35 protein-coding genes and 1 pseudogene (2 of these 36 only partly in view) are annotated in these 57,671 nt (G+C 71.0%); 26 read left to right on the forward strand and 10 right to left on the reverse strand.

The annotated features are described in order from the left end of the window. The 4 genes from OG272_RS30430 to groL all read left to right on the forward strand — a co-directional run. Positions 1-465, forward strand: the final stretch of a protein-coding gene (locus tag OG272_RS30430) for a polysaccharide deacetylase family protein (RefSeq protein ID WP_405895281.1). Its footprint begins 543 nt before the window's first position; 465 of the gene's 1,008 nt are visible here — the last part of the coding sequence; its start codon lies off the left edge, out of view; the stop codon is at positions 463-465. Between the two features lie 110 nt (positions 466-575). Further along, positions 576-1,442, forward strand: a complete 867-nt coding sequence (locus OG272_RS30435; RefSeq protein WP_405896092.1) for a polysaccharide deacetylase family protein — start codon at positions 576-578, stop codon at positions 1,440-1,442. A 307-nt stretch (positions 1,443-1,749) separates the two neighbouring features. Further along, a complete protein-coding gene (gene groES / locus OG272_RS30440; protein ID WP_028807844.1) occupies positions 1,750-2,058 on the forward strand; it encodes a co-chaperone GroES in 309 nt (102 codons plus the stop codon). Positions 2,059-2,188: 130 nt separating this feature from the next. Further along, positions 2,189-3,817, forward strand: a complete 1,629-nt coding sequence (groL, locus tag OG272_RS30445; RefSeq protein ID WP_326578523.1) for a chaperonin GroEL — start codon at positions 2,189-2,191, stop codon at positions 3,815-3,817. A 99-nt stretch (positions 3,818-3,916) separates the two neighbouring features. Here the strand turns inward: groL and OG272_RS30450 are convergent, their stop codons facing one another. The 3 genes from OG272_RS30450 to OG272_RS30460 form a co-directional block, all read right to left on the reverse strand. Continuing rightward, the gene (locus OG272_RS30450) at positions 3,917-4,624 is read right to left on the reverse strand and encodes an ester cyclase (RefSeq protein WP_326578521.1); all 708 of its coding nucleotides are present in this window, start codon (positions 4,622-4,624) and stop codon (positions 3,917-3,919) included. A 92-nt stretch (positions 4,625-4,716) separates the two neighbouring features. Beyond that, a complete protein-coding gene (locus OG272_RS30455) occupies positions 4,717-5,490 on the reverse strand; it encodes an SDR family oxidoreductase (RefSeq protein ID WP_327728149.1) in 774 nt (257 codons plus the stop codon). Positions 5,491-5,576: 86 nt separating this feature from the next. Continuing rightward, entirely contained in the window at positions 5,577-6,242 is a 666-nt protein-coding gene (locus OG272_RS30460) for an MOSC domain-containing protein (protein ID WP_327728148.1), read from the reverse strand. 82 nt (positions 6,243-6,324) lie between these two features. Between OG272_RS30460 and OG272_RS30465 the strand changes: the two genes are divergently transcribed. After that, positions 6,325-7,221, forward strand: coding sequence for a LysR family transcriptional regulator (locus tag OG272_RS30465; RefSeq protein WP_326578515.1), 897 nt, complete (start codon positions 6,325-6,327; stop codon positions 7,219-7,221). 48 nt (positions 7,222-7,269) lie between these two features. On the opposite strand, the gene OG272_RS30470 is transcribed toward OG272_RS30465, so the two are convergent. Continuing rightward, on the reverse strand, positions 7,270-7,599 hold the full coding sequence (locus OG272_RS30470; RefSeq protein WP_326578513.1) for a WhiB family transcriptional regulator: 330 nt from the start codon (positions 7,597-7,599) through the stop codon (positions 7,270-7,272). 392 nt (positions 7,600-7,991) lie between these two features. Between OG272_RS30470 and OG272_RS30475 the strand changes: the two genes are divergently transcribed. The 4 genes from OG272_RS30475 (at position 7,992) to OG272_RS30490 (ending at position 12,374) form a co-directional block, all read left to right on the forward strand. Further along, entirely contained in the window at positions 7,992-8,603 is a 612-nt protein-coding gene (locus tag OG272_RS30475; protein WP_003948568.1) for a response regulator transcription factor, read from the forward strand. Positions 8,604-8,859: 256 nt separating this feature from the next. Beyond that, the gene (locus OG272_RS30480; protein WP_005481141.1) at positions 8,860-9,435 is read left to right on the forward strand and encodes a sigma-70 family RNA polymerase sigma factor; all 576 of its coding nucleotides are present in this window, start codon (positions 8,860-8,862) and stop codon (positions 9,433-9,435) included. Positions 9,436-9,635: 200 nt separating this feature from the next. Beyond that, positions 9,636-11,141, forward strand: a complete 1,506-nt coding sequence (gene guaB / locus OG272_RS30485; protein WP_326578510.1) for an IMP dehydrogenase — start codon at positions 9,636-9,638, stop codon at positions 11,139-11,141. A gap of 108 nt (positions 11,142-11,249) precedes the next feature. Next, positions 11,250-12,374 carry a GuaB3 family IMP dehydrogenase-related protein gene (locus tag OG272_RS30490; RefSeq protein WP_326578508.1) on the forward strand — a complete coding sequence of 375 codons (1,125 nt, stop codon included), beginning with the start codon at positions 11,250-11,252 and terminating at the stop codon, positions 12,372-12,374. 718 nt (positions 12,375-13,092) lie between these two features. Here the strand turns inward: OG272_RS30490 and OG272_RS30495 are convergent. After that, positions 13,093-14,301 (reverse strand): nucleotide sugar dehydrogenase, encoded by a 1,209-nt coding sequence (locus OG272_RS30495; RefSeq protein WP_326578506.1) that lies wholly within the window; start codon positions 14,299-14,301, stop codon positions 13,093-13,095. A gap of 282 nt (positions 14,302-14,583) precedes the next feature. Here OG272_RS30495 and OG272_RS30500 point away from each other — a divergent pair, with 282 nt between their 5' ends. The 6 genes from OG272_RS30500 to OG272_RS30525 all read left to right on the forward strand — a co-directional run bounded on the left by OG272_RS30500 (position 14,584) and on the right by OG272_RS30525 (position 28,008). Continuing rightward, the gene (locus OG272_RS30500) at positions 14,584-16,290 is read left to right on the forward strand and encodes a glycerol-3-phosphate dehydrogenase/oxidase (RefSeq protein ID WP_326578503.1); all 1,707 of its coding nucleotides are present in this window, start codon (positions 14,584-14,586) and stop codon (positions 16,288-16,290) included. Positions 16,291-16,634: 344 nt separating this feature from the next. Further along, complete coding sequence (locus OG272_RS30505; RefSeq protein ID WP_327728146.1) at positions 16,635-18,833, forward strand: serine/threonine-protein kinase; 2,199 nt, start codon at positions 16,635-16,637, stop codon at positions 18,831-18,833. 399 nt (positions 18,834-19,232) lie between these two features. Beyond that, a complete protein-coding gene (locus OG272_RS30510) occupies positions 19,233-22,079 on the forward strand; it encodes a protein kinase domain-containing protein (protein WP_328223906.1) in 2,847 nt (948 codons plus the stop codon). A gap of 257 nt (positions 22,080-22,336) precedes the next feature. Continuing rightward, positions 22,337-24,205: a serine/threonine-protein kinase gene (locus OG272_RS30515; RefSeq protein WP_328224740.1), complete on the forward strand. Its 1,869-nt coding sequence runs from the start codon at positions 22,337-22,339 to the stop codon at positions 24,203-24,205. Positions 24,206-24,430: 225 nt separating this feature from the next. Further along, a complete protein-coding gene (locus tag OG272_RS30520) occupies positions 24,431-26,230 on the forward strand; it encodes a serine/threonine-protein kinase (protein WP_327728144.1) in 1,800 nt (599 codons plus the stop codon). 92 nt (positions 26,231-26,322) lie between these two features. Beyond that, the gene (locus tag OG272_RS30525) at positions 26,323-28,008 is read left to right on the forward strand and encodes a protein kinase domain-containing protein (protein WP_327728143.1); all 1,686 of its coding nucleotides are present in this window, start codon (positions 26,323-26,325) and stop codon (positions 28,006-28,008) included. Positions 28,009-28,108: 100 nt separating this feature from the next. On the opposite strand, the gene OG272_RS30530 is transcribed toward OG272_RS30525, so the two are convergent. Together OG272_RS30530 and OG272_RS30535 are read right to left on the reverse strand one after the other, a co-directional pair. Then, positions 28,109-30,487 carry a glycosyltransferase family 4 protein gene (locus OG272_RS30530; RefSeq protein WP_405895285.1) on the reverse strand — a complete coding sequence of 793 codons (2,379 nt, stop codon included), beginning with the start codon at positions 30,485-30,487 and terminating at the stop codon, positions 28,109-28,111. Next, positions 30,484-31,398: an alpha/beta hydrolase gene (locus tag OG272_RS30535; protein ID WP_405895286.1), complete on the reverse strand. Its 915-nt coding sequence runs from the start codon at positions 31,396-31,398 to the stop codon at positions 30,484-30,486. The genes OG272_RS30530 and OG272_RS30535 overlap by 4 nt, the downstream gene beginning before the upstream one ends. 398 nt (positions 31,399-31,796) lie before the next feature. Between OG272_RS30535 and OG272_RS30540 the strand changes: the two genes are divergently transcribed. The 9 genes from OG272_RS30540 to OG272_RS30580 all read left to right on the forward strand — a co-directional run bounded on the left by OG272_RS30540 (position 31,797) and on the right by OG272_RS30580 (position 52,751). After that, positions 31,797-33,296: a VCBS repeat-containing protein gene (locus OG272_RS30540; protein WP_328223909.1), complete on the forward strand. Its 1,500-nt coding sequence runs from the start codon at positions 31,797-31,799 to the stop codon at positions 33,294-33,296. A 92-nt stretch (positions 33,297-33,388) separates the two neighbouring features. Continuing rightward, positions 33,389-37,027: a LamG-like jellyroll fold domain-containing protein gene (locus OG272_RS30545; RefSeq protein ID WP_405895288.1), complete on the forward strand. Its 3,639-nt coding sequence runs from the start codon at positions 33,389-33,391 to the stop codon at positions 37,025-37,027. 225 nt (positions 37,028-37,252) lie between these two features. Then, positions 37,253-44,059 (forward strand): polymorphic toxin-type HINT domain-containing protein, encoded by a 6,807-nt coding sequence (locus tag OG272_RS30550; RefSeq protein WP_327728138.1) that lies wholly within the window; start codon positions 37,253-37,255, stop codon positions 44,057-44,059. Further along, a complete protein-coding gene (locus OG272_RS30555; protein ID WP_326578486.1) occupies positions 44,056-44,502 on the forward strand; it encodes a barstar family protein in 447 nt (148 codons plus the stop codon). The genes OG272_RS30550 and OG272_RS30555 overlap by 4 nt, the downstream gene beginning before the upstream one ends. Before the next feature lie 107 nt (positions 44,503-44,609). Then, the gene (locus OG272_RS30560) at positions 44,610-46,001 is read left to right on the forward strand and encodes a diacylglycerol/lipid kinase family protein (RefSeq protein WP_405895289.1); all 1,392 of its coding nucleotides are present in this window, start codon (positions 44,610-44,612) and stop codon (positions 45,999-46,001) included. Between the two features lie 60 nt (positions 46,002-46,061). Beyond that, positions 46,062-47,858 (forward strand): serine/threonine-protein kinase, encoded by a 1,797-nt coding sequence (locus OG272_RS30565; RefSeq protein WP_405895290.1) that lies wholly within the window; start codon positions 46,062-46,064, stop codon positions 47,856-47,858. 350 nt (positions 47,859-48,208) lie between these two features. Beyond that, positions 48,209-49,840, forward strand: coding sequence for a succinic semialdehyde dehydrogenase (locus OG272_RS30570; RefSeq protein ID WP_327728136.1), 1,632 nt, complete (start codon positions 48,209-48,211; stop codon positions 49,838-49,840). A gap of 109 nt (positions 49,841-49,949) precedes the next feature. Further along, positions 49,950-51,746 (forward strand): GMC oxidoreductase, encoded by a 1,797-nt coding sequence (locus OG272_RS30575; protein WP_405895291.1) that lies wholly within the window; start codon positions 49,950-49,952, stop codon positions 51,744-51,746. Between the two features lie 261 nt (positions 51,747-52,007). Next, positions 52,008-52,751, forward strand: a complete 744-nt coding sequence (locus tag OG272_RS30580; RefSeq protein ID WP_327728134.1) for a hypothetical protein — start codon at positions 52,008-52,010, stop codon at positions 52,749-52,751. Positions 52,752-53,299: 548 nt separating this feature from the next. Here OG272_RS30580 and OG272_RS30585 read toward each other — a convergent pair. Then, positions 53,300-53,596 carry a chorismate mutase gene (locus OG272_RS30585; RefSeq protein WP_326578474.1) on the reverse strand — a complete coding sequence of 99 codons (297 nt, stop codon included), beginning with the start codon at positions 53,594-53,596 and terminating at the stop codon, positions 53,300-53,302. Positions 53,597-53,944: 348 nt separating this feature from the next. Here OG272_RS30585 and guaA point away from each other — a divergent pair, with 348 nt between their 5' ends. Next, positions 53,945-55,525 carry a glutamine-hydrolyzing GMP synthase gene (gene guaA, locus OG272_RS30590; protein WP_326578472.1) on the forward strand — a complete coding sequence of 527 codons (1,581 nt, stop codon included), beginning with the start codon at positions 53,945-53,947 and terminating at the stop codon, positions 55,523-55,525. A 43-nt stretch (positions 55,526-55,568) separates the two neighbouring features. On the opposite strand, the gene OG272_RS30595 is transcribed toward guaA, so the two are convergent. Then, positions 55,569-56,105 (reverse strand): pyridoxamine 5'-phosphate oxidase family protein, encoded by a 537-nt coding sequence (locus tag OG272_RS30595; RefSeq protein WP_327728133.1) that lies wholly within the window; start codon positions 56,103-56,105, stop codon positions 55,569-55,571. A 211-nt stretch (positions 56,106-56,316) separates the two neighbouring features. On the opposite strand from OG272_RS30595, the gene OG272_RS30600 reads away from it, so the two are divergent. Then, entirely contained in the window at positions 56,317-57,111 is a 795-nt protein-coding gene (locus tag OG272_RS30600) for a class II aldolase/adducin family protein (protein ID WP_326578468.1), read from the forward strand. Between the two features lie 172 nt (positions 57,112-57,283). Here OG272_RS30600 and OG272_RS30605 read toward each other — a convergent pair. Beyond that, positions 57,284-57,671, reverse strand: a pseudogene (locus tag OG272_RS30605) (SHOCT domain-containing protein) (it continues 16 nt past the right edge of the window).

Consider the following 57,671-nt stretch of genomic DNA (forward strand, 5'->3'; position numbering starts at 1 on the left):
GCCTTCCTCAGCGACTACCTGATCAAGGAGGACTACGGCTACTTCGAGCGGATGCGGGACCGTGGCGTCGCCCTCAACAACCACACCCTCAACCACCGCCACCTGCCCGCCCTCTCGTACGACGCCCAGCAGCGCGAGATCTGCGGCATGCAGGACGTGATCGAGCGGCGGTTCGGCACCCGGCCCACCCTCTTCCGGCCGCCGTACGGCAGCTACGACCAGGACACCCTCCGCGCGGCCAAGACCTGCGGCATCGAGGCCGTCCCCCTGTGGAACGAGGAGGTCTTCGCCGACCGCTGGGACTACCGCGAATGGGACCGCCGACTCCGCCCCGGCGACATCGTCCTCAGCCACTTCCGGGGCAAGGGCGACGGGAAGGGCACCATGCCCGACATGATCCGCCGCTTCCTGAACCTGGTCACCGCCGAGGGGTACGCGGTGGCGAGGCTGGAGGACTACCTGTGAGGGCCGGCGGGGGGCGCGGGACGCCGCAGGGCGTGCCCGGGGTGCGAGGCGCACAGGGGGCGCGTCACGGGGCGCGCGGTCCGGCGGTCCGTACGCCGGCGGCCCGCGCCCTGGCCGCCCTCTCCGCGCTCACCGCCCTCGCCGTCCTGCCCCTGGCCGGATGCGCCACCGGGCACCCCGATCCGGCCGACCGGGCGGCCCCCACGCCGTCATCGGCCTCGCGCTCGGCGCCGGCGTCACCCCCGACCTCGGCCGCCCCCCACTCCGGCGCACGCGCCCCCGACCGCCCGGCTTCACCCCCGTACCGCCGCTGGGGCCTCGCCGCACCCCTCGCCCCCGCGCCCGGGACCCCCGACCGGCCGCCCGCCCCCCGCGCGGCCGGTCCGGGGCTGCCGCCCGTCGTCGACCGCGTCCCGACCCGGGACAGGGTCGTCTTCCTCACGTACGACGACGGGGCCGAGAAGGACCCCCGGTTCGTCGACATGGTGCGTGAGCTGCGGCTGCCGGTGAGCATGTTCCTGACGGACAGCGTCGTGGGGCCGGGCTACGGCCACTTCGCGCGGCTGCGGACGGTCGGCGCGACCGTGCAGAACCACACGCTCGACCACACCGCCCTGCGCGGCCTGCCGTACGCCGGACAGCGCGCCGAGATCTGCGGCCAGCAGGACAAGCTGAAGCAGCGCTTCGGCGTCCGGCCGACCCTCTTCCGCCCGCCCTACGGCGTCTACGACACGACCACGCTCCGCGCCGCCGCCGACTGCGGCATCTCGGCGGTCGTCCTGTGGCGCGCGTCCATGCAGATCCACGACCTCCGCTACGCCGTCGGCGACCGCCTCCGTCCCGGCGACATCGTCCTGGCCTGCTTCCGGGGCCCGGACCAGCTGAAGGGCACCACGCTCACGCAGATGACGACCCGGCTGCTGCGCCGCGTCCAGGAGCAGGGCCTGACGGTCGGCCGCCTGGAGGACTACCTCTGAGGCCCGCCCCGGACGCGTCCGACACCCCGCCCGCACCCCACCCGACACCCCGCCCGCACCCCACCCGACGCCCCGCCACCCGCCGCGCGATGCCCCGCCACCCACCGCGGGATGCCCCGCCGCGACCCACTCGATTAGCAGTCCGCTTGACCGAGTGCTAATCGCGGTCATAGTCTCAGGTCTGGCACTCCCCACTGGAGAGTGCCAACTACGCGACGGGCAGGTCCGGCACCCGCGACGACGGATCCACCTGGTCGCCACCTCAGACAGTTAACCCCGTGAGATCTCCGAAGGGGGAGGTCGGATCGTGACGACCACCAGCTCCAAGGTTGCCATCAAGCCGCTCGAGGACCGCATCGTGGTCCAGCCGCTCGACGCCGAGCAGACCACCGCCTCTGGCCTGGTCATCCCGGACACGGCCAAGGAGAAGCCCCAGGAGGGCGTCGTCCTGGCCGTGGGCCCGGGCCGCTTCGAGAACGGCGAGCGCCTGCCGCTCGACGTCCAGACCGGCGACATCGTGCTGTACAGCAAGTACGGCGGCACCGAGGTGAAGTACAACGGCGAGGAGTACCTCGTCCTCTCGGCTCGCGACGTGCTCGCGATCATCGAGAAGTAATTCACCCGCTTCCTCACCGAAGCACCTTGCATGTGAGCTGCGCCCTTGGCCCCCCGCGACCACTAATCAGCCGGGCGTCGGGGGCGCAGTTCGTTTCACCCACGTTTTCCGAGAGGGCTGAACCGCTCCCATGGCGAAGATCCTGAAGTTCGACGAGGACGCCCGTCGCGCCCTCGAGCGCGGCGTCAACAAGCTTGCCGACACGGTCAAGGTGACGATCGGCCCCAAGGGCCGCAACGTCGTCATCGACAAGAAGTTCGGCGCCCCCACCATCACCAACGACGGTGTGACCATCGCCCGTGAGGTCGAGGTCGACGACCCGTACGAGAACCTCGGCGTCCAGCTGGTGAAGGAGGTGGCGACCAAGACCAACGACGTAGCGGGTGACGGTACGACCACCGCCACCGTGCTGGCCCAGGCGCTCGTCCGCGAGGGCCTGCGCAACGTCGCCGCGGGTGCCTCCCCGGCCGCCCTGAAGAAGGGCATCGACGCCGCGGTCAAGGCCGTGTCCGAGGAGCTCCTCGCGACCGCCCGCCCGATCGACGAGAAGTCCGACATCGCCGCCGTCGCCGGTCTGTCCGCCCAGGACACCCAGGTCGGCGAGCTCATCGCCGAGGCGATGGACAAGGTCGGCAAGGACGGTGTCATCACCGTCGAGGAGTCCAACACCTTCGGTCTGGAGCTGGACTTCACCGAGGGCATGGCCTTCGACAAGGGCTACCTGTCGCCGTACTTCGTGACGGACCAGGAGCGTATGGAGGCCGTCCTCGACGACCCGTACATCCTCATCCACCAGGGCAAGATCGCCTCCATCGCCGACCTGCTGCCGCTGCTGGAGAAGGTCATCCAGTCCAACGCCTCGCGGCCGCTGCTGATCATCGCCGAGGACGTCGAGGGCGAGGCCCTGTCGACCCTGGTCGTGAACAAGATCCGCGGCACCTTCAACGCGGTCGCCGTCAAGGCCCCCGGCTTCGGCGACCGTCGCAAGGCGATGCTGCAGGACATGGCGACGCTGACCGGCGCCGAGGTCATCTCCGAGGAGGTCGGCCTCAAGCTCGACCAGGTCGGCCTGGACGTGCTCGGCTCCGCCCGCCGCGTCACCGTGACCAAGGACGACACCACGCTCGTCGACGGCGCCGGTGACTCCGGTGCCGTCCAGGGCCGCGTCGCCCAGATCAAGGCCGAGATCGAGAACACGGACTCCGACTGGGACCGCGAGAAGCTCCAGGAGCGCCTCGCGAAGCTGGCCGGCGGCGTGTGCGTCATCAAGGTCGGCGCCGCCACCGAGGTGGAGCTGAAGGAGAAGAAGCACCGTCTGGAGGACGCCATCTCCGCGACCCGCGCCGCGGTCGAGGAGGGCATCGTCTCCGGTGGTGGCTCCGCGCTCGTCCACGCCGTGAAGGTCCTCGAGGGCAACCTCGGCAAGACCGGCGACGAGGCCACGGGTGTCGCGGTGGTCCGCAGGGCCGCCGTCGAGCCGCTGCGCTGGATCGCCGAGAACGCCGGCCTGGAGGGCTACGTCATCACCTCCAAGGTCGCCGAGCTCGACAAGGGCCAGGGCTTCAACGCCGCCACCGGCGAGTACGGCGACCTGGTCAAGCAGGGCGTCATCGACCCGGTCAAGGTCACCCGCTCCGCCCTGGAGAACGCCGCCTCCATCGCCTCCCTCCTCCTCACGACCGAGACCCTGGTCGTCGAGAAGAAGGAAGAGGAGCCGGCCGACGCGGGCCACGGCCACGGTCACGGCCACTCCCACTGACGTACGTACGCACGTCGGTCAGCCGTAGGCGAGGCCCGGCACCCCTGTACGAGGGGGCGCCGGGCCTTCCCGCGTCACCACCCGTCTCCCGGAGGCGGCCTACTTCTCCAGATCGTCGAGCGCGCCCAGCTGCCCCATCAGCCCGAGCCGGTCGTACTCCCACCACCCCTCGGTGATCTTCCCGTCGGGAGTACACCGGTGAATGAGCGTCCCCGTCATCCGGACCGTCCTGCCGCTGGCCGGAATCCCGAGGAAGTCCCCGTTGTGGGTCGCGTTCCAGGTCCACCGTGTGCACACCCGGTCACCCTGGGCGATCTGGTCCTCCACGGTGAACTCGAAGTCGAACCCGCCGCGCCACTCCTCGACGGTCCGCCTGAACGCGTCCATCCCGATGGCGTCCGGCTCGTCGGAGGGCACGTGGTCGTGGTAGCCCTCCACGAGCAGATCGTCGAGCGGCGGCAGTTCGCCCTTCGTGGCGATGGTCGTGAGGAACCGCCGCGCCGTCGCGGCGTACAACTGCTCGTCCCGCACCACGTCCAGGTCCGTGAACGTGGGCGTCTCGTCGCACAGCGCCATCATCTCCCGGAAGATCCGGTCCGTCTCCGGCAGACCCGAGTTCCGCATCGCCTCCTCGTACGACGGGAACTCCACGATCTCCACGATGTGCGACCCGTCCGACCGGTCCTTCCCGATCACGCTGTGCGTCGCCGTCCGCTTCCCCTTGGTCTGTTCGACCCATGTGTCCATCAGCCGGTTCATCTCGTCGAACCGGCTGGTCCTGCAGTCGATGAGCTGCACGAATGTCATGAGACCGCCTCCGGCCCCCCTGGCTCCGGTTAACAGCTCCATTGTCTCCCGGTGTCCTCTCTCCCACCCGCCGGCACCGGGGCGACCACGGGCTACCGCGGCCCGTACTTCCGTCCCGTCTTCGAGCTGATCCCGCCCAGTAGACCGCGCGGCACCACCTTCACCACACCCATCAGGGCCTTGTAGCGCGGGTCGGGGATGGAGACGGTCCTGCCTCGGGAGAGGTCGGCGAGGGCGGCGGTGACCAGCTTGTCGGCGTCGAGCCACATCCAGGACGGGATGTTGTCGGTGCCCATGCCGGCCCGGTCGTGGAACTCGGTACGGACGAAGCCGGGGCAGAGTGCCATGAGACGGACGCCGGTGCCGGCCAGGTCGCGCGCGACCCCCTGGGTGAACTGCACGACCCAGGCCTTCGACGCCCCGTACGTGCCGCGCGGCACGAACGCGGCGACCGACGCCACGTTCACCACGCCGCCCCGGCCGCGTTCGCGCATGGCCTCGGTGGCCGCGGAGGTGAGACGGAGGACCGCCTCGCAGTGGACCTTGAGCATCTTCAGCTCATCGGCCATGGAGACGTCGAGGAAGCGGCCCTTGTTGCCGAAGCCGGCGTTGTTGATCAGCAGGTCGACCGCGTTCCTGCGGTCGGCCAGCCGCCGCACCACCGTTTCGATGCCGTCGTCCGTCGCGAGGTCCGCCGTCAGCACCTCCGCCTCGATGCCGTGGCGGTCGTGCAACTCGGTCGCCTGTTCCCGCAGCCGCTTGGTGTCACGCGCCACCAGCACCAGGTTGTGCCCGTCCGCCGCCAGCCGCCGTGCGAAGGCGGCACCGATACCCGCGGTCGAACCCGTAATGAGAGCCGTTGTCATGGCGCAAGCGTAGTGACCGGGACCGTGCGGGTCCGCTTGCTCCACCGCACGTTCACCAGCGGCCTCGTCACGACGGACCGGCCCCCTCAGCCCTGCTTCGCCGCGTACGTCCGCGCCGTCTCCAGAATCTCCGGATGCAGTGCCTCGCCCGCCGCCAACAGCCGTGGCAGCAAGTCGTGTTCGTTCATCGTGGCGCGGAAGGTGAGGGCCACGGTGATGTCGTGGTCGGGGCGGTGGACGATCTCGATCGGGTCGCCCGCGCGGATCTCGCCCGGCTGGATCACGCGGAGGTAGGCACCGGGCGCGCCCTGGCGCGTGAAGCGTCTGACCCAGCTCCGCTCGCCCAGGTGCCGCTGGAAGTTGAGACAGGGGACCCGGCCCGAGGTGATCTCCAGGATCAGGTCGGGGCCGATCCGCCAGCGTTCGCCGATGAGGGCGCCGGATACGTCGAGGCCCTCGGTGGTGAGGTTCTCGCCGAAGATCCCGCTGGGCAGCGTGCGGCCCAGTTCGCGCTCCCAGCCGTCCAGGTCCTCGCGGGCGAACGCGTAGACCGCCTGGTCGTCGCCGCCGTGGTGCTCCGTGTTGCACACCGCGTCCCCGGCCACCCCGCTGGCGCCGACCCCCTTGGGCCCGGGCGCCGCCACCCGCACCGGCCCCTCCACCGGCCGCTTGTCGATGCCCGAGAGGCTCTTCGACTCCTCCGGGACGTCGACGGCCCTGGCCCGCCCCACATTCAGCGACAGAAGCTTCATGCACGGCACGCTAGGCGAACGGACATCAAAGAGTCGACGCGATATTCGGCAGCGTTCCCAAGCCCCGCTTATGCTCGACCCCGTGATCGAGGCCCGCCATCTCCGCGTCCTGCGCGCCGTCGCCGCCACCGGCTCCTTCTCGGCGGCCGGACGTGAACTCGGCTGTACCCAGCCCGCCGTCAGCCAGCAGATGAAGGCGCTCGAATCCTCCGTCGGCACACCGCTGCTGGTCCGCACCGGCCGTGAGATGCGGCTGACGCAGGCGGGCGAGGCGCTGGTGCGGCACGCGGCCGGCATCCTCGCCGGGCTCACCGCGGCCGAGGAGGAGGTCGCCGCCATCGCCGGGCTGCGCGCCGGACGGGTGCGCCTGGTCTCCTTCCCCAGCGGCAGCTCCACCCTCGTCCCCACGGCCCTGGCCGCCCTGCGCGCCGCCCACCCCGGCACCCGCGTCTCCCTGGAGGAGGCCGAACCGCCGCGCTCGGTCGAGATGCTCCGCGAGGGTGACTGCGACATCGCGCTCGCCTTCCGCTACGAGGGCGCGGCGGGCGCGGAGGAATGGGACGACCTGGTCGTACGTCCCCTGCTCACGGACCGGCTCGTCGGACTCGTGCCCGAGGGGCACCGACTGGCCCGTTCGCGGTCCGTCGGCATCGGGGAACTCGCCGGGGAACCCTGGATCGCCGGCTGCCCGCGCTGCCGGGGGCAGCTGGTGCGGGTCTGCGAGAGTGCGGGCTTCACGCCCCGCATCGACTTCGCGACCGACGACTATCCGGCGGTGGTCGGCCTGGTGGGAGCGGGTCTCGGGGTCGCCGTCCTGCCGGAGCTGGCCATCGAGTCCGTGCGCGCCAAGGGGGTGCGGACGGTGTCGGTCGAGCCGGCGGTGCGCCGGGAGATCGTGGCGCTCACCCTGCCGGACCTGGCCCAGGTGCCGACGGTCGCGGCGACGTTGGAGCGGCTGGCCGGAGCGGCCGCGCGGTAGCGCCGGACGGCCGGGGGCCGGGGGCCGGGATGGTGAAGAAACGTTCCTTCAGGTGTTCGAACCGGTGTCGCTCCCGGACGCGGACGCCGTCACCAGCCGGTGACGTGCCCGGCCCATGAGCTCCTCGCGCTCGTCCTCGGTCAGCCCGCCCCACACGCCGTACGGCTCGCGCACCGCGAGGGCGTGGGCCGCGCACTGCGCGCGGACCGGGCATCTCATGCAGACCTCCTTGGCCGAGTTCTCACGAGCGCTCCGTGCCGCACCGCGTTCTCCTTCGGGGTGGAAGAAGAGTGAGCTGTCGACCCCACGGCAGGCCGCGAGGAGCTGCCAGTCCCACAGATCAGCGTTCGGTCCGGGAAGGCGGGAGAAATCTGCCATTGCGTGTCCCCTTGTTGCTGTTCTGGGAGGAGATGTTGCCCATGACCGTACATCGACTATCTAAGGAGATGAAAATATGACTCATTGCGAATCTAGCCTCAGACACCAATAAATGGGAACAAAAACGTCTGAATGGGGCATAGGTTGTGATGAAACATTGAGGGTCCGTTGTGCATGTCTGCGCCGTGTCCGCGCCCTCACGTAGAGTGCCGAAGATGGCCGGCCATCCCGTAACTCTTTCGAGTGACCGTCGTTGAGACGGGCGGAGGCGGTTGAGAGAACAAGCGCTCGGGCAGGCGTTCCTGTCCGCTCGTGAGTATCGACCGCACAGGTGACGATTTCGTACCAGCCTGGAGGCTCAAGGTGACGCGCATCAGCTGCGGAGGGCGGCCATGACATCCGTCCTCGTCTGCGACGACTCCCCGCTTGCCCGAGAGGCGCTGCGCCGCGCGGTGGCTACCGTGCCCGGCGTCGAGCGCGTGACCACGGCGGCCAACGGCGAGGAAGTCCTCCGCCGCTGGGGGGCCGACCGCTCGGATCTGATTCTGATGGACGTACGCATGCCCGGCCTGGGCGGCGTCGAGACCGTACGGCGGCTGCTGTCCGCCGACCCCGGGGCGCGCATCATCATGCTCACCGTCGCCGAGGACCTGGACGGCGTGGCCCTCGCGGTCGCGGCCGGCGCGCGGGGCTATCTGCACAAGGACGCCTCCCGCGCGGAGCTGCGCGCCACGGTGACGCAGGCCCTCGCCGACCCGACCTGGCGGCTCGCCCCGCGCCGGCTGCGCTCCGCCGAGATGGGCGCCGCGCCGACGCTCACCGCGCGGGAGATCCAGGTGCTGGAAGGCATGAGTCACGGTCGCTCCAACGCCGAGATCGGTCGCGAGCTGTTCCTCTCCGAGGACACGGTCAAGACCCACGCCCGGCGCCTGTTCAAGAAGCTCGGCGCCTCGGACCGCGCGCACGCGGTGGCGCTCGGTTTCCGCTGGGGTCTGGTCCGTTGAGTGGGCCGTGACGGGGTGAGGAGGATCCCCGCCTGCCGCGCGGCGGGCGGGGGCGGTGAGACGGTCCGTCGGGTGCCCGCTGCTCGTTTCGCCGCGGATGCCGCATCCTTGAGGTGTGGAGTTCCTCGGGGAGCAGTCGAACGAGCGGGAGGGGAGGGCGCAGGAGATGAGTTCCGGCGCACCTGCTCATAACGCTTCGGTGCACAACCATGGACGTGGCGCCACGGACCGGACGGCCGCAAGGCACCATGGACCGATGCGTGACGACGAGACGACAGTGATCGGTGCGCTCGTGCATCGCGCGGTCGACGGGGACGAGCAGGCCACACACGATCTGCTCGCCCATGTCCACCCCTTGGCGTTGCGCTATTGCCGCACCCGTCTGTCCCGGCTTCCGGGGGACGCGCGGCATTTCGTGGAGGACCTGGCGCAGGAGGTCTGCGTCGCCGTCCTCCTGGCGCTGCCGCGCTACAAGGACACCGGAAGGCCGTTCGAGGCGTTCGTCTTCGCCATCGCCGGCCACAAGGTCGCGGACCTCCAGCGGGCCGCGATGCGTCACCCCGGGTCGACGGCCGTCCCCTCGGACGAGATGCCGGAGCGCCCCGACGACTCGCTGGGTCCCGAGGAGCGCGCCCTGCTCAGCAGTGATGCCGAGTGGGCGAAGAAGCTCCTGGCCAACCTCCCCGAGAACCAGCGGGAGCTGCTGCTCCTGCGGATCGCGGTGGGGCTCACGGCCGAGGAGACCGGACAGATGCTGGGCATGTCACCGGGTGCGGTCCGGGTGGCCCAGCACCGGGCGCTGAGCAGACTGCGGGCGTTGGCGGAGCAGTAGTACCGGCGTCTCGGGCGTTGGCGGAGCAGGGGTACCGGCGTCTCGGCGACGGTTCGGAGGGCGCCTCGGATGAACACGCGGGGTGCCTTTTCCGTACGAACATACGAAGCCCGGCGTTACTTCGTACCGTGGAATGTGTGACCCACACTTCCCGTTAGCATGGACATCCGCACCGATCAAGGCCATTTGGGGAAGGTGTCATGACTGCCAACGTCGACGGAGTGCCCGAGAAATTCGCGACGCTCGGGCTGACCTACGACGACGTGCTGCTGCTGCCGGGCTCGTCGGACATGGCGCCCGACGAGATCGACACCGCCTCGTACGTCTCCAGGAACGTGCGGGTGAACATCCCGCTCCTCTCGGCCGCGATGGACAAGGTCACCGAGTCCCGCATGGCCATCGCCATGGCCCGCCAGGGCGGCGTCGGCGTGCTGCACCGCAACCTCTCCATCGAGGACCAGGCCAACCAGGTCGACCTGGTGAAGCGCTCCGAGTCCGGCATGGTCGCCGACCCGATCACCGTGCACCCGGACGCCACGCTCGGCGAGGCCGACGCGCTGTGCGCCAAGTTCCGCATCAGCGGTGTGCCCGTCACCGACGGCAACAAGAAGCTGCTGGGCATCGTCACCAACCGTGACATGGCCTTCGAGTCGGACCGCTCGCGCCAGGTCCGCGAGGTCATGACGCCGATGCCGCTGGTCACCGGCAAGGTCGGCATCTCCGGCGTCGAGGCCATGGAGCTGCTGCGCAAGCACAAGATCGAGAAGCTTCCGCTGGTCGACGACTCGGGCATCCTCAAGGGCCTGATCACGGTCAAGGACTTCGTGAAGGCCGAGAAGTACCCGAACGCGGCGAAGGACGGCGAGGGCCGGCTCCTCGTCGGCGCGGCCGTCGGTGTCGCCGGTGACGCGTTCGAGCGCGCACAGGCCCTCATCGAGGTCGGCGTCGACTTCATCGTCGTCGACACCGCCCACGGCCACTCCCGCCTGGTCGGCGACATGGTCGCCAAGATCAAGTCGAACTCGGCGGGCGTCGACGTCATCGGCGGCAACATCGCCACCAAGGACGGCGCCCAGGCCCTCATCGACGCCGGTGTGGACGGGATCAAGGTCGGCGTCGGCCCCGGCTCCATCTGTACGACCCGCGTCGTCGCCGGCATCGGCGTCCCCCAGGTCACCGCCATCTACGAGGCCTCCCTCGCCGCCAAGGAGGCCGGGATCCCGGTCATCGGCGACGGCGGCCTGCAGTACTCCGGCGACATCGCCAAGGCCCTGGTCGCGGGCGCCGACACGGTGATGCTGGGCTCGCTGCTCGCGGGCTGCGCCGAGTCGCCGGGTGAGCTGATGTTCATCAACGGCAAGCAGTTCAAGTCGTATCGCGGCATGGGCTCGCTGGGGGCCATGCAGTCCCGCGGCGACCGCAAGTCGTTCTCCAAGGACCGCTACTTCCAGGAGGGCGTCGCCTCCGACGAGCAGCTCGTCCCCGAGGGCATCGAGGGCCAGGTGCCCTACCGGGGCCCGCTCTCCTCGGTCGTCCACCAGCTGGTCGGCGGTCTGCGCCAGTCGATGTTCTACGTCGGCGGCCGGACCGTCCCGGACCTCCAGGCCAACGGCCGTTTCGTCCGGATCACCTCGGCGGGCCTCAAGGAGAGCCACCCGCACGACATCCAGATGACGGTCGAGGCACCGAACTACAGCCGTAAGTAGTCACCAGGCTGCTCGATCGAAGGCGGTCCCGGAGACTCCGGGGCCGCCCTCGTCGTGCCCGTCGGCGATACTGGTAGACGCTGAACGCATCAGGGAAAGGCCACAGACGTGACTGAGATCGAGATCGGGCGCGGCAAGCGCGGCCGCCGGGCGTACGCCTTCGACGACATCGCCGTCGTCCCCAGCCGCCGTACGCGGGACCCGAAGGAGGTCTCGATCGCCTGGCAGATCGACGCCTACCGCTTCGAGCTGCCCTTCCTGGCCGCCCCCATGGACTCGGTCGTCTCCCCGGCCACCGCGATCCGTATCGGCGAGCTGGGCGGCGTCGGCGTCCTGAACCTCGAAGGCCTGTGGACGCGGTACGAGGACCCGCAGCCGCTGCTCGACGAGATCACCGGGATGCCCGACGAGGCCGCGACCCGCCGCCTCCAGGAGATCTACGCGGCTCCCATCAAGGAGGAGCTGATCGGGCAGCGCATCAAGGAGGTGCGCGACTCCGGTGTGGTCACCGCCGCCGCGCTCTCCCCGCAGCGCACGGCCCAGTTCTCCAAGGCCGTCGTGGACGCGGGCGTCGACCTCTTCGTCATCCGCGGGACGACCGTGTCGGCGGAGCACGTCTCCGGCTCGCACGAGCCGCTGAACCTGAAGCAGTTCATCTACGAGCTGGACGTCCCGGTGATCGTGGGCGGCTGCGCCACGTACACGGCGGCCCTGCACCTGATGCGCTCCGGCGCGGCGGGCGTCCTCGTCGGCTTCGGCGGCGGCGCGGCGCACACCACGCGCAACGTGCTCGGCATCCAGGTCCCGATGGCGACGGCGGTGGCCGACGTCGCCGCCGCCCGCCGCGACTACATGGACGAGTCCGGCGGCCGCTACGTGCACGTCATCGCCGACGGCGGTGTCGGCTGGTCCGGCGACATCCCCAAGGCGATCGCCTGCGGTGCCGACGCGGTCATGATGGGCTCCCCGCTGGCCCGCGCCACGGACGCGCCCGGCAAGGGCAACCACTGGGGCATGGAGGCGGTGAACGAGGAGCTGCCGCGAGGCAAGAAGGTCGACCTCGGCACCGTCGGCACCATCGAGGAGGTCCTCACCGGGCCCTCGCACACGCCCGACGGCTCCATGAACCTCTTCGGTGCGCTGCGGCGGGCGATGGCCACGACCGGCTACAGCGAGCTGAAGGAGTTCCAGCGCGTCGAGGTGACGGTGGCGGACTCGCAGCACAAGCGGTGAGATGACGCCGCGCTCGGCTTGAGCGGTGGGGGGCTCGGTTGCCTGAGGGCGACCGGGCCCCTTTCGTGTGCCCAAGTGGGCTGGTGGGGGCGTGAGTTGTGGATGGGGGCGCGTGGTTGCGTTCGGGATGAATGTGGGCCGAACGGGCGTAGCCGGGCGATAGCGTTCGTGTCCGGCGCCCCAGGTTCTTCTGGGAGCCCCCTTCCAAGGACATGGTCCGGACCCCGCCCTCGGGGCCCGGCCCGAATTCCAACGGACCGCCTACCGGGCTATCGGCGGCGTCGTGGAAGGGGGCGCCCATGGGACGTCACCGCAAGCCCACCCGCTGGGACCGACTCCGTCTTCGGACGGTGCAGTGCCGGAGGAGGTGGATCTTGCGGCTTTTCGGTTGGTGAGCGGCCGCCCCCATAGGAACTAGGGGCGGACACTCCGTGAACCAACCTGGAGCTCGTCGCAGTGCCCTCTGCGGCGGGCTCCACCTTTTTTGTACGGTACCGGATTCGCTGTGGGGCGGCCCGGTGCCGGAGGAGGTGGATCTTGCGGCTTTTCGGTTGGTGAGCGGCCGCCCCCATAAGGACTAGGGGCGGACACTCCGTGAACCAGCCTGGAGCCTGCCGCAGTACCCGCTGCGGCGGGCTCCACCTGTTTCCGTACGGTACCGACGCGGGACGCCGAGTGCCACCAGCCCCGGAAGCCCGGGCTGCTTCGAGCGCCCCTTTCACAACCTGTGCGCCGCCCCCGTGGGTGTGGCCCCCCGGGTGTCCAGCAGCAGCTGGGCCTTCACCGACAGGCCCTGGAGGTCGTAGGTGCGGTGCTGCTGGAGGAGGATCGTCAGGTCGGCGTCGGCGGTGGCCTCGTAGAGGGAGTCGGCCCGGGGGATGGGGCGGTCGAGGACGCTCCAGGTGGGGACGTGGGGGTCGTGGTAGCTGACGTGGGCGCCGAGTTCGATGAGGCGGCGGGCGATCTCGTCGGCGGGGGTGCCCTGTTGGTCGGGGAGGTCGGGCTTGTAGGTGACGCCGAGGAGGAGGACGCGGGCGCCCCGGGCCGACTTGCCGTGCTCGTTGAGGAGGGTGGCGGCGCGCTGGACGACGTACTGGGGCATGCGGTTGTTGACCCGCTGGGCCAGTTCGACCATACGCAGCGAGCGGGGGGCGTGGCCCGACAGGTCCTGGGGGAGGGCGTGGCCACCCACGCCGGGGCCGGGGCGGAAGGCCTGGAAGCCGAAGGGCTTGGTCTCGGCACAGCGGATGACGTCCCACAGGTCGACGCCGAGGTCGTTGCAGAGGCCGGCCATCTCGTTGACCAGGGCGATGTTGACGTGGCGGTAGTTGGTCTCCAGGAGGTGGACCGTCTCCGCCTCGCGCAGGCCGCGCGCGCGGACCACCTTGTCGGTGAGGCGTCCGTAGAAGGCGGCCGCTGATTCCGTGCAGGCGGAGGTGAGGCCGCCGATCACCTTGGGGGTGTTGGCGGGGCGGAAGTCGCGGTTGCCCGGGTCGACGCGGGCGGGGGAGTAGGCGACGTGGAAGTCGCGGCCCGCGCGCAGGCCGGAGCCCTCTTCGAGGAGCGGGCGGAGAAGCTCCTCGGTCGTGCCCGGGGGGACCGGGGACTCAAGGATGACCGTGGTGTGCGGGCGCAGCCGCGCGGCCAGGGTGCGGGCGGCCTCCTCGACCTGGGTGAGGTCGAGCGAGCCGTCGGCGCCCAGGGACGTCGGGGCGCAGATGACCGCCGTACGGACGCGGCCGAGTTCGGCGGGGCTGGTGGTGGGCTTGAAGCCGCGGGCGAGCATGCGGCGCAGTTCGCCGGGGGTGAGGGAGCCGGAGTCGGGGCCGGTGCGGTAACCGAGCGTGGGGATGCCGGCTGCGACGGCGGCCTGGGCCAGCGGCAGCCCCAATTGGCCGAGTCCGATGACGGCGAGATCTGCGGGCATGGCGTGTGGCCGTCCTTCCCAGTAACCGAAGCGGGACAGGCGCGCAAGCCCGGTGGACTGGATGAGCGAGCGCAATGTCACACTAGGAGTAAATATGACCGATATGCGGGATTGGGGGGTTGTTTTTCTGTGCGCGTCCTGCGGAGTTATCCACAGGCTCGGGGCTGGTGGTGGCCGAAGTCGGGCAACACGGTCAGAATTTTGGGCAGGGGGATGTGAGCCGGGTCTTGCCTGACGGGCATGGACAGGTGAGGCCAGCGCGACCGACAGCGGGAGGCAGCGGTGAGGACAGCGGCACTGGGACCGGCGCAACGCGCCGAGTCACTGGCGGGTATGGCCGAGCGCGAGCTGGATGTACTGGTCGTGGGTGGTGGCGTGGTCGGTGCGGGCACGGCCCTGGACGCCGTGACACGCGGCCTCTCCACGGGTCTGGTCGAGGCGCGTGACTGGGCGTCGGGTACCTCCAGTCGGTCCAGCAAACTGGTCCACGGCGGTCTGCGTTATCTGGAGATGCTCGACTTCGCCCTCGTACGGGAGGCGTTGAAGGAGCGCGGGCTGCTGCTGGAGCGCCTGGCCCCCCATCTGGTGAAGCCCGTGCCGTTCCTCTATCCCCTGCAGCACAAGGGCTGGGAGCGGTGGTACGCGGGCTCGGGCGTCGCGTTGTACGACGGGATGTCGATGGCGCGCGGGCATGGCCGGGGCCTGCCGCTGCATCGTCATCTGACCCGCCGCCACGCCCTGCGCATCGCGCCCTGTCTGAAGAAGGACGCGCTGGTCGGGGCCTTGCAGTACTACGACGCCCAGATGGACGACGCCCGCTATGTGGCGACGATGGTGCGCACGGCCGCGTCGTACGGGGCGAAGGCCGCCAACCGGGCGCGGGTGACCGGGTTCCTGCGTGAGGGCGAGCGGGTGGTCGGGGCCAAGGTGCAGGACGTCGAGGGCGGCGGGGAGTACGAGATCCGCGCTCGGCAGGTGGTGAACGCCACCGGGGTGTGGACCGACGACACCCAGGCGATGGTGGGTGAGCGGGGACAGTTCCATGTGCGGGCGTCCAAAGGCATCCATCTGGTCGTACCCAAGGACCGGATCCACTCCACGACCGGGCTGATCCTGCGGACCGAGAAGTCCGTGCTGTTCGTGATCCCCTGGGGGCGGCACTGGATCGTGGGGACGACGGACACCGGCTGGGACCTCGACAAGGCGCATCCGGCGGCGTCCAGCGCGGACATCGACTATCTGCTGGAGCATGTGAACTCGGTGCTTGCGGTGCCGCTGACCAGGGATGACGTGCAGGGCGTCTATGCCGGGCTGCGGCCGTTGCTCGCCGGGGAGTCGGACGCCACGAGCAAGCTCTCGCGGGAGCACATCGTCGCGCATCCGGTGCCGGGACTGGTCGTCGTGGCCGGCGGCAAGTACACGACCTATCGGGTCATGGCCAAGGACGCCGTGGACGCGGCCGTGCACGGGCTGGATCAGCGGGTCGCGGAGTGTGTCACCGAGGATGTGCCGTTGCTCGGGGCGGAGGGGTACCGGGCCCTGTGGAACGCGCGGGCGCGGATCGCGGCCAGTACCGGTCTGCATGTGGTCCGGGTGGAGCACCTGCTGAACCGGTACGGGTCGGCGGCCGAGGAGGTGCTCGATCTGATCGCGTCCGAACCGTCGATGGGGGAGCCGTTGCAGGCGGCCGACGACTATCTGCGGGCCGAGGTGGTGTATGCCGCCTCGCACGAGGGGGCGCGGCATCTCGACGACGTCCTCACCCGGCGGACGCGGATCTCCATCGAGACGTTCGACCGGGGGACGCGGAGTGCGCGGGAGGCGGCGGAGTTGATGGCTCCGGTGCTCGGGTGGGACAAGGACCAGATCGAGCGGGAGGTTCAGCACTATGAGAAGAGGGTGGAGGCGGAGCGGGAGTCGCAGCGGCAGCCGGACGACCTGACGGCGGATGCGGCTCGGCTGGGGGCGCCGGACATAGTTCCGTTGTAGGCGGGGCGGGGGCGGGGGCGTGTGTGCGGCTGCCGGGTGCGGCGGGTGTTTGTTCTCGCCCCCGCCGCCCCTGTCCCTCCCGTCCCTGGGAGCTGCGCCCCGAGACCCCCGCTGTCGCCCTTCGGGCTCGTCCTCAACCGCCGGACGGGCTGGCTGGGGTGGGCCGGCGTCACGTGCGGGCCCCGCCCAAGTGGGCTGCTGTCGCGCCCTGGTTGTGAAGTGTGGGCGGATGCGGTGAGGGGCTTGGAGGCGGGGTGGCTGGTTGAGGGGGGCCCAGGGCGTGGGGCGCTGGGCGGGTGGGTGACAATGGAGGCTCTGTCAGGGCGGGTTGTATGAGGGGACGCATGTCGGAGGCGGAGCGGGCTGGGGAATCCCGTCAGGACAAGGACGCACGTCTCCTCGCCGGGCGGTACCGGCTGGGAGGGGTGCTCGGTCGCGGCGGCATGGGCACGGTGTGGCGTGCCGAGGACGAGACGTTGGGCCGTACGGTGGCCGTCAAGGAGCTGAGGTTCCCGTCGAGCATCGACGCGGACGAGAAGCGACGGCTGATCACGCGCACCCTGCGTGAGGCCAAGGCGATCGCGCGGATCCGTAACAACGCCGCGGTGACGGTGTTCGACGTCGTCCACGAGGACGACCGGCCGTGGATCGTGATGGAACTCGTCGAGGGCAAGTCGCTCGCCGAGGTCATCCGGGAGGACGGCGTCCTCGAACCGAGGCGGGCCGCCGAGGTGGGGCTCGCCATCCTGGACGTGCTGCGGGCCGCGCACCGCGAGGGCATCCTGCACCGGGACGTGAAGCCGTCGAACGTGCTCATCGACAAGCACGACGGGCGGGTCGTCCTCACCGACTTCGGTATCGCCCAGGTCGAGGGCGACCCCTCCATCACCTCGACCGGCATGCTCGTGGGCGCGCCCTCGTACATCTCGCCGGAGCGGGCCCGCGGGCACAAGCCCGGCCCCGCTGCCGACCTCTGGTCGCTCGGCGGCCTGCTCTACGCGGCGGTCGAGGGGGTGCCGCCCTACGACAAGGGGTCGGCCATAGCGACGCTGACCGCGGTGATGACCGAGCCGGTGCCGGAGCCCAAGCGCGCCGGGAACCTGAAGGACGTCATCTTCGGGCTGCTCACCAAGGACCCCGAGCGGCGGCTCGACGACGCCGGTGCGCGGGCGCTGCTCAACACGGTGATCCACGCGCCCGATCCGAAGGACGTCGACCCGGTGGACGCGACGCGGGTCGTGCCGCTGCCGCGGGTGCCGGAGGAGCGGCCGAAGAAGGGCGGTTCCGGCGGAGCCGGGGCCGGTGCCGAGGAAGGCGGTGGCCAGCGTCCGCGTGCGCCTCGGTGGTCCATGCGGAAGGGGGCGGCCGGGGCGGGTGCCGGAACCACGGCTGCCGGGGCGGGTGCCGGCACCGGCACCGGTGTCGCGCGGGGCGCGTCCGGTGGTACCTCGGGCGGTACCTCCGGTGGAGCGGGTGCGGCTTCCCGTGGTGCGGGGGCAGGCGCCGCGTCTCCGCCCGCGCCCCGGGCGGCCGTGACGACGCGGTCCGCATCCGTCGGGGTGTCGTCGGGTGCCGGTACCGCGAAGGCCGGGGGTGACTCGGCGCAGGCCGCGGGCAAGTCGGCGGCCGGGGCGGCCGGGACGCGTGGCGCCGGTGGCGGTGCGGGCGCGGGCAACTCCGCGTCGGCGGGGCGGACTTCCGGGTGGCCCGAGATGCCGCCGCCGGATCTGCCGCCGCGGCCGGTGCCCAGGGCGCCGATCACGGACGTGGTGTCGCGGCGGACGCTGGCCGTCATCGCGGTGGCCGTGGTGCTGGCCGTCATCGGGACCGTCCTGGCGCTCACCCTCGGTGGCGACGACAACAGTTCGACCAACAGCAAGGGCGCCGACACCAAGGCGTCCACGTCCAGCGGGTCGGCGTCGGGGAGCGACGCCGAAAACAAGGACGCGGACACGGACGCGGACAAGGACAAGGCCGACGGGTCCGACCCCGGTCCGGACGGTGACAAGGCGCGGGAGACCGACGCTTCGAGCGGTTCCGGGGGCGGTTCGCCGAGCCCTTCGGGCGGGTCGAGCGGGTCGGTGAGCGGTGCCGGCTCCGGCTCGGGGGACATTGCGACCGAGACGTACAAGAGCGGGCAGGGGTTCTCGATCGGGCTGCCCGACGGGTGGAAGTACCAGTCCACCGACGCCGCGGGTGCCCGGTTCTCCGGCCCCGACGGGCAGCGGCTGCTCGTCGGCTGGACGACCACGCCGAAGAACGACCCGGTCGCGGACTGGAAGAACCAAGAGCGGTACATGACGCGCTCGCAGTACAAGCGGATTCGAATAGAGGCGGTGGACTACCGAGGCTGGAACGCGGCCGACTGGGAGTTCACCTATATGGAGAGCGGCACGAAGAACCGGTCCATCGACCGTGGATTCGTCGTCGACTCCCAGCAGGGATACGCGCTGATGTACACCGCGAAGGCGTCGCAGTGGAGCGGTGAGCTGCGCAAGGACACGTGGCGGACGTTCACGAAGACGTTCAAGCCCAAGTCGTGAGGCGACGGCGCCCCGCCCCCGAGCCCCGTCCGTGACGGGTGTGCGCAGGAGCGCGTGGGGGTGGGGTGTTGTGCGCCGGTGCGTTCGAGGCTGCTGCTGTGTGCGGTTTCGTGCCTCAGCTCGGGTGCACCGCGGGGGCGTGCGGGGGCTCATGTCGAGGTGAGGCCCCTCGACGTGAGCTCGGCTTCGGGAGTTCTGCCCGCCGGGTGAGTTCGGGGACGGCTCTTCAGGGGAAGATCGGATGCGTTCGAGCGCATTCGAGACGAACGAGATATCGCATCGAGTCAATGTGAGTTGCCTCCGGCACGTATCGTGAAGGGCTGCGGATCGTACGCATCCAGAACGGAACGGGCCGCGGGGCGAGCGGAATTGACAACCGGGCGGCCGGGGGAGGGCATCGTGGACGAATACGCGGGGCGAGTACTCGCCGACCGCTATCGCCTGCCGCTGCCGCCCTCCGACGAGTACGAACTCGCCGCCGAGATCCGGGCCTTCGACACCTACAGCGGGCAGGAAGTCCTGGTACGGCAGGTGCCGTTGCCCGAGGTCGTCGAGGCGGAGGTGCTCGACGCGGACGGGCTGCCCGAGGGGTATGTGGCGCGGGACGGCGCGGGGCGCCGGAGCGCGGCGCGGGCCACAGGCCGGTCCGCGGACCCGGCCGTACGGCGGGCCATCGAGGCGGCGCAGGCCGCCGCGCAGATCCCCGACCATCCGCGGCTCGACCAGGTCTTCGACGTGTTCGCCGAGGGCGGCTCGTTGTGGATAGTGAGCGAACTGGTGTCCGCACGGACGCTGGAGGCGCTGCTCACGGAGCAGCCGCTGACCCCGTACCGCGCGGCCGAGGTCGCCTCCGACGTGCTCACCGCGCTGCGAGCGCTGCACGCCCACGGCTGGGTCCACCGGAACATCACCGCCCGTACGGTGCTGGTCTGCGACGACGGCCGGGTGATGCTGACCGGGCTGGCGGCCGGGGCGGCGGAAGAGGCGTTGTGCGGGTACGACCCGGTGCCCGTGCGGGAGTTCGAGGACAGGCCGCCCGAGGCACCCGGTGGCGGCGCGGGAGCGCCTGCCGTGGGGCCCGGCGGCGGAGCGCGGGGCCGGCGCCATGACCCGGTGCCGCCCGGTGGTGTTCCCGGGGCGCGCGGGGCGTCGGCGTCCAGGGGCGCCCTGCCCGGGGGCACCGGCGGCGGCACGCTCGGCGGCTCCCGCGGCGCAGGGCCCGGTGGCGCGGTCGCGGACCCCGAAGCGGCTCGGCGGGCCGCGATAGAGGCTCGGGCGGGCAGCGCGGCGGCTCCGGGCACGGACCCCTCCGGGGGCCGGCGCGCGCTGGAGGCCGGCGGGGACGCCCGGGCGGCTCGGGCGGGCGCGATCGCGGCGTACCGGGCGGGAGCGCGGGCCGCGGCCCGGGTGCAGGACGACCACCAGGGCGGGCCGGGCGCGGGACTGCCCGCGCAGCGGCCGGCGCCGCAGGACGGTACGGCGAGGCCGGGGGCGGGGCGGGACGGCGACCCGACGTCCGGCGCGGGGACGCGTCCGGTGCCGCTCGGCCAGATCGCCGACCCCTACGGTGTCCTCGCCGACGGCGGCGCCACGAGTGCCTGGCACGGCGCGCTGCCGCGCGGCGGGACGGCCCCACCCGGCGGCTCGGGCCAGGGGACCTCGACGCCCGGCAACTCCTCGCCGTACGGCGGCGGTCCGCTCGGCGACGCGCCCGGCACCGGCGGTCGGGACGACGCCACCTTCGACGGCGGCGACACCGGCGCCCACCCGACACCGGGGCCCGCCTCGCGTCTCGCCCCCGGGTACGGCAACCCCGGGTACGACACCGGGACCCACGACAACCCGGCGTACGGCGGCGGCGCGCGTCCCGACTCCGTCCAGGACCGGGGCGCCTCCTACCCCACCGGGGTGGCGGACGCGGCTCCCTGGGACGGCGCCGGTGCAGGGCCCCGCCGGGGTCCCGCGACGGCGCTCGCGGCGGAGCGGGCGCGGCAGGCGCGGATGGCCGTGGTGGGGCCGGTCACCGAGCGGTGGGCGCCGGAGCAGGCCGGACCGGTGCACGAGAACTGGCAGTTGGCGGCCCCGATCGGGCCGGCGACGGATCTGTGGGCGCTCGGGGCGCTGCTGTTCCGGGCCGTGCAGGGACATGGGCCGTACCCGGAGGAGAACACCGCCGAGCTGGTGCAGATGGTGTGCGCGGAGCCGCCCGCGTTCGCCGAGGAGTGCGGGCCGTTGCGGCCGGTCGTGGAGTCGCTGCTGCGTCAGGACCCCACTGACCGGCTGGACTTCGAGGAACTGCGCGGCTGGCTGCGCTCCCTGGTGCGGTCGGCGCCCGAGCCCGAGGCCGGTACGCATGTCGTCCCGGCGCCGCCCGTGGACGCGAGCCGGCTGCCGATCATACGGCGGCGGGGCGAGCTCGTCCGCAGGCGCCGGGCCGGGCTGCCCGCGACCAGCGCGCACGCCCGCCACAAGCGCACCCGGCAGGAGCGGCCGCAACAGCCCCGCAAGCTGGGCCGGAACCTGCTTCTGCTGATCCTGCTCGCGTTGGCCGCGGCGGTCACGTACGCCATGGTGTTCATGCCGAAGGCCACGCCGAGCAGCGAGGGTGGCGACACGGGCAGCCGTACCGACAGTGCCGGGCAGTCCGGTTCGGCGCCGGACGCGAGCAGTGAGCCCCGGCCCGACCAGAACTCGAACTCGCCCGACGGCGGCGAGGAGGGCCAGAGCGGGGCGAGCCCGACGCCGTCGGAGTCGTCCGGGTCGACGCAGACGCAGACCGGCGACCCCGAGGTCGCCCAGGGGTTCACCCTGCGCAAGGACCCCGAGGGGTTCCAGGTCGCCGTCGCCGACGGGTGGGACCGCGGCGCCAAGAACGGGCGCGGTCAGATCGTGTACTCCCAGGGCGACTTCGAGCTGCTCCTCGTCCCCGGGCGGGACAGCACGGCGACCTACGGCAGCGATCCGCTGAAGTACCAGCGGGAGGACGAGCGCGAGTTGCAGCCCTTCCGCGACTCGTCCTGGGCCACCTCCACCGGGATGCGGCTGATCGAGGTGGGCGGGGTGACCTCGGCCGAGGGGCAGTTCACGTGGCAGGACTCCCAGGGGCGCGGCGTCTTCGTACGGAACCTCGTGATCCTTCTCGACGGGCGGTACCACGTGGTGCAGGTGCGTGGGCCGGAGGCGGAGCGGGATGAGATCACGCGGCTGTACGAGCAGGCGGCGGACACGTACAAGGCGACCGGTTAGCGGCTGTCCGGGTGACCGGGTAGCGGCTGTCCGGGCGAGCGGTCGGGGCGGCACCGGCCGAGCGGTCGGCGCGGTCGGAGGGGTGCTTCGGGCCGTCGGAGGGGTGCTTCGCCGGCCCGGCGGCGGAAGGCTGCGCTCCGTTCGCGGAAGCGAGAACCGTCACAGTGCTGTCTCTGTGCGGCCCGGCCGGTTCCCCGGGTTGCGGGCCGCTCCCTAATGTGACCCTGTCAAGAACATTGCGGGGCAACGTGAATCAGATGCAGGGGCTGCTCCTCGCGGAGCGCTACCGGCTCGTCGACACGATCGGCAGCGGTGGCATGGGACGGGTCTGGCGTGCGCACGACGAGGTGCTGCACCGGGCCGTCGCGGTCAAGGAGTTGACGGCCGCGCTCTATGTCTCGGAGAGCGAGCAGGCCATCCTGCTGCGGCGGACCCGGGCGGAGGCGCGCGCGGCGGCACGGATCAACCACTCGGCCGTCGTCACCGTGCACGACGTGCTGGAGCACGACAACCGGCCGTGGATCGTCATGGAGTTGGTCGAGGGCGTCTCGCTGGCCGACGCGGTCAGGGAGCGGGGGCGGGTCGAGGCCCGCGAGGCGGCACGGATCGGGATGTGGGTGCTGCGCGCGCTGCGGGCCGCCCACCAGGCGGGCGTACTGCACCGCGATGTGAAGCCGGGGAACGTCCTGCTCGCCGAGGACGGCAGGGTCATGCTGACCGACTTCGGCATCGCGCAGGTCGAGGGCGACACGACCATCACCCGGACCGGCGAGATCGTCGGTTCCGTCGACTACATAGCCCCCGAGCGGGTGCGCGGGAACGAGCCCGGGCCCTCCTCCGACCTGTGGTCGCTGGGCGCCACGCTGTACACGGCGGTGGAGGGCAAGTCGCCGTTCCGGCGCACCACACCGCTCACCACCATGCAGGCCGTGGTGAGCGAGGAGGCCGCCGAACCGGTGGCCGCCGGGCCGTTGGGGCCCGTCATCACCGCGCTGCTGTGCAAGGATCCCGCCGTACGGCCAGGTCCCGACGAGGCCGAGCAGATGCTCGCCGAGGCGGCGGAGGGGCGGCGGCCACGGGTCGCGCAGGCGTATGTGGCCACCCAGCAGCAGCCGGGGGGTCCGGGGCCCGGTGTCGATGGTGCTGAGGGGCCCGGTGGTGCGGATGGTCGGGGTGGTGGAGACGCCCGGGGAGCCCAGGGAGCCCGGGAAGCCCAGGGAGTGGCGGGCGCACCGGGGGCGCGGGACGGGCGTGGGGCCGGGGGCGTGCCAGGTGGAGAGGGCGCGTACGGCGTAGAGGGTTCGTACGGCGTAGAGGGCGCGCACGGTGCGCCGGGTGCGTACGGCGGAGGCGTGCAGGTGCCGGGGCATCCCGCCTCGGCCGCTGCCTCCGCCGGGGGACACGGGTACGCCGCCCTCGGTGGCTCCGGCACCCCGGTCGCGGCGATGGCCACCGGCTATGGGTCTGCCCCCGCCGCGCCCACCGCCCGGCGGCGCGGCCGGGGCCGTACGGTCGCGCTCGTCCTGTTGCTGGCCGCTCTGGTCGGCGGGGGCGGTGCCGTCGCGAAGCACTACGCGGACGAGTGGCGTGCGGGGAGCGGCTCCGCCACGGCCGGGACGGATGGGTCGGACGGGACGGGGGACGGGGATCAGCCGGCGGCCGACGGGGTGCCCGAAGGGTGGGAACGGGTCGAGGACCCGGCGGGTTTCAGCCTCGCCCTGCCCAAGGGGTGGAAGCGGGAGGTGGAGGGGACGCAGATCGACTACACGCCCGACGACGGTGAGCACTTCCTCCGGGTCGCCGTGGACGACTCGCCGGACTTCGACAGCCCGTACCACCACCAGATCGATCTGGAGGAGCAGGTGAAGGTGCGGCCCGAGTACCGGCGGGTGAGCCTGGAGGAGAACATCTACCGCGACCGGCCCGGCGCGCTGTGGGACTTCACCTGGACCGCGCCGGCGAAGGACACGGAGTTCCCCGGGCCGCGCCGGGCGATCGAGCAGATGTATCTCTCCCGGGACGGCGTCGAGTACACGATCTACATGTCCTCGCCGGCGGCGGACTGGGACACGGCGGAGGAGCAGTTCTACGCGGTGCTGCGCAGCTGGCGGCCGGCGCCGAGGTGAGTCGGCGACGAGTCACCCCGCGGGGGGCGAGGAACCTCTCCGCCCCGCATACCGGCTCCCTCGTGGCCGCCGCACGCAGGCCCCACCCGTGATCCTCCCGCACGGCGCTCGCGAGTCGCTCATGAGCTGCTCATGAGTTGCTCACGGGACGGGCGTACGTCGCTTGTCAGCCAGGCCCTCACACGGCACCGGAGGGTTCCGGTCCGGTGCGGCATGATGGGGCGTATGGGGACCGAGGGGGAGAACGTCCGTGTCATAGCGGGTCGTTACCTGCTGGAGGCCAGGATCGGCCGCGGCGGGATGGGGATCGTGTGGCGTGCCACCGACCAGCTCCTCGGTCGGCGGGTGGCGGTCAAGGAGCTGGCCCTCGACGACTCGCTCCCGGAGGAGCGGTCCCGGCAGCGGCGCGAGCGCACCCTGCGGGAGGCGCGGGCGGTCGCCGGGCTGAGTCATCCGCACATCATCGTCGTGCACGATGTCGTCGAGCAGGACGAACGTCCTTACATCGTCATGGAGTTGATCGACGGAGATTCGCTCGCCGAGCGGATCGCGGCCCAGGGGCCGCTCGACGCGCGAGAGGCCGCGCGGATCGGGATCGATCTGCTGGGCGCGCTGCGCCGGGCGCACGACGCCGGGGTGCTGCACCGCGATCTCAAGCCCGCCAACGTGCTGATGGAGACCGGCACCGACCGGGTCGTCCTCACCGACTTCGGCATCGCCCAGGTCGCCGGCGCGACCACGCTCACCGAGAGCGGGTCCTTCGTCGGCTCGCCCGAGTACACCGCGCCGGAGCGGATGTCCGGGACCCGCACCGGGCCGGAGTCCGACCTGTGGTCGCTGGGTGCGTTGCTGTGTGCCGTGCTGAGCGGTGAATCGCCGTTCCGGCGGGACTCGTTGGGCGGGATCCTGCACGCGGTCGTCGTCGACGAGATCCGGCCGCCCGCGCAGGCCGCGCCGCTGCTTCCCGTCGTACGGGGGCTGCTGGAGCGTGATCCGGACCGGCGGCTCGACGCGGCGGAGGCGGAGCGGCTGCTGCGGGCCTTCCGGGAGACCGGCCGGACACCGAGGACGACGAAGAGCGCGAGGACGTCGCCCGGGTACACGCCGACCCGACGCGATGTGCCGCGCATGGGCCGGGACGCGCAGCGTGCGGCCGCTGCCTCGGCCGCCGCCCAGGACGCGCCGGGCACCGGGCAGCCGGGGCCGCCCGCGTCCGGTCCGGAGGCTGCCTCGCGGGAGCAGCCCGCGCAGCAGCGGCAGCCGCACTCCCCCCGGAGCGTGCTGGTCGCGGCCGCGCTGGTGGCGGCGATGGCCGGGGCGGGCGTGTCGGCGGCGGCGCTGCTGATGCGGGAGGGGGGCGGCGGGGGCGGCACGCCGAGCACTTCGGCACCGCACACGCCGGGGTCGTCGAGTACGGCGGGCGAGTCGGGCACGGCGGGCACGTCGAGTACGGCGGGCACGCCGAGTGCTTCGGGTGTTTCGGGTGCTTCGGGGGTGTCCGGCGCGTCGGGTGGCGCCTCCGCCGGTACGTCGGCCGACGTCACGCCCACTGTCACGCGCTCACGGGCGGCCACCGCGCCGACCGTGCCCTCGGGGTACCGGCTGGCCGAGGACGAGCGGGGCTTCAGCCTCGCCGTGCCGGACGACTTCACGCGGGAGCCGCAGGGGGAGCGGGTCTTCTTCATGTCGCCGGGGCAGGTGATCCGGATCGGCGTCAAGCTCGACGACCCGGCGGAGGGCGGCCCGGCCGGGGTCATGCGGCGCGCCCACGAGAAGGGTGCCTCCACGAACCCGGGCTACCGCGACGGCCGGGTCACCGAGACCACGCACGACGGGCGGCCCGCCGCACTCTGGGAGTTCACCTGGGACGGCTTCAGCGCGGCGGAGGGGCCCCGGCACACGTACGACCTGTGCTGGGAGCAGGACGGGCGGCTGTACGACGTATGGGTGTCGGCGCCGGTCGGGAAGGTGAGCGAGGCGAAGGAGTACTTCGACGTGGCGGTGGACACGTTCGTACGTAACTAAAGCGGAGATAAGTGGTGTTCCGCGTCACGGGTCTGTGACCGGAAAGCGACGGGGGTGGATGCCGAAGCGCTCGCCGCGATACAGATGAACGTATGAGCAGCAACGGGGGCGCCCCTTACGGATCCGGCCATGGGCCCGGCTACGGACCCGACGAGCCGACGAGTTTCGGACTGCAACCGCCGCAGCCGAGTGTGCCGTACCCGGGGAACCCGTATGCGCAGCCGACCCAGGTGGTGGCGCAACCGGCACCGGCCTCGGCGCAGCCCCCGCAGGACCCCGGCACCGGGCGGTTGATCGAGGGCCGTTACCGGCTGCTCGCCAAGCTCGGCCATGGCGGCATGGGCACGGTGTGGCGGGCGAAGGACGAGACGGTCGATCGCGAGGTCGCCGTCAAGGAGCCCCGCGTACCGGACCATCTTCCCGAGCGCGAACGGGCCAACGCCTTCGAGCGGATGCGTCGTGAGGCGCGTGCGGCGGCCCGGCTGGACCATCCGTCGGTCGTGAACGTGCATGACGTGGCGGTCGTGGACGGTCAGCCGTGGATCGTGATGGAGCTGGTGCGGGGGCGTTCGCTGGGCGACGCGCTCCAGGAGGGCACCCTCGGGGTGCGTGACGCGGCGAGAATCGGCCTCGACGTGCTCGGCGCGCTGGAGGCCGCGCACGCGGCGGGCATCCTGCACCGCGACGTCAAGCCGGACAACGTCCTCCTCGGCCGCCACGACAGGGTCGTCCTCGCCGACTTCGGCATCGCCCAGATCGAGGGCGAGACGAACCTGACGGACACCGGCGGCTTCGTCGGCTCGCCCGAGTACATCGCCCCCGAGCGGGTGCTGGGCCAGCGGCCCGGCCCCGCGTCGGACCTCTGGTCGCTCGGCGTCGTCCTCTACGCCGCCACGGAGGGCGTGTCGCCCTTCCGGCGCAGCAACACGCCGGCGACGCTGCAGTCCGTGCTGAACGCCACGCCCGCGGCGCCCGCCTCGGCCACGGGTCCGCTCGCCGAGGCCATCAACGGCCTGCTGCAGAAGGACCCGGCACGCCGCCCGACCGCCGCCCGCGTCCGCGAGCTGCTGGAGACGGCCGCGAACCCGCCGGCGCCCGCGCCCACCCAGGTGGTCCAGCAGATCACCGCGCCCCCGGCCGGGAACGGCAAGGGCATCCGGGTCGGCGCCAAGACCCTCGCCGGGCTCGGCGCGGTGGTCGTCGCGGCCGCGGTGACGGCGTACCTGGTGATCGCCGACCCCTTCGCGGGGCCGCTGCCGGACGGGTGGAAGCAGCGGAACCTCGGGGCGAAGGTCGCCGCGAGCGTGGGGGTGCCCGGGGACTTCGTGAAGGACGAGTTCGAGCCGGACGACACCGACGGCACGTTCGCGCAGTACAGCGATCCCAGCGGGCTGATCCGGATCAACGTCGACCGGGACGTCAAGAAGGACGACAAGGAGAACGAGATACCGGGCGTCGCGCTGGACAAGGCGTACGCCGACTGGGAGCTGGTCAAGGACGGCGAGTACACGCTGGACATCGCCGACGACCCCGCGCCGAAGGGGCGCCCGCAGGAGGCGAAGTTCGAGGACCGCGAGGCCGCCGAGAACACCATCGTGTACACGACCACGGACAGCCAGGCCCCGCGCCTGCGGGAGGCACGGGTCCTGTACTACAAGGCGAGCAACGGCGACATGTACCGGCTCTGGATCGACTATCCGGGCAAGGGACACTTCACCGAGCAGGGCCGCGAGATCGCCCGTACGGCCATCGCGAACCTGAAGATCGACGCGATGTAGACGGACGCCTCTCGGGAAGCGCGTTCTGGCGAGGCGCTTTCGGGAGGAGCGTGTCCGGGCGAAGCACGTCCGGGAGGCGCGCGTTCGAAAGGCGCGCGTGTCAGGAGAGGGCGACGGCCAGGTCGTTGGTGACGGTGAAGAAGACGCGGGCCCGCGGGGATGCGCCGCTCGGTGTGGTCATGGCGACGGCCGGGTACTTGTCGGTGTCCTTGCGGTCCACGATGTCGTCGAACAGCCGTCCGAGGCGGATGGGGTCGGCGTCGGGCGCGGGGCGCAGGAACAGGTCCCAGATCACCTTGTCCGGGCCGACGGGGTCGGGCAGGGACGTGAGGTGTGCGTGGAATCCGCGTCCCCCCTCGGTGCTCGTCGCCGGTGCCTCGAAGTCCGCCACGTCCTCGCCCCGGGCGACGCCCACCAACGCCGCGCCCTCGCCGAGTGCGGCCCCGTGCAGGACGCCCTCCACGGCGATCGAGCCGTCGCCGACGGGTAGTGCGGTGACCTCGGCGTGCGCGGTGCGGTGGAAGGTACGCAGGGTGAGGTAGCCGTCCTTGGTCGCGTACGGGATCCACCAGGCGACCGGCGCCTCGTCCGGGACCGCGGCGGTCAACAGGCCCCGCTGCTCGACCAGTCCGGCCCGCAGCCGACGCCGCGCCCCGTCCCCGGCCCGCTCGACGTGCAGGTCCCAGCGGCCCTCCGCGAGGGCCGGGGCGGCATGGCTCAGCGTGGCCGCCCACGGGCTCTTCGCGTCGCCCGGACTCTCCCGCTCCAGCGGGACGCGGACCTCGTCGTCGCCGTGGCGTCGGCGCAGTACGAGCGCGAGGCCGTCGTCGGACGCGTCGGACGCGCCGGACGTGCCGGATGCGCCGGACGCGGCGACCGAGATCCGCACGCTGCCGTGCGCGTCGACCCGACAGCCGGCTTTCGGGCGCAGGGGGCGCGGCTTCACGTCGGATGTGGTCGCCCCGGCTGCGGTCGCCCCGGCCGGTTCCGTCGCCTGGGCGGCGGCAGCGGCGGCACCGGCCGCAGCGGCATCAGCTGCACCGGCGGCCTTCGGGCCCGCCGATTCGGTGGTGGTTTCCGCCGGTCCCGTACGGGCAGCCCCGGCAGTCCCCGGAGTCCGGGCAGTCCCCGGAGTCCCGGCGGCCCCCGGAGTCCCGGCAGCCCCCTGAGTCCCCACAGCCCCCGGAGTCCCCACAGCCCCCGGAGTCCCGGCAGTCCCCGGGGTCCCCACAGCCCCCGGGGTCCTGGCGGCCCCGGTGTTCTGCGCAGTGCGAGGGAGGAGCGCTCCCATCGTTCGCCGTAACCACCGCCGCAGCTTCACCGCCGCGGGGGTGCGCGCCTCCTGGAGTTCCGCGATCAGCCGCTCGTACTCCGCGGCGATCGCGCGGGGCGCGTACCGGCGGACGGTGGTGTGGGCAGCGGTGCCGATGCCGCGGCGCAGGTCGGGGTCGTCGATGAGGCGGAGCAGGCCCGTGGCGAGGGCGTTCGGGTCGGACGGGGGGACGAGGAGGCCGTCGGTACCGTCGGTGATGATCTCGCCGGGGCCGTGGGGGCAGTCGGTGGCGACGACGGGGACGCCGGCGTGCATGGCCTCCAGGATGGTCATGCCGAAGGACTCCCACTCGGAGCTGACCACGGCGACGGAGGCCTTCGCCCACTCGGTCTCCAGGGTGGCGTGCGGGCCCATGAGGAAGACATGGTCGTTGAGGCCGAGCGTGTCGATCGTGGCCCGCAGGGTCGCGCGCTCGGGGCCCTTGCCGTAGATCCGTAACCGCCACTCGGGGCGTTCGGCGACGACCTTGGCGAAGGCCTCGATGAGCAGGTCGTAGCGCTTGACCGGGAACAGGCGCCCGGCGGTGACCACCAACGGGGCGCGCAGATCGGAGCGTTCACCCTTCGGGCGGGGCGCGGCATTGGCGATGTTCGTGATCCGGGTGCGCAGGCCGGGCAGGTGGCGGCGGTGGTCGGCGGCGTCCCGCTCGGAGACGGTGACGAACGCGTCCAGGCGCCCGATCGCCGCGTTCTGCGCCTCGCGCACGCCGGGCACGTGGTTGTCGTACGACAGGTGTTCCTGTCCGATGCGCACGGCGTGGCGCGGGCCGTGCTGGGCGAGGAGGACGACGAGCGCCGGGCGGGTCGCGATGAGGACGTCCGCGTCGGTCGTGTCGAGGAACGCGCGCAGGCGTTCGTCGGTGAGCGCGGTGTAGCGGTGGGCCAGGACCTCGGTGGGCGGGACGAGGGCGGAGGGCCGGGACATCAGCTCGTGGCCGCCGTCGTACGACTCCGCGTCGGGGCGTTCGTCGACGAGCGGGACCAGGCGGACCTTGCCGCTCACGCCGAGCGGAGGGTGGTCCGCGGTGCGTAACACCGAGACGACCTCGACCTCGTGACGGGCCGCCAGGGCCCCGGCCAGGTTCAGGGTCGAGCGGACGGTGCCACCGATGGCGTACGCGTTGTGGAGCAGGAAAGTGATCTTCATGACGCTCTGTACGTCCTCTCAGAGATCCAGGACAGGACCCGGTCGGCCACCCCCGATACGTCCAACAGTGCTGCGCCGTGCGAGGAACCGGCCACCCGCTCCACCGTGACCCCATTGGGTGGCATGTTGTGGTCGGTCTCCTCGGCGGCTTCGAGGTCGAGCGAGTGCCGGACGGGTACGAAGTCGCCCTGGGAGTGGAGCAGGTACATGGGGGCGTCGTCGGCGCCGGAGGCACGGCTCATGGCGGCCATGTCGTCCCAGGTGTCCCGGCAGCCGGGGTGCGTGGAGGTGTCGTTGTCCGCCGGGTCCGGGTAACAGCGGGCCAGGATGGCGGCGTTGTCGCGGAGCTTGCGCTGCCTGTCGCTCGCACCGGCGTCGTTGCCGTCCTGCCAGGCGCGGTACGGGGAGTTCACGGGCGACAGCGCCACCACGCCGTCGACGCGGGAGGCGCCGGAGCGGTAGGTCGCGACGGTGGTGGCTATCTGGCCGCCGGAGGAGGAGCCCAGCAGTACCAGCCGGTGGGGGGCGAGGTCGAAGTCGGCGGCGTGGTCGCGGATCCAGTCCAGCGCGGACAGGGCGTCGGTTCGCTGGGCCGGCCAGGGAGCGTCGAAATTCAGCCGGTGGTCGACGTCGAAGACGGCGTAACCGGCGTCGGCGAAGGCGCGCGACCAGGTGGCCCAGCCGGTGTCCTCGTACCAGTGGCCGCCGTGCAGGATCACGACCCCCGGCTGTTCCCCGTCCCGCTCTTCACCGGCGGTGTTCCAGTAGGCGTCGAGGGTCTGCCGGGAGTGCGAACCGTAGGAGTACGTGGCCTCGTTGCGGTCGGCCGCCGCGCTGTCGCGTGTGTCCGAAAGGACGAGGGTTGCGATGGCGGCAACGCAAAGAACCAGACAACCCCAGAGCCGACGCACGGCTACCTGCTTTCAAGTGACATGACGGCAGGCGACGTTGTCCCCGGGCACGGGATCCGACCGGAACGTCCACAGTGAGGGGGCGCTCACACGGCCTGCTTGCGTGAGCAATCCGGACTATAAGCGGCCCGCTCGAACAATCGTCAAGCCGAGCACGGGAGTTGGCCTGAAGCGTCCGGCCTGAACAGCTTGGCGGGGGTTGTGGATGACTTGTGCAAACATCTCCGGTCCTGTGGATGAGCTATGAGGAAAGGGGGGTTGACATGCTGATGGCGTGCACATTTAGCTTCGCTTTATGTGGCCAGGGGTGTGGATGTGGTCACTCAACGGGGATCAAGGGGTGAGTTGTGCGAATACGCACAAGCACAGCGGGATGTGCCCTGCTGGCTTCTTTCGTCATGTCATCAGGGCTGTTGCCCTCCGGCGTCGCCGGGGTGGCAGCGGCGGCCACCTGCACGGCGGGTACTTCTACGGACTTCAACGGCGACAGCGTTGTCGACACGGTCGTCGCGGATCCGAACGCCACGGTGAACGGCGCCAAGGGCGCGGGTCTGGTGCGGGTGATTCTCGGCGCCGGCAAGGGGGTCTTCGAGATCTCGCAGGCCACCACCGGGATGAACGCCGCCCCCGAGGCCGGTGACGGTTTCGGCACCTCCCGCACGACGTACGATGCGGACGGCGACGGCTGCACCGACCTCGTCGTCGGGGTGCCCTATGAGGACGTCACCAAGGACGGGGTGAAGCTCGTCGACAGCGGGGCGATCTACGTCATCCACGGCACGCCGACCGGCATCGGCGAGGGCTCCACGATCGAGGGCTACAGCCAGTCGGGCCTGGATCCCAGCACCACCACCGAGGCGTACGACTGGTTCGGACAGTCCGTCAAGGGCGGGGAAACCGCGAGCGGTTCGCCCTATCTGGTCGTCGGCGTGCCCGGCGAGAACGTGGTCACCGGCGGTACGAACCACGCCGACGCGGGCTGCATCCACTACATCCAGGGCAGCACGAAGACGACGGTCAACCAGAACGACACGGGCGTCCCCGGGACCGTCGAGGCGTACGACCGCTTCGGCTACTCCGTGGCCGGCACGAACCGCTACTTCGGCGTCGGCATCCCGGGCGAGGCCATCGGGGACCAGACCTTCGCCGGCGGTGTCGCGGTCTTCAACCACACCCTCGCGAACGGACTCCCCACCGCGCTGGCCGGATTCGACCAGGACGCCACCGGAGTGACCGGCACGGCCGAGGCCGACGACGGCTTCGGCACCTCGATCGCCATGACCAACTACCGGCCCAGTGACCAGACGTACAACTCCGACATCCTGCTGGCCGTCGGCACACCCGGCGAGGACATCGGCACGGTCACCGAGGCGGGCGGCGCGGCGGTCTTCCGGATCCAGCCCTCCGGCACGTACACAGAGCTGGCGGCCATCGACGCCAATGTCACGGACGTCGAGGGCGACGCGGTCGCGGGCGACTTCCTGGGCCAGCGTGTGGCCATCTCCAACACCGACACGGCCGTCGTCACCACCGCCGACACCGTACGGCTGGCCGTCGGCATCCCGGGCAAGGACGTCGGCACCGCCACCGACGCGGGCGCCGTCCAGGTCTTCCGGCCGCTGGGCACGATCGGCGCGGCCGACCGGCTGCTCACCCGCGGTTCGGGCCTGCCGGGTACGGCCACCAAGCGAGACCACCTGGGCATGTCGATGACCGGTGGCGCGAACAACCTCTACCTCGGGGTGCCCTTCAGCAAGGCGTCCGGCACCACCAAGGGCGTGCTCCACGTCCTGACGTGGACCGACATCGACGGCACCACCGGCACGGGTGCCACCACGTACCAGCCGGGCTCGGGCGGACTGCCCGACAACGGCGTCTCGTTCGGCGTGGTCGGGTGACGGGCGGCATGGGGAGAAGAAAGCACACGGGGATGAAGCGCACCGCGACGAGACGCACCGCGACGAGACGCACGGGGATGAGACGCACCGCGATGACAGTCCGTTCGAGCGGGCAGCCGGGCGGCAGCCGGAGTCCCGTCCGCTCGCTCACCGTCGCCACCGCACTGACGGCCCTGCTGGTCACGGCACTCGGCGGCGCCCCCGCCCCCGAGCCCACGGCCCCGGCCGCCGCCACCGGGAAGGCCGGCAAGGCCTCCACCACAGCCCTCACCGAGGACGCCGCCCAGGACAGGGCCGCGAAGACCGGGGAGAAGGTCGAGATCACGAGCCTGCGCGACGAGCGCAGCACGACGGTCGCGAACCCGGACGGCACGTTCACCGTCACCGAGTACGTCCAGCCGGTCCGCACCCGCAAGAACGGCAAGTGGGCCGAGATCGACACCACGCTGGTGAAGCAGGCCAACGGCACGTACGCGCCGAAGGCCGCCGTCACCGCGATGGCGTTCTCCGGCGGCGGCGACAGCACCTTCGCCGAGATCGAGAAGGACGGCCGGGCGCTCTCCCTCGACTGGCTCGGCAAGCTGCCCGGACCGAAGGTCGAGGGCTCGACCGCGACCTATCCGGACGTCCTGCCGGACGTCGACCTCAAGGTCACCGCGAACGCCGAGGGCTTCTCGCACATCCTGGTGGTCAAGAACGCCGAGGCCGCGGCCAACCCCGACCTCGCCACCCTCGAACTCCCCGTCGACACCACCTCGGTGGAGCTGACGGAGACCTCCGGTGGCGGTCTGACCGCCACCGACAGCGGCTCCGGCGGCACGGTCTTCGAGGCACCGAAGCCGCTGATGTGGGACTCCAGCGAGGGCACGGGCGACGCGGCACCGGCCCCGGAGGCCCCCGGCGACGACATCACACCCCCCGACGGCGCCACCGTCGAGGACGTGGACGTGGCCGTCGACTCCGACAGCGTCACCCTCACCCCGGACGCCGGCCTGCTCACCGGCGACGACACGGTGTACCCGGTCTACATCGACCCCGTGGTCCGCACCGCCAACCGCACCGGCTGGACCATGGTGTCCTCCGACTCGCCGTCCGACTCCTTCTGGAAGTTCGACGACGACGAAGGTGTCGGCCTCTGCCCGTCCAACGTGTCGTACCGCTGCACCAGCAGCAGCGACAAGAAGCGGCAGTTCTTCGCGATCCCGACCGGGACGTTCGAGGGCAAGGACATCGTCGACGCGCAGTTCGCCGTGACCCTGGTGCACAGCTACAGCGACTCCGCGCGCGAGGTGCAGCTGGCCCGGGTCAACAGCACCGGCGCGAGCGCGATCAGCTCGAAGACGAACTGGTCCAACCAGCCGTCGTCGAAGGACACGATCACCTCCAAGTCGCCGACCGACACGGCGGGTTCGTGCACCTCGACCAACCAGAACGTGCGCTTCGGCGTGACGGGCACCATCCAGACGGCGGCCGACAAGGGCTGGGACACCACCACGTTCCGGCTCAAGGCCACCAGCGAGTCGGACGTCTCGTACTGGAAGCGCTTCTGCGGCAACGCCCACCTCGAAGTGACGTACAACCGACCGCCGTTGCAGCCGGACCAGGACGACCTGCAGATGAAGCCGGGCGGTTCCTGCGAGTACGGCAGCCCCACCGAGCACTACGTCACCGAGGCGCCGCGCGTCAGCGTCGTCCTCAAGGACTACGACCACAACGACACAGGCTCCAACTCCGAGAAGCTGCAGGCCCAGTTCAAGGTCTTCTGGGAGAAGGACGGCCAGACGGTCACGCACTACGCGCGGACCGGTCAGCGCGCCACCACCAACGTCAGCAAGAAGATCACCCAGACCGGCCAGGCGACCTTCTTCTACACCATCGGCACGGACGTCAAGGACGACGGTGAGGCGGGCTTCACCATCCCGAAGAACACCGTCATCGGCTGGGCGGTCCGCGGCTACGACCAGCAGGCCTACGGCGCCTGGTCCTCCGACGGCGAGCAGACCCGCTGCGAGTTCATCTACGACACCTCCCAGCCCAAGTCGGCGACCGTCACCTCCGCCGCATACCCGGACGACGAGGCCTGGCACGTCGGCACCGGCGACTACGGCAGCTTCACCATGGACTCGCCGTCCACCGACGTCGCCAAGTACACGTACCGCTTCACCGGCCCGAACGCGGTGAACACCCCGAAGACAGTGGCCCCCGAGTCCACCGGCGGCCCGGCGACCATCCGCTGGATGCCGCCGAGCGAGGGCACGTACGCGCTGCATGTCACCGCCGTCGACGGGGCGGGCAACGCGCAGAAGACCCCGACGGTGCACGTCTTCCTGGTCAGCGACGGCCGGGCGCCCGCCGCGGCCTGGACCCTCGGTGACGCCAAGGGCTCCTCGACGGCGGCCGGCAGCGGCGACGCGCCCGACGCCACCGCCGGCTCCGGGGTGACCTTCGGAGTCGGGGGTCCGCTCGGCTCCGCCGACACCGCGGCCTCCTTCGACGGCACCGAGAACGCCTACGTCGAAGCGGGCGAGCCCGCCGTCGACACCGGCAGGACCTTCTCCGTCGGCGCCTGGGTGATGCTGCCCTCGCTGCCCACCGAGAGCATGACCGTCGTCAGCCAGGACGGCACCGCCCAGCCCGGCTTCGAGCTCGGCTACGACGTCGACTCCGCGTCGTGGACCTTCCGCATCCCCTACAGCGACATCGAGTCGCTCGGCACCTGGAAGGTCTCGGGCGCGGCCGCCGTCCCCGGCAGCTGGACGCACCTGATCGGGGTCTACGACGCCGAGCTGCGCAAGATGATGCTCTACGTCAACGGAGTCCTGGTCGCCGACGACGTCCAGGCCCGCCACACCACCTGGAACGCGGGCGGCGGCGTCCAGATCGGCCGCAAGCTGGCCCTCGACGGCTACCTGGGCCACCTCAAGGGCACTGTCGCCGACGTCAAGATCCACGACCGGGTGATCCCGCCCGCCGAGGGCCAGGAGCTGGGCGGCATCCAGCCCCACCAGCTCGCCTACTGGCAGCTCGACGCGTCGGCCTCCGGCCTCTCCCCGGAGGTGGACGGCGGCACGGGCCTCACCCTGGGCGGCGGCGCCTCCGTCTATCTGCCCGACGACTCCTGCGACCCCGAGGCCGACCCGGAGTGCGTCCCCCCGGCCGAGCCGCTGTGGGGCGACGGACACCTGGCGCTGAACGGCACCAACGCCTACGCGACCCGGGCCGCCGGTGTGCTCTCCGCGCAGGACAGCTTCACTCTGACCGCCCGCGCCCGGCTCGCGTCGACGAGTTCCACCGCGGACCAGACGGTGCTCTCGCTGTCCGGGGCCAAGGGCAGCGCGATCACGGTCAAGTACCTGGCCGCGAGCAACCGCTGGCAGCTGAAGGTGACCGATGCGGACGCGGCGGCCCCGGTGGTCACCACGGTCCTCGACAACGGCGACCTGCCGAGCGCGGAGGGCGACGGCGACCATCTGGCGCTCGTCTACAACGCGGTCTTCGGAGACGTGCTGCTGTACGTCAACGGCGTGGCGGTGGCAGAGGCTCCGTGGGACAACACGTGGAACTTCACGACCACGGCTCTCCAGGTCGGCCGGACGCTGAGCGGCACGGCCGGGAGCGAGTACTTCTCCGGCGCCGTCGACGAGGTCCGCATGTACCAGGGTCCGTTGGACGCCTCACTGGTGACGCTGGTGGCGGTCATGCCGTCGGGCTCCAGCATCAGCGAGGGCTGACGCTCCGCTGCAAGTGCCGCGATGTGCCGTCGGCCGTCCGCTGCTACGTCGTGGCTGATCGCGCAGTTCCCCGCGCCCCCCAAAGCGAAAAGCACGGGGCGAAGCCCCTGCTTTTCAGTGGCGCGGGGAACTGCGCGAACGGCCCCCACCGGCCGCAGCCGCGAAACCGGCCGTCATTCCCCGCCCGGAGCGTTCCAGACCCCTTTTCGAACGGAGATGCCTGTCATGTCCTCGCCTCCTTGGTACCGGTCGTCCAGACCGGCCTGGCGCACCGGCCGCCGCCGCGCCGCGCTTGTCCTGGGCCTGGCCCTGTCCATAGGCCTGTTGCCGCAGTACACGCCGGAGGCCCTCGCCGCGGACGACGGCCTGACCAAGCCCAGGACTCAGACGAACCTCGACGACCCGGTCCGCGGCAGGAACGCGAAGAGCGAGACCTTCAAGCAGACCGACGAGGCCGCGAAGGCCGCCGTCGAGCACGCCGAGAAGACCACCTGGCCGAAGGCGGGAGACGCCGAGGTCGAGCTCACTACCGACAAGGCCACCAAGGCCAAGGGCCTGCCCCTGACCGCCAGGTCGGCCGATGGCAAGAACGCCGCCGACTCCCTCCGCGTCGAGGTGCTGGGCCGCAAGGCCACCGAGGCAGCCGGTGTCGACGGCGTCCTCTTCACGGTCGCCCGCAGCGACGGCGAGGCCGGCCAGGGCACCGCCCAAGTCGCCCTGGACTACTCGCACTTCGCGGATGCGTACGGCGGCGGCTACGGCTCCAGGCTGCGCCTCGCGCAGTACCCGGAGTGCGTACTGACCACGCCGGAGAAGAAGAGCTGCTCCACCCCCGTCTACCTGAAGAGCACCAACGACGCGGAGAAGCAGACCCTCGCCGCGAAGGTCACGGCGGCCGGCGACACGGCGGGCACCGGGACCCAACTGCTGCGGGCCGCGTCCACCAGCGCCGCCTCGGTCACCGTCCTGGCCGCCACCGCGGGCGCGGAGGGCGACGGCGGCGACTACAAGGCAACGAGCCTGAAGGCGTCCTCCGAGTGGGGTGTCGACACCTCCTCGGGCGCGTTCACCTGGTCGTACCCGATGACCACCCCGCCCGTGCCCGGCGGCTCGCAGCCCACTGTCGGCCTCTCCTACAACTCCCAGTCGGTCGACGGCCAGACCGCGGCCACCAACAACCAGGGCTCCTGGGTCGGCCAGGGCTTCACCTACGAGCCCGGGTTCATCGAGCGCAACTACAAGGCCTGTGCCGACGACGGCCAGCAGGACACGTACGGCGACCAGTGCTGGGCGTACGACAACGCCACCCTCTCCCTCGCGGGCGGCACCTCCGGCGAGATCGTCAAGGACGACACCACCGGCGAGTGGCGGGTCAGCGGGGACGACAACTCCAAGGTCGAGAAGCTGACCGACGCCACCAACGGCGACAACAACGGCGAGTACTGGAAGGTCACCACGCCCGACGGCACCCAGTACTTCTTCGGTCGCAACCGCCTGCCGGGCTACACCAGCGGCGAGGAGGAGACCGACTCCACCTGGACCGTCCCGGTGTACGGCGACGACTCGGGCGAGCCCTGTTACAACGCGACCTTCGCCGACGCCCACTGCGCCCAGGCCTGGCGCTGGAACCTCGACCACGTCATCGACCCGCACGGCAACGTCATGTCGTACTTCTACGGCAAGGAGACGAACCACTACACGCAGGGCCTGAAGACCGGCGAGAACGGCAAGTCGTACGTCCGCGGCGGCTACCTCAAGCGGATCGACTACGGCCAGCGCGCCGGCAAGGCCTACTCGACCGAGCCGTCCGCCCGCGTCGTCTTCACCACCGCCGAGCGCTGCATCGGCGACCTGACCGACTGCGAGCCCGGCGACCTCACGGACGACACGGCCGCCGACTGGCCGGACGTGCCGTGGGACCAGAACTGCAAGGCCGACACCAAGTGTGCGGGCCAGAACTCGCCGACGTTCTGGACCCGCAAGAAGCTCACCAAGATCACCACTCAGGTCCGCACCGGTGACACCTCCTTCAGCGCGGTCGACGAGTGGGCCCTGTCCCACGACTTCACCGACAACGGCGACGGCTCCAAGTCCCTGTGGCTGAAGGCCATCGACCACACCGGCAAGGTCGGCACCGACGTCACCATGCCGTCCGTCGAGCTCCACGGCCAGCAACTCGCCAGCCGCGTCGACGAGTCCGGTGACAACCTCCAGCCCTTCTACCGCTTCCGTCTCTCCGCGGTGAAGAACGAGACCGGCGGTGTCCTCAGCGTCAACTACGCGGACCCGCAGTGCACTTCGAGCACCGTGCCCGCCGAGGACTCCTCCACCAAGCGCTGCTTCCCGGTCAAGTGGAACCCCCCGGGCGCCGAGGACCCGATCGTCGACTGGTTCCACAAGTACGTCGTCGACTCCGTCGTCGAGCAGGACCTCACCGGCGGCAACGCGGAGAAGGTCACCTCGTACACGTACCTCGGCGACGCCGGCTGGCGGAAGGCGAAGGCCGACGGCATCACCACGGCCGAATACCGCACCTGGGACGACTGGCGCGGCTACGGCCGGGTCCGGATCGAGACCTCCGACGGCACCAACTCGGCGTCCGACACCAGGACCGAGCACGTCTTCTTCCGCGGTCTCGACGGCGACGTGGACGCCGACGGCGACTCCCGCTCGGCGACGGTCAAGGACTCCGGCGGGACCTCCTACGAGGACTCCGACTGGAAGGCCGGCCAGGAGCTGGAGACGATCACCTACAACGGCTCCGACATCACCCAGCGCTCGGTCACCCTGCCCTGGACGCAGGTCACCGCCACCCGCGTCGAGGACTGGGGCACCCGCCGGGCGCGTTACCTCAGCCAGGGTTCCGTCGACTCCTACGTGTCGCTCGGCTCCGGGAACTGGAGGCACACCAAGTCCACCACCACGTACGACGACAAGACCGGCCGGGTGCTGCGTGTCGACGACGACGGCGAGGTCGGCGTCGGCGACAACGAGTGCACCCGCACCGAGTACGCGGACAACGCGTCCCGGCACATGTACGCGTACATCTCCCGTGTGGAGAAGGTCGGCGTCGACTGCTCCACCACCCCGAACCGCAAGACCCAGGTCATCTCCGACGAGCTGACCTACTACGACGGTTCGACCACCCTGGGCGCGGCCCCCACCGAGGGTGCCCCGACCATGACCAAGCGGCTGTCCGCGCACGACGGCACCACGGCGACGTACCAGACGGTCACGGCGACGACGTACGACGCATACGGGCGCCCGCTGACGGTGAAGGACGCCGCGTCCCAGACCACGACCACCGCGTACGTCGACAACCCCTACGGCCTGGCCACCAAGTCGACGGTCACCAACGTGCTCGGCTGGACGACCTCCACCGAGTACGCGACCCAGCGGGGCGTGCCGACCGTGAAGGTCGACGAGAACGGCAAACGCGCGGAGCTGGCCTACGACGGTCTGGGCCGCCTCACCTCGGTCTGGTTCCCCGACCGCATCGGCCTGTCCCCGTCCATCAAGTACACGTACCTGGTCCGCGGCGACGACGGTCCGACGGCCGTCCACACCCAGAAGATCGAGAACGACGGCACCTCGTACGGCAGCGAGTGGACCCTGTACGACGGTCTGCTCCGGCCCCGTCAGGAGCAGACGGAGGGCGAGGGCGGCCGGATGATCGCCGACACCCTCTACGACGGTTCCGGCCGTATCGCCAAGGTCAACGACACCTACTACACCACCGGTTCCCCGTCCTCGACGCTCTTCGAGCCGGTCAACGAGGACCTCAACGCGCAGCAGGTCACCCGGTACGACGGCGCCGGCCGCGAGACGGCCACGATCCTCCAGGTCGGGGGCCAGGAGCGCTACCGCACCACTTACACCCACGCCGGTGACCGGTTCACGACCACCCCGCCCTCCGGCGGAGTGAAGACGACGATCGTGACCGACGCCCGCGACCGTACGACCACCCGGATCCAGCACCCCACGGGCGGCGACACCGTCACCACCTCGTACGCGTACACCGACGCCGGACTACTGTCGCGGGTCACGGACGACGCCGGCAACGAGTGGACGTACAAGTACGACCAGATGGGCCGCCAGATCGAGGCCGTCGACCCTGACACGGGCAGGTCGACGTACACGTACGACGCGATGGACCGCCAGACGTCCATCACCGATGCCCGGCTGAACAAGACGTCGACGAAGTACGACGAGATGGGCCGCCCGGTCTCCACCTGGCAGGGCGAGGCGGACACGGGCACCCGGCTGTCGCTGACCCGCTACGACACGGCCTACAAGGGCGAGCTGTACGGCGTCTACACCTACAAGGACGGAGCCGTCCACTCGTCGGTGACCTACCCGACGCTGGACCCGGAGAACGACTACAAGCCGACCACGACCAGGTACTTCCTGTCGAAGACGGCCGAGCCCCAGCTGGGCGGCACCTACGAGTTCACCAACCAGTACAACGACGACGGCACCCTCCAGGGCGAGGGTCTGCCGGCCGTCGGCGACCTGTCGGCCGAGGCGCTGTCGTACGGGTACGACGAACTGCAGCGGCCGACCGCCCTCAACACCTCGCTGGGCGGCCTGAGATATGTCACGGACGCCGGCTATTCGCCGACCTCACAACTGGAGTCGCTGGAGCTGACCACAGGCCAGGCGAACGCGCCGAAGACCTGGCTGACCAACTTCTACGAAGAGGGCACCGGCCGCCTCACCAGGTCGCACATGCGGGTCGAGAACGGGGCGCCCTTCGCCTACGACGCCCGCTACACCTACGACGACACCGGCAACATCCTCTCCATCGCCGACACTCCGAGCGACGGCGCCAACGACGTCCAGTGCTTCACGTACGACGGACTGCGTCGCCTGACCGACGCCTGGACCTCGTCGGTGACGCCGAACGACGCCTCGGGCACCGGTGCCTCGGAGGCGGCCTGCGCGTCCGGCGCGTCGTCGGCCACGGTCGGCGGGGTGAACCCGTTCTGGACCGAGTACGGCTACGACTCGGTGGGCAACCGCACCGACGAGGTGCGGCACGGCCTCGGCGGAGCGGGGACCACCACCCGCGGCTATACCTACGGCGAGACCGGCGGCCCGCACACCGTGTCGGCGGTGACCCGGCAGACCGCCGCGACGAGCACCACGCCGGCCGTCACCGCCGAGGACACCTACACCTACGACGAGGAGGGCAACACCGAGACCAGGGTCCTCGACGGCGACACCCAGAGGCTGGAGTGGGACCCGCAGGGCGAGCTGACCAAGGTCACCAACGCCGACGGAAGCATCACGTCGTACACGTACGACGCCTCGGGCGAACGCCTTCTGCGGGATACGCCCGAGGAGAAGACCTACTACCTTCCGGGCACCGAACTCCATCTGGACAAGGCCACCTCCAAGGTGACGGCGACCCGCTACTACTCGTTCTCCCAGCAAACCGTCGCCATGCGGGACGCGAGCGGGGTGCACTTCCTGCTCGCCGACCACCAGGGAACCGCCGAGCTCGCGGTGGACGCGGCGACCGGCCAGACGACCCGCCGGCGCACCGACCCGTTCGGCACCGCGCGCGACGAGTCGAGCTCGACAGCCACGGGATGGGTCAACGACAAGGGCTTCGTCGGCGGCACCGTCCAGGAGTCCACGGGTCTGACGACCGTGGGGGCGCGGGAGTACGACTCGGACACGGGCCGCTTCCTCTCCGCCGACCCGATCATCGACTACAACGACCCGCAGCAGATCAACGGCTACGCCTATGCCAACAACAGCCCGGTCACCTACAGCGACGCCACGGGCCTCAGGCTCGCGGACTGCGAGGGCGGCTGGCAGCAGTGCGGGCCATGGCCACACAACTACAACAAGTCCTCCTCCGGCTCCGGCGGGGGCGGTAGCGGCGGCGGCACGGGCGACAACGCGATCTACACACCGGCCAAGGAGAAGGCGGACGCCGCGCGGGCCGAGAAGGAAGCGGCCGAGAGGCGCGCCATCGCCATCGCCAAGGAACTCGGCGGGATCATCGCCGACGAACTGGGCATCACCGACGCGCTGGACTGCTTCACCACCGGTGCCCTCGGCTCCTGCGGCAAGACCGTGCTGAACGTGGTCACCTCGCTGATCAGCGGCGGCCCCGCGGGCAGGCTGGTCGCGAAGTACGGATGGCGGCTCGACAAGGCCGCCGCCGTCGGCAAGAGAATCGGCGGGCTGGCCCTCAAGCTCTGGGACAAGTTCAAGGACTGGAACAAGAAGCGCAAGGAGGCCAACCGGCTCGCCGGCCAACTGGAGTCCTGTGAGGGCAACAGCTTCGCCCCGGACACCAGGGTCCTCATGGCCGACGGCAGTACCAAGGCCATAGCGGACATCGACATCGGCGACGAGGTGCTGGCCACCGATCCCGAGAGCGGTGAGACCAGGACCGAGAAGGTCACCGCAGAGATAGAGGGCGTCGGGCTGAAGCACCTCGTCCGGGTCACCGTCGACCTCGACGGTGAGAGGGGTACGAGGACCGCCTCTGTCACCGCGACCGACGGCCACCCGTTCTGGGTGCCCGGACTCGACGAGTGGCTCGACGCCACGGACCTCACGGCCGGCGACCGGCTGAGCACCGACGCGGGCACCGGGGTCCGGATCACCGAGGTCACCCGCTGGACGAGCCCGAAGGCGACGGTCCACAACCTCACCGTCAGCGACCTGCACACCTACTACGTCCTGGCGGCCGACACCCCCGTTCTCGTCCACAACGCCAAGACCAGCTGCCTGACTCCGCTCGGCGCGCAGATCTGGAAGGTCGTCAACTACTACGACAAGACGGGGCGCACTCCTCCCGGCGTGATGAAGGGCCAGGCACGTGGCCAGGCGAGGGGCGTCTTCACCAACAACAAGGGCCTCTTGCCCAAGAAGGGGAAGGGGTACTATCGCGAATCGGACGTGTGGCCGACCGGCGGAGCCAGTCGCGGCGTGCATCGTCTGATCTTCGGAAAGAAGGGTGAAGTGTATTTCACCGCTGACCACTACAAGACGTTTGTGCGGGTGCGATGACGACGGATGATCTGCAGGATTCCTGGGTCGACCCCCAGGAGATCCTTCCGTGGCTGCCGTCCGAGCCCTACTTCGCACAGCAGAGCCGTCATGACGAGGTGGTCGACGAACTGGGCCGGGCCGGATTCACCGTCCTCGAAGCCGACCTGTCGGAGGTACGGACGGAAGAGGATCTGCTGACCGCTCTCGGGCGGGCCCTCTCCGCACCGGACTACTACGGCGGCAACTGGGACGCCCTGACGGACGTACTCCGTGACCGGGGCGCCGACGAACCCTTCAGGGTGGCCCTGGTCCTGTCCTCCAGTTCCGCGTTCCTGGACGCCGACGTCCACGCCTTCGTCCGATCCGTGTCCCTCCTGCACACGACGGCGCAGGATCTCTCGGACGTCGACGACGAATACGGCCAGCTGGAACTCTTCTATCTGGCCGACTGGAAGAGCTGACGCACGACCCCCGGGGAGTTCCGTTCCCCGGGGGTCATCGCTTTGTCGCACGCCCTGCCTCTAACATGCCCTGTCAAGTGCATGATCGGCGCGGAGGGCGAGCGAGCGTGGGCATCGAACACCTGGACGTGCGGGCTCATGCGAGACAGCGCTGGGCGGCCAGGGCCGCACTCGGCTGCGCGGCACTCGCCGTACTGCTGCCCCTCGGTTACGCACGCGAGGCGAGCCTCCTGCTCGTCGCGGGCGTCCTGCTCGGCGCCGGTCTCACCGTGGCCTCCCTGTGGTGGGTGCTGATCCACCGCGGCGCCGCCCGGATCGCGGCGGGCGCGCTGGCCGTGGCCGCGCCGGTCGGCGTCATCTGGTGGTTCGCCGTCGTCAACCTGCTGTGGGTCGTGATCGTCTCCGCCGCACTGTGGGCCGTCGCCGTCTGGTCCGGCAAGTTCGCCCTCAGCAGCACCAAGTCCCACCAGGTGCACGTACCCGAGCACCGCACCCCCGCCCCCGCCCGCCCCTTCCTCATCATGAACCCCAGGTCCGGGGGCGGAAAGGTCGAGCGGTTCCGGCTGAAGGAGCGGGCCGAGCGGCTCGGCGCCACGGTCCATCTGCTCGATCCCGCACACCACGAGGACGTCGCCGTACTGGCCCGCGACGCCGTCAGGAACGGCGCCGACCTCCTCGGCGTCGCCGGCGGCGACGGCACCCAGGCCCAGGTCGCCGCCATCGCGGCGGCATACGACGTCCCCCTCCTCGTCATCTCCGCCGGCACCCGCAACCACTTCGCCATGGACCTCGGCCTCGACCGCGACAATCCCGCCGCCTGCCTCGACGCCCTCACCGACAAGGGTGTCGAACTCCACGTCGACCTCGGCTACGCCAGCGGCCACCCCTTCGTCAACAACGCCTCCTTCGGCGCGTACGCCGCCGTCGTGCAGAGCCCCGCCTACCGCGACGACAAGGTCCGCACCACCCTGGAACTGCTGCCCGAACTGCTCACGCACCAGCGGGGACCGCGGCTCACCGCCCGCATCGGGAACGCCGTCATCGACGCGCCCCAGGCCGTCCTCGTCAGCAACAACGTCTACCGCAGCGACGACCTCGTCGGCCTCGGCCGCCGCGAACGGCTGGACGCCGGAGTGCTGGGCGTCGTCGGCGTCCGCGTCGACAGCGCCGCCGAGGCCGCCGGAATGGTCCTCGGCCCGAACGCCCCCGGCCTCAGCCTCCTCGTCGCCGACGAGATCGTCGTCGAGGCCGACCGGCCGGAGATCGAGGTCGGCGTCGACGGCGAGGCCCTCCTCCTGCCCACCCCCGTGCACTGCCGGGTCTCGCCGAAGGCCCTGCGCGTCCGCGTGCCCCGCGACCGCCCCGGCGTCCCCGAGCCCAAGCCGCCCCTGGACTGGCGCCGGCTGCGCAAGCTCGCCGCCGCGGTCGGCCGCACGGCGCTGCCCAAACACCGCGAACGGTACGGGTGGGCACAGGAGTTGTGGCACCGACGACGCTAGCCCTGCGGTCTACTGGGCGGTACATCGACAAGCTCCGCCCCCGCACGGTACTGATGTGGCATGAGCGACGACGGCGGACATCCGCACGACGAACCCCGGTACAGAGGCAGGACGTCCCAGGCCGCCGGTCGCCTGATCGGTGGCCGGTACCGCCTCACGGAACGCGTCGGATCCGGCGGCATGGGCACCGTGTGGAAGGCGGTCGACGAACTCGTCGACCGTGAAGTCGCGGTCAAACAGCCCAAGTTGCCCGGTGACACCGACGACCCGGACGGCCCGGAGAACGAGGCGCGCCAACGGGCCGCCAACCGGCTCCACCGTGAGGCCCGCGCCGCCGCCCGCGTCGACCACCCGTCCGCCGTCACCATCCACGACGTCGTGGTCGAGGACGGATTCCCGTGGATCGTCATGGAACTGGTCCGCGGGGAGTCCCTCCACGAGGTGCTCAAGCGCGGCGCCCTCACCCCCGCCGAGTCCGCCCGCATCGGCCTCGCCGTCGTCGGCGCGCTGCACACCGCGCACGGAGTCGGCATCGTGCACCGGGACGTCAAGCCCGCCAACGTCCTCCTCGGGCCGCACGGCCAGGTCGTCCTCACCGACTTCGGGATCGCCCACGTCCAGGGCGAGGAATCGCTCACCATGACAGGGGAGTTCGTCGGATCGCTCGAATTCGTCGCCCCCGAGCGCATGTCCGGCCCCGGCGCCGCCGGCCCGCCCTCCGACCTGTGGTCGCTCGGCGTCCTCCTGTACGCCGCGGTCGAGGGCTGGTCCCCCTTCCGCCGTACGACCCTGGAGTCCACCCTCGCCGCGATCCTGTCCACCGAGCCCCCCGAGCCCGAGCGGGCGGGCCCCCTCGGCCCCCTGGTCGTACGGCTGTTGGCCAAGGACCCGGCGGAGCGCCCGGACGCCCAGGAGACCGCCAGGATCCTGGAGGACGTGGCGCAGGAGCGGGCACCGGACACTCAGACGCCGTCCGACCTGCGGCAGTTGGGCGAAGACGTGGGGACGGTACGGCTCGGCGGTAAGCCGGACGGTGCCGCCGTACGCGAGGGGGCGAGGGAGGACGTACGAGAGGAACGCACCCGGGAGGAAGACGTACGGGAAGAGGCACAGGAAGAGGGTCAGGAAGAGGTACGCGCGGAGGGCACCCCGGAGGACGGGCCGGCAGGCGTGCGCGAAACCGTGGTCGTACGATCCGGGGCCGCGCGGCCGCCGGGCAGGCGGCGTGCCGGTCGGCTCGTCGCCGCCACCACCGGGATCCTGCTGGCCGGTGGGGGAGTCTGGGCCGGGGCCGCTCTCGACACGGGCGATGACATCACCGAGGTCCCCGAGCCCAGCGTCGGGTGGGTGGACGCCCGTGCCGCGTCCCCCGGTCCCAGCGTCACGGCCGGTACCGGCTGGGTCGCCCACCGCGAGAAAGGCATGAACGCCGTCCTGTCCCTCCCGAGCCCGTACGAAAGGCTCCGCGCGGAGGGCGGCGAGGACGATCAGCCCCGCACGGTCACCTATGACGGCGAGGAGGTCATCCGGGTGCGGCTGACGCAGTGGGACAAGGCGCCCGCCTCGCCCATGGAACAGGCCAAGGACTCCACGGACATCGTGGCGGGAGACGTGAAGTCGACCGCCAACTACACCACCACGAGCTTTCACGACCAGGAGGCCGTCCTCGCCGACACCACCCACTACCAGGACGGCACACCCACCCGGGTCATGGAACTGATCATGCGCACCGACGACGACCGGATGTACGAACTGCGCGTGGACATGCCGAAGGGAACGGCGGACGAGAAGAAGGGCACGGCGGTGTTCAAGGGCGCGCGGGACCGGCTCACGATCGGAGAGCAGCCGAGCGGCTGACGATCGGGGAACAGCCGAGCGGCTGACGATCGGAGAACAGGTGCGCGGCCGTGATTCCGGCAAAAGGTGCGTGGCCGTGATGCCGAGAGCAGAAGTGTGGCCGTGACGCGAAGGGTAGAGGTGTGGCCGTGATGTGAAGAGCGCAGGCGCGGCCGTGGATTCGAAGAGCAGTGGCGCGGCCGTGGATTCGAAACGGGGTGATCGACGCCGCATTCGCGGCCGCACCGCACCGGCCGCCTCGCTGATCAGCGAGTTCGTTGCCAGCGATCACTGGCGTGGTGTGTGCGCCCGGTGAATCCCTGTTACCGCCGGGTACCCAAAGTCGTCCGGTCCGGAATACCCTGCGCGTCATGACGGACTCGCAGGCCCCCGAAAAGACCGGCACGGCACGGACGACCGGCACCAACCCCCTCGCGGCAGCACCGCAGAGCGCCCGTACCGCAGCCGACGTGGTCACCCCCGAACTGGTCGCCCAGCTCACCAAGGGCGTGGTCGGCTCCGGCCGGACCGCCAACCACACGCCGTTCACCGGCGAGAAGCTGGCCGACCTGCCGGAGTCCACACCCGAGGATGTGGAGAAGGCCTACGAGCGGGCCCGTGCCGCCCAGGCCGTCTGGGCCCAGCGGCCCGTGCGCGAGCGCGCCGCCGTACTCCTCCGCTTCCACGATCTGGTGCTGGAGCGCCAGGCCGAGGTGCTCGACCTCATCCAGCTGGAGACCGGCAAAGCCCGTCTGCACGCCCACGAGGAGGTCCAGGCCGTCGCGGTCGCCGCCCGCCACTACGGCCGCAAGGCCCCGTTCTATCTGAAGCCGAAGCGGCACACCGGCGCCGTACCGACCCTCACCAAGGTCACCGAACTCCGCCACCCGCGCGGTGTGATCGGCCAGATCGCCCCCTGGAACTACCCGCTCGAACTCTCGGTCGGCGACGCGATCCCCGCCTTCGTCGCGGGCAACGCCGTCGTGATGAAGCCCGACACGGAGACCTGCCTGACCGCCCTGTGGGCCCGCGACCTGCTCATCGAGGCCGGTCTGCCCGCCGAGGTCTTCCAGGTCGTCCTCGGTGAGGGCCCCGTCATCGGCCCCGAGGTCGTCAGGCACGCCGACTACGTCTCCTTCACCGGCTCCACCCGTACCGGCCGCGAGGTCGCCCAGGGCGCCGCCGCCCGTCTCGTCGGCGTCTCCCTCGAACTCGGCGGCAAGAACGCGATGCTGGTCCTTCAGGACGCCGACATAGAGAAGGCGGCGGCGGGCGCCGTCCGCGCCTGCTTCTCCTCCGCCGGCCAGCTCTGCATATCCATCGAGCGGTTGTACGTCCACGAGTCCGTCGCCGACGCCTTCCTGGAGCGCTTCGCCGCCCGCACCAAGGCCATGCGCCTCGGCAAGTCCCTCGCGTACGGCGCCGAGATGGGCTCCCTCGTCGGCGAACGCCAGCTGGAGACCGTCACCCGCCATGTCGACGAGGCCGTGGCGAAGGGCGCGAAGGTCGTCGCGGGCGGCGTGGCCCGCCCCGACATCGGCCCCTACTTCTACGAGCCGACCATCCTCGACGGCGTCTCGGAGCCCATGTCCGTCTGCACGGAGGAGACCTTCGGCCCGGTCGTCTCCATCTACCGCTTCAAGGACGAGGACGCGGCCATCGCGGAGGCCAACTCCACCGCGTACGGCCTCAACGCCTCCGTCTGGACCAAGGACGGCCGCCGCGGCCGCGAGGTCGCCTCCCGTGTGCGCGCCGGCACGGTCAACGTCAACGAGGGCTACGCCTCCGCCTACGGCAGCGTCCAGTCCCCCATGGGCGGCATGAAGGACTCCGGCCTCGGCCGCCGCCACGGCTCCGAGGGCATCCTCAAGTACACCGAGGCCCAGACGGTCGCCCAGCAGCGCCTGCTGCCCATGGCCCCGTCCCTGGGGATGGACGACGAGAAGTACGCCCAGTTCATGAGCCGCAGCCTGAGGGCGATGAAGGCACTCCGGCTGCGTTAGGCCAGGTCTTTCAGGGGCGCGGGGCTGTATCGATATGCGGCTCCGCCGCCTGAGCGCGAGCAACCACATACGGCCCGCAGACAAGGACCGTTCTCAACGAGGAGAACAAGTGTCGTACGACTACGACGTCATCGTCGTCGGCTCCGGCTTCGGCGGTTCGGTGACCGCCCTCCGTCTCACGGAGAAGGGCTACCGGGTCGGCGTCCTCGAAGCGGGCCGCCGCTTCACCCGCGCCACCCTCCCCAAGAACTCCTGGGACCTCAAGAGCTACCTGTGGGCGCCCGGACTCGGGCTCTACGGCATCCAGCGCATCCACCTGCTGGGCAACGTCATGGTGCTGGCCGGAGCCGGGGTGGGCGGCGGCTCCCTCAACTACGCCAACACCCTCTACGTACCGCCGCAACCGTTCTTCGAGGACCCGCAGTGGAAGGACATCACCGACTGGCAGGAGGAGCTGAAGCCGTACTACGACCAGGCCCGTCGCATGCTCGGCGTACGGCTCAACCCGACGATGACCCCGTCGGACGTGCATCTGAAGGCCGCCGCCGAGCGGATGGGCGTCGGCGACAGCTTCCACCTCGCCCCGGTCGGCGTCTTCTTCGGCGACGGCGAGGACGCCGACGGCAAGGCGAAGGCCGCCCCCGGCGAACAGGCGGCGGACCCCTACTTCGGCGGCGCGGGCCCCGCCCGCAACGCCTGCACCGAGTGCGGCGAGTGCATGACCGGCTGCCGCCACGGCGCGAAGAACACCCTCAACGAGAACTACCTCTACCTCGCCGAGAAGGCGGGCGCGGTCGTCCACCCGATGACCACGGTCGTCGCCCTCACCGAGGACTCGCAGGGCGGCTACGCCGTCACGACCCTCCCGACCGACGAGCGCCGCAAGGGTGAGTCCCGGGTGCTGAAGGCCCGCCGGGTCGTCCTCGCGGCCGGCACCTACGGCACCCAGACACTGCTGCACCGTATGAAGTCCAACGGGCAACTGCCGCACATCTCGGACCGGTTGGGCATGCTGACCCGGACCAACTCGGAGGCCCTGGTCGGCGCCCAGACCGACAACCGCCGCTACCGCAAGGCGCACGGTGTGCCCGAGGTCGACTTCACCCGGGGCGTGGCGATCACCTCCTCCATCCACCCGGACGAGAACACCCACATCGAGCCGGTCCGCTACGGCAGGGGCTCCAACGCGATGGGCGGCCTGTCGATCCTCCAGGTCCCGTACGCGGGCGGCACCGCGTCGGACGCCTCGCGCATCCTCGGCTGGCTGGCGTACGCCGCCAAGCACCCCCTGCAGATGGCCCGTTCCCTCTCCAACCGCCGCTGGTCGGAGCGGACCATCATCGGCCTGGTGATGCAGTCCCTGGACAACTCCCTGTCGACGCACCTGAAGACGAAGGGCCCGGGCAAGGGCCTGTTGACGGCACGTCAGGGCCACGGCGCGCCCAATCCCAAGCAGATCGAGGCCGCTTCGACGGCCGCCTCCACCATCGCCGCCGAGATCAACGGCTTCGCCGGCAGCAACGTGGGCGAGCTGATGGGCACCCCGCTCACCGCGCACTTCCTCGGCGGCTGCCCCATCGGCGCCACGGCGGCCGACGGCGTCATCGACCCGTACCACCGGCTGTACGGCCACCCAGGGATCTCCGTCGTCGACGGCGCCGCCGTCTCCGCGAACCTGGGCGTGAACCCGTCCCTGACCATCACGGCCCAGGCCGAGCGCGCGATGTCGTACTGGCCCAACAACGGCGAGCCCGACCACCGCCCGGCCCCCGGCGCGGCCTACGAACGCCTCCGCCCGGTGGAGCCCCTGCACCCGGCGGTCCCGGCGGACGCCTTCGGCGCGCTGCGGCTGCCGCTGGTACCGGTGCCGACGGTCCCGCCGCGACCGTCACAGCAACCCCAGTAGCGGTGGCCGTCACCACCATGACAGCGGAGAAGGACCCGCACCCCCCTCCGAGCGCGGGTCCTTCTCTCGTGTGCCAGGTGTGACCGGCGAGTGGGGCGAAGGGTTGCCCTTGCGATGACAGTTTTTTCGTGTGACGTGAGTCACATGTAAATGTGGCGGGGGTGGCACAACGAACGGGTGTGCCGCGCGGTCACATACGTGTTCGGTGGGGCCTATGGGGCTCCTGTGAGGCATGAAGTGAACGTCGTGAGGGTGGGGGACATGAAGTCGAAGATGTCGCGGGCGGCGGTGGCCGTCTCGGTCGTGGCCACGCTGGGATTCACCGCGGCGTGCGGTGGGGGCGGCGACGAGGGCAAGGACGCGGAGACGAAGCCGTCGGTCGCCGGCAGCGCCTCGGCCGACGGGGACGCGAAGAACGATCAGGACGCGGCCGGGAAGACCGCGCTGACCGAGGCCCAGCTGAAGGAAGCCGCCCTCGCGAAGGGTGACGTCAAGGGCTACAAGATCGCCGACCTGCCCGCGGAGGACATGCCCGCCGAGACCGTCCCCGCGCAGCCGGCCGCCTGCCAGCCCCTCGCGAACATGTTCTTCTTCACCTCCGACCCGCAGGCGAAGGCCCGCACCGGACGCACCGTCACCTCGGAGGACGAACTCTCCGCGAGCGTCATCTCCCTCGCCCTCGCCGCGCACGAGCAGAGCGATGCCGAGAAGGTGATGGCGGACCTGCGCAAGGCGACGGAGAGCTGCACCGGGTACGAGCACGTCGGCAACAAGTACACCGACATCGAGACCCTCGCCGCGCCCGAGCAGGGCGACGAGGCCGTCGCGTACAAGCTGAAGGGCGACATTGAGGGGGCGAAGATCCCGATGTCCTTCACGGTGGTGCGCAGCGGCTCGACGCTCATCGGGTTCTACTCGATGAACATGCTCGACGCGGACAAGGCCGAGGTGCCGGACGAGATCCTGGACGCGCAGGTCGCGAAGCTGGAGAAGGCCGCCGGCTGAGCGGACTCGACGTGACGAAGGGCCCCGCGAGACGGATGTCGCGGGGCCCCTCTGCGTCAGCACCGACGTCAGGGCAGCGCCGGTGCCTCGAAGCGGCGCCCGGGGGAGTGCGCCGCCGGCTCGGAGGAACGTGGATCTCTCGGAGGAACGTGGATCTGGGGTCGGCGCACGAGGGGGCGTGCACTGGGGTCGAGAGCTGCCGACCCTGGGCGGTTGGTGGCGGTCTGTTCCGCTTCGTGAGGGTGGGCAACGGCCTCCGCCACCGTTCCGGCCACCCTTGAACAGATTCCGCCGGCCGGCCCCGGGCGTCCCCGGAGCCGACCGTTCTCTTGAGTGACCGGGCTGCTGTCCCCTGCCGTCCGGTCACCAACCTGGAGCGAGGTCCCACGGCGCACGGCACGATCCGTACGCCTCATCGCTCCAGCGGAGCCACGCGTGGTTCTTTCGGGCCCGCACCTGGCTGGCGCGGACACCGACACCAACGAAGCGTGTCGCGCGACGGTCACGCGCCGTACGGGTGAGAGGGCAGGCGTACTTACGTGCACCGGTCAGATGCGCCCCCGGCACAGCTCCAGCAGGGTCATGGCGAGCGCGGTGCCGGGCTTGCCGAGGGCGTCCCTGTAGTGGGCGAGGATCTCCATCTCGCGCGACAGGTTCACGCGCCGGCCGCCGGACTCCATCCGCGCCTCCTGGACCACGGCGGAGACCGCCACCCGTTCCTGGATCAGGCCGATGATCCGGTCGTCCAGCGCGTCGATGCGCTCACGGGCACCGGTGATCACGTCGGCGGCCTCGGACGTACGGGCACCGGTCACGTCGATGGCGGTCATGTCGATGGCGGTCATAGAGGGCTCCTCGTCGGAAGTCGAAAGAGACCCCGGAGCGGCAAGACCCGGAAAACGCCAGACGCCCCGGACCTTGTCGGCCCGGGGCGCCTGGGGAAGTCGCTTGTCAGTGGCTCAAGCAGCACGACCATGGCAGCCGGTGGGCCGGTTGCCATAGGTAAAGACGAAGGTCGGGTGCGTGAGCATGGGGGTCAGTATGCCATGCCTGAGCGGGGGCGCCTTTTCGTGCCGTTCCCTCCAACCGACATCGGGGGTCTGGGGGCGGAGCCTCCAGTGGCCCACTCCGCGAGAGCGCACCCCGGTAGACTCGGCCACACAGACCCCCGCCCCACCGCCGGAAGGCACCCCGTGTCATCAGCGAACCCCGCTGCCGCCGCTCCCGACACCGTCCTGGTCGTCGACTTCGGCGCCCAGTACGCCCAGCTCATCGCCCGACGGGTCCGCGAGGCCCGGGTGTACAGCGAGATCGTGCCGAGCACCATGCCGGTCGCCGAGATGCTCGCCAAGAACCCGGCGGCGATCATCCTCTCCGGCGGCCCCTCCTCGGTCTACGCCGAGGGCGCCCCCCGTCTCGACCGCGCGCTCTTCGAGGCCGGCGTCCCCGTCTTCGGCATGTGCTACGGCTTCCAGCTGATGGCCACCACCCTCGGCGGCACCGTCGACAACACGGGTGCGCGCGAGTACGGCCGTACGCCCCTGCATGTCTCCAAGCCCGGCAGCACCCTCTTCGAGGGCACCCCCGACGAGCAGTCGGTCTGGATGTCCCACGGCGACGCCTGCTCCGCCGCCCCCGAGGGCTTCACCGTCACGGGCTCCACCGACGTCGTACCGGTCGCCGCCTTCGAGAACGACGAGAAGAAGCTGTACGGCGTCCAGTACCACCCGGAGGTCATGCACTCCACGCACGGCCAGCAGGTCCTGGAGCACTTCCTCTACCGGGGCGCGGGCATCACCCCGAGCTGGACCACGGGCAACGTCATCGAGGAGCAGGTCGAGGCCATCCGCGAGCTGGTCGGCGACAAGCGCGCGATCTGCGGCCTCTCCGGCGGCGTGGACTCCGCGGTCGCCGCGGCCCTCGTGCAGAAGGCCATCGGCTCCCAGCTGACCTGCGTGTACGTCGACCACGGTCTGATGCGCAAGAACGAGACCGAGCAGGTCGAGAAGGACTTCGTCGCCGCGACCGGCGTCCAGCTGAAGGTCGTGGACGCGGAGGAGCGGTTCCTGAAGGCGCTGGCCGGGGTCTCCGACCCCGAGCAGAAGCGGAAGATCATCGGCCGCGAGTTCATCCGCGTGTTCGAGCAGGCCCAGGCGGAGATCATCGCCGACGAGGGCCCCGAGGTCGCGTTCCTCGTCCAGGGCACCCTCTACCCGGACGTCGTCGAGTCCGGCGGCGGCACCGGCACGGCCAACATCAAGTCCCACCACAACGTGGGCGGCCTGCCGGAAGACCTCGAATTCAAGCTGATCGAGCCGCTCCGCAAGCTCTTCAAGGACGAGGTCCGGATGGTCGGCCAGGAGCTCGGGCTCCCGGAGGAGATCGTCCAGCGCCAGCCCTTCCCGGGCCCCGGGCTCGGCATCCGGATCGTCGGTGAGGTCACCAAGGACCGCCTCGACCTGCTCCGCGACGCCGACGCCATCGCCCGTGAGGAGCTGACGGCCGCCGGTCTCGACCGGGACATCTGGCAGTGCCCGGTGGTCCTCCTCGCCGACGTCCGCAGCGTCGGCGTCCAGGGCGACGGCCGCACCTACGGCCACCCCATCGTCCTGCGCCCCGTCTCCTCCGAGGACGCCATGACCGCCGACTGGTCCCGGCTGCCGTACGAGGTCCTCGCGAAGATCTCGACCCGCATCACCAACGAGGTCGCGGACGTCAACCGCGTGGTCCTCGATGTGACGTCGAAGCCGCCGGGCACCATCGAGTGGGAGTAGACCCCGCTTGGTCTCAGGTCCGCTGGAGTCGCAGGCTTGAGTCTCAGGTCCGTTTGAGAGCCCGCACCGGCTCTCCGGGCTTCCAGACCTGGACGACCAGATACTTGTCGTCCTCGACGTAGGTCCGTACGACCTCCGTCAGCTCGGTGCGGAAGAGGTGGAACGGCTCCGGCGGTTCCACCTCTTCGCTCTTCCCGCCGCTCTTCCCGCCGCTCTCGTCTCCGCTCTCCTCGCCCTCGGCGCCGTACGCGGCCTTCACCGCCGGGTCGTCGACCTCGACCGCCCGGCCGCTCACGCGTACGTCACCACCGCCCATCCCCGTGCCGGGGCCGGGGTTGGCCTGCAGCGAGAAACGGGGATCGCGGCGCAGATCGAGCGCCTTGAACGAGTCGGGCATCATCCCCAGCCACAGCTCCCCCTTCGCGAACCGGACCTCCAGCCCGGTCGTCCGCGGGGACCCGTCCCTGCGGAGGGTGGCGAGCACGTGATGGGTGAAGGCGCCGAAGCGCGCCTCGACAGTCTGTGCGAGCTCGGGTTCGGCGGCGACGAACGCGCCCCAGTTCGAAAGATTCTCCGGCATACGTCGAGTCTCGCGCGGATACCCGACAAGCACGGTCCGGTTACCCCGAGCGACGTACGACGAACGACCCGACCCGCGTGGGCGGTGCGCGACCTGGCGTGCTTCTGTGACTTGCGTAACGGTTGCGCACTCTCTTCACCGAACGGACCTGTTCTGCGTGGGGGACCGACGGTAACTTCCGCTTCGTAAAGGAAGTCAGTCTGGAGGACACATGCACGGGCCCACACCGCCCCTGCCCCTACCCACCGACCAGCTCCGGTTCGCCATGCCGCCGATGCACGAGTCGGCGGAGGACGAGCGGCGGCACCGCAAGGAACGGCTGGCCGGGGCCCTGCGGATCTTCGGGCGAATGGGGTTCGAGGAGGGCGTCTCGGGGCACATCACCGCGCGCGACCCGGAGTTCAGCGACTGTTTCTGGGTCAACCCGTTCGGGATGCCGTTCCAGCACGTCACGGTGAGTGACCTGGTCCTCGCCAACCAGGACGGCCAGGTGATCGAGGGCCGCTACCACGTGAACCAGGCCGCCTTCACCGTCCACGCCCAGGTGCACGCCGCCCGCCCCGACGTCGTCGCGGTCGCCCACTGCCACTCCGTGCACGGCCGCGCGCTGGCCGCGCTCGGCGACCTGCTGGACCCGATCACCCAGGAGTCCTGCGCGTTCTACGAGGACCAGGCGCTCTACGACCACTACACGGGTGTCGCGGTGGACGCGGACGAGGGCCGCCGCATCGCCGGCGTGCTCGGCAGCCGCAAGGCGCTGGTGCTGCGCAACCACGGCCTCCTGACGGTCGGCGACTCGGTCGACGCTGCGGCGTGGTGGTTCCTGTCGATGGAACGCTCGGCTCAGGTGCAGCTCACCGCGAAGGCGGCGGGGCGGCCGCTGTTGATCGAACACCGGCTGGCCGTGGCGACGCGGGAGCAGGCGGGCGGCGATCTGGTGGCGTGGATCAACTATCAGCCGCTGTGGCAGGACATCAGCCGGAGTGAGCCGGATCTGCTGAGCTGAGCGCTTCTCCTCGGAGTCTCCTTCTTGGAGTCTCCTTCTTGGCGTCGCTCATTCGACGTGTGTTCGACGTGTGTTCGACGTGTGTTCGGTGTGTGTTCCGGCGTTGGCCGGCCGCGAGTTCGTCGTGGCTGGTCGCGCGGTTCCCGCGCCCCTTCGGGGGCGCTGATGTCACTCAGAAGTCGCGAAGCACCGCTGCCTTCGTCGCTGCGAACTCCTCGTCCGTGAGGACGCCGTCGCGGTGCAGGTCGCCCAGCTCGCGGAGACGGCGCAGGAGGATGTCATGGTGGTCGGCGGCCGACGGCGGGGCGGTGGAGGGCACGGTCCCGGCCGTCCGGGACCGGTCCGCATGGCCGGTCGCCCGAGTCGACGGATGGGGAAGCCGCGCCGTGACCGCCGTGGCGACGAGGGCGGTCAGGAGGTCGCGGCGGGTGCTGCCCCACAGGTCTCCTCCAGGGGCACCGCGATCTCCCCGTACGTCTGCCGGAACAGCGCCACGGAACGGTGCAGGCCCGGGGTGATCCGGACCGTGTTGCCGTCGAAGGCCCAGGACCCGTCCCGCT

Origin of the sequence: Streptomyces sp. NBC_00104 (genome assembly GCF_045160825.1) — a bacterium.
Classification (GTDB): domain Bacteria; phylum Actinomycetota; class Actinomycetes; order Streptomycetales; family Streptomycetaceae; genus Streptomyces.

Excerpts from the sequence above, each read along its gene's own strand:
- groL (WP_326578523.1), top strand. The coding sequence starts at position 2,189 with ATGGCGAAGATCCTGAAGTTCGACGAGGACGCCCGTCGCGCCCTCGAG.
- OG272_RS30450 (WP_326578521.1), bottom strand. The coding sequence starts at position 4,624 with ATGACATTCGTGCAGCTCATCGACTGCAGGACCAGCCGGTTCGACGAG.
- OG272_RS30455 (WP_327728149.1), bottom strand. The coding sequence starts at position 5,490 with ATGACAACGGCTCTCATTACGGGTTCGACCGCGGGTATCGGTGCCGCC.
- OG272_RS30460 (WP_327728148.1), bottom strand. The coding sequence starts at position 6,242 with ATGAAGCTTCTGTCGCTGAATGTGGGGCGGGCCAGGGCCGTCGACGTC.
- OG272_RS30470 (WP_326578513.1), bottom strand. The coding sequence starts at position 7,599 with ATGGCAGATTTCTCCCGCCTTCCCGGACCGAACGCTGATCTGTGGGAC.
- OG272_RS30475 (WP_003948568.1), top strand. The coding sequence starts at position 7,992 with ATGACATCCGTCCTCGTCTGCGACGACTCCCCGCTTGCCCGAGAGGCG.
- OG272_RS30480 (WP_005481141.1), top strand. The coding sequence starts at position 8,860 with ATGCGTGACGACGAGACGACAGTGATCGGTGCGCTCGTGCATCGCGCG.
- guaB (WP_326578510.1), top strand. The coding sequence starts at position 9,636 with ATGACTGCCAACGTCGACGGAGTGCCCGAGAAATTCGCGACGCTCGGG.
- OG272_RS30495 (WP_326578506.1), bottom strand. The coding sequence starts at position 14,301 with ATGCCCGCAGATCTCGCCGTCATCGGACTCGGCCAATTGGGGCTGCCG.
- OG272_RS30505 (WP_327728146.1), top strand. The coding sequence starts at position 16,635 with ATGTCGGAGGCGGAGCGGGCTGGGGAATCCCGTCAGGACAAGGACGCA.
- OG272_RS30515 (WP_328224740.1), top strand. The coding sequence starts at position 22,337 with ATGCAGGGGCTGCTCCTCGCGGAGCGCTACCGGCTCGTCGACACGATC.
- OG272_RS30520 (WP_327728144.1), top strand. The coding sequence starts at position 24,431 with ATGGGGACCGAGGGGGAGAACGTCCGTGTCATAGCGGGTCGTTACCTG.
- OG272_RS30525 (WP_327728143.1), top strand. The coding sequence starts at position 26,323 with ATGAGCAGCAACGGGGGCGCCCCTTACGGATCCGGCCATGGGCCCGGC.
- OG272_RS30530 (WP_405895285.1), bottom strand. The coding sequence starts at position 30,487 with ATGAAGATCACTTTCCTGCTCCACAACGCGTACGCCATCGGTGGCACC.
- OG272_RS30540 (WP_328223909.1), top strand. The coding sequence starts at position 31,797 with ATGTCATCAGGGCTGTTGCCCTCCGGCGTCGCCGGGGTGGCAGCGGCG.
- OG272_RS30545 (WP_405895288.1), top strand. The coding sequence starts at position 33,389 with ATGACAGTCCGTTCGAGCGGGCAGCCGGGCGGCAGCCGGAGTCCCGTC.
- OG272_RS30550 (WP_327728138.1), top strand. The coding sequence starts at position 37,253 with ATGTCCTCGCCTCCTTGGTACCGGTCGTCCAGACCGGCCTGGCGCACC.
- OG272_RS30555 (WP_326578486.1), top strand. The coding sequence starts at position 44,056 with ATGACGACGGATGATCTGCAGGATTCCTGGGTCGACCCCCAGGAGATC.
- OG272_RS30565 (WP_405895290.1), top strand. The coding sequence starts at position 46,062 with ATGAGCGACGACGGCGGACATCCGCACGACGAACCCCGGTACAGAGGC.
- OG272_RS30570 (WP_327728136.1), top strand. The coding sequence starts at position 48,209 with ATGACGGACTCGCAGGCCCCCGAAAAGACCGGCACGGCACGGACGACC.
- OG272_RS30580 (WP_327728134.1), top strand. The coding sequence starts at position 52,008 with ATGAAGTCGAAGATGTCGCGGGCGGCGGTGGCCGTCTCGGTCGTGGCC.
- OG272_RS30585 (WP_326578474.1), bottom strand. The coding sequence starts at position 53,596 with ATGACCGCCATCGACATGACCGCCATCGACGTGACCGGTGCCCGTACG.
- OG272_RS30595 (WP_327728133.1), bottom strand. The coding sequence starts at position 56,105 with ATGCCGGAGAATCTTTCGAACTGGGGCGCGTTCGTCGCCGCCGAACCC.
- OG272_RS30600 (WP_326578468.1), top strand. The coding sequence starts at position 56,317 with ATGCACGGGCCCACACCGCCCCTGCCCCTACCCACCGACCAGCTCCGG.